Raw genomic sequence first — 54,191 nt, 5'->3', positions numbered from 1 at the left:
GAGGCTTTTGTGTGCCTTCTTCCTGGCGCTGCTCGCCACCGCTGCAGCGGCCGCCGGTCCAACCACGATCAGCCTAATCACCGTCCTGGACGAGGCCTTTGTCAGCCTCATCAGCGAAATCGACGTTCTTCACAGCCGACTGGATAGATTCTCCCAAGGTCGCTCAACAAATTGAGACGCCCCGCTCTCCTGACCCCATCATGCGGCGGCCCGGCGCCGACCGCGAAGAGAAGCGAGTGAACCCACGGGCGACATCGTCCGGAAAAGACAGGAAAAGCTTGACCTCACCGACCCCAATCAGAGAAGGCGTCTTTGATTTGACGTCGTCTGCGTTATCCGGCGCCAGGAGTTCCTATTATTTCCAGCGCCTCGTTCCTCATTGAGAGTTGCAACCGCACGCCGGCATACTGCGAGAGGCTACCAATGCGTATGGCATTCAAGACTGCATCTCCTGGATTAACCAGAATGACCGGATTGCGGTCACCATGGACTTCTCAAGCACAGTATTCCTTCTAATATCTGCTCAATGTTGATAGTTGGTCCAAAGTGGCGCTATATTGAGCACTGACGTTGTCATGGGGCCTCAAGGCAGCAGCAGCGATATGGCCAGCATTTGATCGCGCTGGAGCAAATCTGCGGATTCATTCGTCACCTCATCAAGGTCTGGCGGCTGGGATCCAACTTCCTTGCAAGTGCCGAAGTGCTCAGCCCTTTGGCCAGCTTGGCTAACGCAGCCAGACCGCCAGATTAGAAAGAGCACGCTTGTGAAATACGCCAGCTGAAGGAGCAGCGAACAAGTCAGCGTCGTGACGACTACTGTGCCGATGGAATGAGAAGCGAAGTAGACAGTCAGTGCGGTGCTGCACAGCACCAGGCCCAGGACGCGACAAAAGATTCTAAAGGGCAACGCCGTTCTCCTGGTTTTGTCTCCTCAGATCATGCTGCGACCTGGTCGGCCGCAACATGGGTCTGGCAGTTCTTTGGGCAGACGCGGCCGCAGGCTCTGCAGCCAATGCAGCGGCCGGCATGGTCGACGACCATGATCATGCGATTGAGCTCGCCATCGAAGTCGTCGTCGCCCTCGCCGTCGCAGGCGCCGAGGATTTCACCCGCGTCATCTACGCCGTAAAGATGCATGACCTCGCGAGAGCAGACTTTGAAACAGCGGCCGCAGCCGATGCAGGTCGCGCCGTCAATAGCGGTGAGATATTCCGGCATCCATCCGGAGCCGTCGCGGGTGGTGAATGTGCTCCTCATCGTAACTTCTTCATCGCAGCGAGCTCTCTCTTGGCACCATCCAACTCGGCAAAAACGGCGGACGTTTCCTTGGCAACGTCCTCTATCTCCGTCCATTTTCCCGGGAGATCCTCTGCAAGGTCGCGCAATTTCATCTTGGCGACTGCTGCGCGCAGCTGAAGCTTTCGGATTTTCTTCCCCATTTCATCTAGCTTTGACATAAACCCTTCCTCGAAATCGGTTTCATCACGCCGGCGCCACACCGGGACCGGCTTCAGTGGCTGCGGTCGCATCGTCGATCAGTTTCGCACCGGCCTCAGCCAGTTTCCGGAGCATCTCGAAGCCGAACCGATGAACGTCTTGCCAGAACGAGCAACTGCCCGGCCGTGGAAAGCATGCGGCCCCAAGTCCTCGTGAATTTCATCTCCATCATTGCCGATGTCATCAGGCCGGAGCGCTCCTCGATCGCGAGCCCGACGGCGGTTTAGAACATGTCGAGCCTCCACAGCACGTCAGGATCGGGATCGTCGATGACAGGCATCCCAAGGCGCTGTTTTCTGGTGACGATGAAGTCGGCCAGCAGCGTGGCGTCCGATTTGCCTCCCACGAGCCGTAGGAGTCTTGAGCATGGATCAGCCGCACGAGGCATCTGAAAAAGGCGTGGCAAGCGCCGCCTCGTCCTCGGCAGGGCTGATCGCGGTATCAGACATTTCGCCTTCTCCTCAATTTCAGTCCTCTTCCTCGAAGCACGCTGCCTGTTTTCGGGGACGCCTACTTCGGGCACCCTTGCGCAGCCGACGCCCGGCTCGGGGCGGCCCACTCCACGAGATTGATGTCCCCGTGGCCGACCTTGAACACCTCCTCGACTGCGAGGTCTTCCACGCGAACTCGCGTCGAACATTATTTCCGCCGCAATGCGGCCACAGGTCATGAAGATTCGAGCCTCGATCCTGCTGCAAACAATCGACCAAGTGCTGCATGGACCCTCCTTGCTGCGGCCACACCAGGGAGAATGGACGAATTGGCCAGTAATCCATTTCGACCAATCAACCCTTTTTGTTTTTTCTCCTCGGCCGACCGCGCTTTGGCACCTTCGGGAAATTGTTTTGGGGAGCCGCACAGAGAGCGCCGTAACAAACCTTCACACCGCTGTAGGTGGCGAGGGCCTGGAGCAAATCCGGTAGAAGGTGCTCTTTCAATTCTTCCGGGACAGGCTCCGGACCGTCCAGCGACTGCAGTGCCAGTTCGACCAACTCGACCGCGCGATCGTTGTTGCCGTTCTCGTAATAGTACCGGGCGACCGCGGGATAGGACCGGAACTTAGGGCTGTCGCCTTGCGGGGGATTCAGTGCCAGAATGTGTTCGGACAGCTCCTTGCCCATCGCGAAGCGCTCAGCGGGGGGAAGGCGCGAATGGTCGTTGGCCGGATGGAAAAGCTGGTCTAGCGCCGAAACCATCCAATCCTGGGAGTTCTTGTCGATCGCGTCGCGCACGAATTCGCGCATCACGGGCAAGCCGGTCCACATGTCTTGTATTTTGTGAAGCAACAGGTGCGCATGAGCCAGGCAGAAATTGATGTCGTCCGGCATCAAGGCGATGCCTTCTTCGATCGCCCAGAGCGCCGTCTTCCAATCTTCTAACTTCACCGCCGCCCAGAATCTGTCATCGATCGGCTTCTTCAACGCTTGTTGGCGCGCCATGGGTTCGCTTGTGGCGATCCGCTCCGTATCGGCGGCTTTCGCTTTGTCGCTGGTGCGCCAGCTGCCGTTGAGCACTTCCGGCAAAACCTCATCGAGTTGGCTTGGATGACCGATAAAGGCGATCTGGCCGTCTCGGTCGACCACGTACGAAGTCGGAATCCCGGCGGAAAAGCTGGGTTTCATCCAAAGCTTGTTCATTTCACCTGTGTGGTCGAACGCGATCCGATAGCTCAGATGCGAGCACTTTTCGGTCAACCACGCGTCCAACTTGGTGCGAGCCTCAACGGCCGTTGGAGCGTCTTCATTAGCCGCGACGCCGACGACCTCAAGTCCGCTGTCCCTGTATTTTTCCTGGAGCCGCATTAGATCGAGCATCTCCGCCATGCATAGTTCGCACCAAGTTGCCCAAAATTCGACGATATAGACTTTGCCGGGCTGGAAGTTCGCAAGGGGCTCGCCACGCAGCCAGTCCTCCATTTTGATCGAAGGAGCCGGTGACCCCATCTGCAGTACCATGTTGTCTCCAAAGCTGTTGCCAAAAGTTGCGTGACCTTATGCGCAAGCTTGTTCCCCCTTTGAGACGGGGCACGAGGGTTCAAGGAATGGAGAGCATCGCTCGTCTTGCGCATCTGCGTGCAGTCAGCCTTCACTCAGTGTTGCTGAATCTCTCGCAAAGGCCGTGCCAATGCGCTCAGCGCGCACTAAACGCTTGATTATACTTTAAAAAACTTTCGGGGTGCCCAAGATAGCCGGTTGTATTGGACGCGACATGTTTTCTGCCGCTGTCAGGTTTTGGACAAGCATCACGCGCTTCGCGTCGGCAGAAAAGCGTGGCGCGGACGACTCAATATGCATTCGGGCCGAGGGACGGCCGATGGACGTCGTCAGGCTCGTCATGATCGTCCGCTTCACGCCACCGGCTTGAGCGTCTTGCCGTTCCGGTCCGGAGGCGGTAGCGATCTCGCCATTTGCGATTGCAAGGGGCCGCTCCATCCGAGCGCGGCCTGTGCCCTACCCTTCCGCTTTGCGATTGATTTCCTGGCTCGCGACGCAGGAGTTCTTCACGACGCCCGGTCATCTCCAGCTGCGGGTGGCGAGTACCGTCATCACCAGATTGACGATGACGATCGTGGCGAAGGGGGCCAGATGAGTGCCGGCATATGCCGGCCGGTGAACTCTGCGGGATCCCTGCTTTGTGTTTACTTCTGTGTTCCCGGTGCTCAGGTGCAACGGGACCTCGCGGCGCGACGTGAGCGTTGGCGGAATTGCAAACCCAAAGACCGCTCGGTCGCCACGCAGGTTGGGCCGGACCAACGGGAAACGCTGGAGATGCGGCTGTCCGCCACTAAGCCGTCCATCCCAGAGATGACAAGGCGATTGATGCCATCGTTCGCGCCGACGCCGGCAAGAGCCGACCGTCCCGACTCGAAGGTCGGTGCCTTGGCCACTGCACGGTCGTTGCGGTGGTCAGGCCAGTGGTGAGGGAAATCGTGATAACGCCAATACGATGCGGCTACGGTCCGAACGCGGCCTGCCGCGCTGAAACGACGCTCTTTCTCGACCTGACGCCGACCTGCGAAGCCCCGGTTTTGACTGCATTGAGGAGCGCCTGTACCTCTGCCGGCCATTGGTCTCCGCGTTACGGATCATCTCGGTCGAGCAGAACCCCGAACGCGAGACGTCCGCGATGTTCTCGGGCGGCGCGTGCAGATTGGCTCCGAGAAGCTTCGAGAAGCTTGCACGTTTGCCGCGATCTTTCTCCGACTTGGCATCAGGATAGTGACCCAGGGGAGGGGTAGAGCTTCGAACAGCGTCGGTGCTGCTTTGGAACCCCGTCAGCGAGCCAAAAACAACGGCAATGACGGCTTCCCAACTATCCATCTCGTCACGCCGCCGAAGAGTCGCTCACGTAGCCTGCGGTTGCCATAAGCGCCCATGACTATCATGTCGGCAGACGTGTCGATTGCGTGCTGCGCGAGCACCATAGCCACCGGTTTGCCGGCGCTCGCCAGCCGGTCAACCGACACCCGAGCACCGTGCCGAGTGAGATAGGCAGCGATGTCGGCTCCCGGCTCGGCGCCGGTGCAGGTCGCCTCCGGATCCACTAGTGCGACACGAACTTCCTCAGCACCGGCTAGCAGATCCAGCGCTTCCCGAACCGAACGAGACGCCTCGACTCGCGAATCCCAGCCGACCAGCACGCGCCGTGGCGACAGAGTGGCCTCAGCGCCCTCCGGCACGACAAGCACCGGCTTTCCGGTATCGAACAGGCTGCCGTTGACAACAAGGGGTCCGAGGTTAATGTCGTTGAGAAGTGCGGGGCCGACGATTGTCAGGTCGTTGCAGAGCGCCCGCTGTCGCACCGCGTCACCGACGCTGGCCTGATCGCAGTTCGCAATATCGAGATCATAGCACCGCCACGTGGCTCTCAGCAGTTTGTGAATTTCCCTGGATGTCTTTTCCAGCCTGGCTATGTCCTGTGAAAATCGTTCGATCTGCCTAAACCGTTTGTCCAGTCTGGCGATGGCCTGTGCGCGTTGTCCAGGCCACTCGGGGATGCCATCGCCGAGCAGCGGAGAAGGCATAATGAGCGGCGGAGGCGACATCACCAGTACGGAAAGATACGCGCCGACTTCGGCACACAAGTTGGCAGCTGTTCTGACATCCTGATCGGAGTGGTCAGCTCCCGTCACACTGAGTACGCTTCTGAAAGCCATTTGACTGCTTCTTTCTGAATATGTCGTACCTGCCGGCGCGTTTCGAAGCCGCAAGACTTGCCCTCAGCACGGCGGAAATGCGGAGTGGCACCACATCGGTTATCTATTCAGCCGTCCGGCCACTCGAGCGAGTAGCCGGCCGACCTGACGGTACGAATGACGCTGGAGGGGGAGGCCGCCTTCAGAGCCCTTCTGAGCCGGCTGATATGGACATCCACGGTGCGTACACCGACATGGATATTGGCCGGCCAGGCCGCGCTGATCAGCTCGTCTCTGGTGAAGACCTTGCCGGGAGTCTCAAGCAAAAGCCGCAGCAGGTTGAACTCGATCGGCCCAAGGTGGACTTCGTGGCCATTACCCCGAACGCGGTGGGCATCGAGCCTTATCTCAAGGTCGCCACAGGAGATCCAGCCGCCGTTTTCAATGCCGTTTGAACCCGGCTTCGGCAGCGCCAGCTTCGTCCGTAGACAGTCGAGCAGCTTGGCCGGCGCGAAGGGCCGCACAAAGCTCTCGTCAATACCTGCCTTCAAGAGATCGAGGTGCTGGTTCTCGGCGCCGGGCGCGATCAGCGCAATTACGGGCAGGCCGCCGGTCCGGGGCTCCCCCTTGAACCGGGCGCAAATTGTGGAGCCTGTCGCGCTTGCTGGCCCGCAGTCCAGCACTACCGCCTGGAGCTCCCGTTCATCGGCCAATGCAAGTGCTTCCTTCACGCCGCCTGCCGGCTCACTCGTGAAGCCGTCCACCCCCAGAATGTGGCTGAGGAACAGATACAACTCGGCATCTTGCGAACAGATCAGGACCAGTGGCTTCATCAGCGCTACCCCAAGAACCACATCGGCCTCGACCGCCTCGATTGAGAGGGCTGGCCATCGCATGTCCTCAAGGCCTGACATGTTCCCCTTGATCGAAAATCGATTCCATCAAGCCCGTGCGACCTCGGGATAGGCTTCAATGGCTGCGGTCGCATCGCCGGCCAGTTTCGTGCCCGCCGCGGCGAGTTTCCAGAACGTCTCGAAGCCGAACCGGTGGACGTCGCGCAGGGTCTTCGACAGAACGACCAACCGCCCGGCCGTGAGAAGCACGCGCCCGAAGCCCTCATGGCTCATCTCCATCATCGGCGATGCCATCAGGCCGGAGCGCTCCTCGATCGCAAGCCCGACGGCGGTGTAAAACATCTCGAGCCTCCACAGCACGTCCGGATCGGGATCGCCGATGATCGGGATCGCACGGCGCTGTTCCCTGGTGATGATGAAGTCACCCAGCAGCTCGGCGTCCGATTTGCCTTCCCAAGACCCGTGGGAATCATGAGCCCGGACCAGCCGCACGAGGCATTTGACGAACGGGGTGGCAAGGGCCGCCTCGTCCTCGTTGACAGCGGAGGTAACCGTGGCATCAGACATTTCGTTTCCTCCTCATTTCAGTCCTCCTCCTCGAAGGACGGTTTCTGTTTAGCGACACCTGCCTGCGCCAGCACCTTGCGCAGCCAAGGGGGAGGACACGTCCTGAGCATCATCTGCGTGCGCAACAGCACCTCTTGGATGGTCTGGGGCTGCGGCACTTTGATCGGATGGATCTTTGCGGAAACAAGTTTGGCTGCCGAAGGTCCGCCGATCGCCAGACAAAACAGCAGATGACAGCCCTTCAGCGCCTCCACCTTCGCGGTGATGCGGTCATCGCCCTCAGTCCGATGCTTCCCGCTCTCGTCGGAAACGTCATCGAAGGCCACGGCTTCGACGAGATTCCACTCCTCGCGCATCACGTCGTAGACAGCAAAGCGCCTGGCCGACCCGAAATGGGCGTTGAGGTTCTTCATGTCCTGCGTGGCGATCGCCACGCGCAATGCGCCGGCTTGGCGTTCCGGCGTCGGTGCGTGAACCTCGTCAGTGACGAGCGAGAGGCGACGAACGGAGCTCATCTGGCATTTCTCGCTTACGGAGTGGATCGAGCGCCTCAGGTGTCGGCGCGTGCCGGTTGGCTTCAAAAATGTTGGCAACCTCGAAGATCAGGTCGCTGGTCCCTTGGTAGAGGATTGTGAGCTTGTGCTGGCTGCCGAGCCGGTCGAAGATCGGGAAGCCGACCCGCATGAGCGGAATGCCGAGGCGCTGCGCCGCCTGGCGGCCGTGGGAATGGGTGACGAGAAGATCAGCGCCGGCGCCAAGAGCTTCCAAATCGCCGAGATCGCCGATTTGAACCCACTGCGCCGATACTTCCTCCAAAACTTTCGACACGTCGGTCGTGGTGACCGCCGCCGCGATTTCGGAGCCCATTCCGACGAAGAAGCTCGCGAGTTGGTAGAGTTGGTCTGGTTCTGCAGCGATCGCAATTTTCTTGCCTCCAAAGTGGAAATGTCCGTCGAGCAACGCGTCCTGCAACTGCGCCCGGCGACGGCGCACCCCAGCCGGCGCCGCCGCGCCCGAAACCGCGGACAACAGCGAGACGAACCGGTCGGCCTCCTTCAATCCAGTCAGCGACCGGAACAGCACGTAAGGCACGCCGGTCAACCTCTGCAGCAGCTCGGCTGGGCGGCGCATATGCTCACCGATGACGATGCATTGCTCGGCCGTGCCAAGCTCACGGATATCCTCGACGCTGGTGCCGCCATAGGTGGTCGTGACCCAGCGGTCGGGCACCGTACCGTCGAGCGAGCCGGAGACGTCCGGCAGAATCACGGGCTTCAGTCCAAAGCCTTCAACCATCTCACGCAAATGCTCTAGGTCAGCCACAGTGAGGTTCCAGCCAGGCAGGATCACGATCTTCTTCGACTGCCGCGCCTGCTCGCCGGGCCGCGTAATCCTTTCGATCATAGCGGTGACAGCCTTGGCCCAGCCCTCTTCGATCGCGCCGTCGAAATCCGGTGTGTTGGCTAGCACCACCTCCGTACCCGCGAGTTCTTCCGTGCGCTTCAGCCTGATATTGGCGACATCTCCTGCGCAGTCTTCGCCCCGGGTTTCCACCAGCGCCGTCGTGCAGACCCCGATCAGCGTTGGCTTTGCGCGGGCCTTGAGATTGAGGACCGCCTCTTCCAGATGGTCTGCCCCGCCGAAAATCGTCGCCACCTCGTCCATCGCGGTTGTCTGCAAGGGGATGGCTTCCTTGAAATGCCGCACGAAGAGCACGAGGGCGAAGCTGGTGCACCCCTGGCTGCCGTGGAACAACGGCATCGCACCGTCGACGCCAAGAAAGGCCAAGGCGGCACCCAGCGGCTGCGATGACTTCAGCGGATTGACCGCCGCCGCTTTCGTCTGGGGAAGGATGCGGACCATCGGCTTTCCTCAACACTCGCCGAAATCGTCGGCCATCGTGCTGGCGAATTCCTGGACAGCATGCAAGGTCGCGGCCTCGCTTTTCGTGCGCGGCAGTTCCTCCCTCACCGCAGGCTGGCAATCCCATGGTGCCGGCTCCCGCACCTGGCACCAGATCGGGTTATGAATGGCGAGGTCAATCTGGCGTACGAGTTCCACCATGCCGTCATAGCCGGCGTAAGGGTGTTGGCGCTCCTGGTTGATATCGAGCCAGGGTGTCTTGGCCTTCAGCGCGATGAATTGCGTGCGCCCGCCCGACAGCATGATATCGGCCTTGTGTTCTGAGAGCATGGCGTAAAGCTCGCGCGGTGTCATCTGCTCGAACATGTGGTTGTCGTCCTTGAGCATCTGTTTGACGCGCTCCTTGTCCTCGACTGTGGATTTCTTGACCGAGGTGCCGACGATCTCGATGCCTGTCTCCATCAGCGCATGGACGACCGACCAGGACTTCACACCGCCAGTGTTGAGCAGCACGCGCTTGCCTTCCAGCCTCCGTCGGTAGGCCGCGAGCTTCTTCCACGCAATCGCCTCCTCCTCTTCAATCAATGCCTCGGTGCGGCCGAGGATCTCCGGATCGGCACCCTTCTTCACGAGCAGCTGAGAGATCTGTCGGAGCGCTTCAGAGGTGTCGGTGATGCCGTAAAAGGAGCCCTCGAAAAACGGGATGTCCCAGCGCTGCTCCATCTTGCGGGCGAGATTGATGAGCGCGGTCGAGCACACCATCATAGCCGCCCGGGCGCGGTGCGCGCAGGCAATGTCGAAGTAACGCGCGTCACCCGGAATGCAGGCGCGTACCCGGATGCCGAGCCGATCCAGGAGCGGTTTCACCAGCCAGAATTCGCCCGAGAGGTTGAATTCGCCAAGAATGTTGATGTCGTAAGGGCCGGCATCGTCGGGCTCGACCGTGCCGATGACATGCTCGAGCAACGCCTTGCCTGCAAGCTTGTTGCCGAGATTCTTTGAGCCGACGAAGCCCGGCGCATGGACCGGCACCACCGGCAGGCCGAACTTTTCCGCCGCGCGCTTGCAGACGGCCTCGATGTCGTCGCCGATCAGCGCCGTAACACAGGTCGGATAGACGAAGATCGCCGGCGGCCCATACGCTTCCTTGATCTCGCGGATCGCCTTGAAAAGCTTGCGCTCGCCCTGCCCCATCACAACATCGAGTTCGGTGAGGTCGGTCGTGAAGCTCGTGCGCCACAGCGTTGGCCCGGACGAAGCCGCACCGCGGTTGTCCCAGGAATTACCCTCGCAGGCGAGCGGCGCATGGATCAAATGCGCAACGTCGGTGATCGGCTGCAGCACGATCTTGGCGCCATCGAAGGCACAGCCGCCGGCGGCCGCCCCGGGGGTCAGTGGCTTCGAACAGCCCTTTTTGCGCGCCTTGGCATCCTTGCCGCGGTTCTGCTCGCAGGCGGGCTCGTTGAAGACATCCTGGATTTTGGCTCTGAGCGAGGACATTGCGTCGGTCTCCAAAGTCCCTCGGGAAGACGACCGGCCTCACCGAAGAGGCGGCCGCCACGCTTAGCGGGTGAGGTCATACGAATAGTCCGTCACGCCCGTCTCGCTTGTCTCGCAATCGAGCTTGTCGAAGATCTTGTCGAGGATCGTCGTCAGGACGCGCAACCCGCCTTGGTAGCCCATAAGCGCAAACCGATGGTGATGGTGGCGGTCGAAGATCGGAAACGTCAGCCGGATCAGCGGCGTGCCGGTGTCGCGCTCCAGATACTTGCCATAGGAGTTGCCGATCAGCAGGTCCACCGGCTCGGTGAAGAGCAGCGAGCGCATCGCCCAGAGGTCCTTGCCCGCCCAGACTTGAGCACCGTTGCCGAAGGGCGATGATGCAAGCAGTTCCTTCAACTCCGCTTCCCATGCCGAGGTGCCGTTGGTGGCGAGGCAATGGGTCGGCTCGCCGCCCGTCTCCATGATGAAGCGGGCCATGGCGTAGACAAAGTCCGGATCGCCGTAGATGGCGTATTTCTTACCGTGCAGCCAGGATTGGCTGTCCGCCATGGCGTCAACAAGTCGGCCGCGCTCCAGGCGGATTGCCTCGGGGATTTGCTTGCCGGAAATCGCGGAGACCTCCATCAGGAAGTCGTCGGTCGCCTGGACTCCGAGCGGGTAATGGAACGAGGCAGTCGCCTGCCCGACTCCCTCGCAATACTCCAGTGTTTTGCGGGTGTTGTAATGCTGCAGCGACAGCGTCGCCTCGGCGTTGAGTGCCTTCCTCACGTCTTCGATCTTCGTGCCGCCGTCGTACATGCGGTATTCGCCGTCCGACGGCGTGTCGAACTGGTCAGAGGCGTCTTGGATGAAGGTATAGGACACGCCTATCAGATCGAGCAGGCGCTTGAGCTCCCGGTTGTTGCCAACGCAAAAGCCGTCGAAACCCGGAATGATGTTGATGGTTGCCTCGGCTTCCGTTCGCTCCTCGCCTTTCCAGAAGTGCTCCAAAATGCCCTTGACCGTTACGTCATAGCCGTCGACATGACTACCGACGAAGGCCGGCGTGTGGGCGAAGGGCACGTCGAAGTCGCGCGGGATCGAGCCTTGGTCCTTGGCGTTCTCGATGAAGCTGTGCAGGTCGTCGCCAATGACCTCGGCCATACAAGTGGTCGAGACGGCGATCATCTTCGGGTCGTAGAGTTGGTATGTGTTGGCGAGCCCGTCAACCATGTTCTTCAGGCCACCGAACACTGCCGCGTCCTCGGTCATCGAGGAGGAAACTGCCGAAGCAGGCTCCTTGAAATGGCGCGACAGGTGCGAGCGGTAATAGGCCACGCAGCCCTGGCTGCCGTGGACGAAGGACATGGTTCGCTCGAAGCCCGCGGCCGCGAACACCGCGCCGAGCGGCTGGCAGGCCTTGGCGGGGTTCACGACAAGCGCTTCGCGAGCGAGGTTCTTTTCGCGGTATTCCCACGTCTTGGTGAATTCGCGTTGGTCGGTAACGACCTGGTCCGGGTGAGGACATTCGAAATTCAGCCTCTTCTCGGTGAGCATCTGCCTGTATTCCGGCTCGCGGAACAGGGGCGCGTGGTCGAGAACTTTTTCAGCCGACTGCGGCATGGGTGGTTACCTCTTCTCCATCTGGCCGCGCCATACGGCGGCACAGGGACGTCGAAACGTTTCAGGTCTCCCGCGGACAAAGGGCCACAGGCGTTCAACGGCCTCCCGGCTTCCGGGAGGCCAGGTTTTCATTCGGCTGCGATCGCCGCCGACGGCTCGGCTTTTTTCTTCCAGGGGGCGTCGTAGAGGCCCCAGACCGGGTTGTTGACGGCCAGATCCATGTCGCGGGCGAAGATGGCGAAGCCGTCGTAGCCGTGATACGGGCCGGAATAATCCCAGGAATGCATTTGACGGAACGGTATGCCCATCTTCTGGACCGGGTACTTTTCTTTGATGCCGGAGCCAACGAGATCAGGACGGATCCCCTCGATGAACTTCTCCAGCTCGTAACCAGTCACGTCGTCATAGATCAGCGTGCCCTTCTTCACGTAATGGCCGGTACGCTGATAGTCGTCGTTATGGCCAAATTCATAGCCAGTGCCGACGATCACCATGCCCAGATCCTCATATGCCGTGACGACGTGACGGGGGCGCAGGCCGCCGACATAGAGCATCACCGTCCTGCCTTCGAGGCGCGGCCGGTACTTGGCGATGACGGCATCGACCAACGGCCGGTATTTGGCAATGACCGCCTCGGCCTTGGCCTCGATTTCCGGTCCGAAATGCTTGGCTATCTTGCGCAGAGAGGCTTCAGTCTGAGAGGGGCCGAAGAAATTGTACTCCATCCAGTCGATGCCATACTTTTCCTCCATATGCCGGCAGATGTAGTTCATCGACCTGTAGCAATGGATGAGATTTAGCTTCGCCTTCGGCGCTCGCTCTATTTCGGCCAGCGTAGCGTCGCCCGACCAGTTGCCGACCACGCGCAGGCCCATCTCCTCGAGCAGGATGCGCGAAGCCCAGGCGTCGCCGCCGATATTATAGTCGCCGATCACATTGACATCGAATGAGCCGGCCTCGAACTCGAGGTCCTTCTTCTCGAACACCCAGTCGCGGATCGCATCGTTTGCGATGTGGTGGCCGAGGGATTGCGAAACGCCGCGGAAGCCCTCGCAGCGCACCGGCACGATTGTCTTTTCGTGCTCCTTGGCCTTGTTGCGGGACACAGCTTCGGTGTCGTCGCCAATCAGGCCGATCGGGCATTCGGATTGCACAGTCATGCCCTTGTTCAGCGGAAACAGTTCCTCGATCTCGTCGATGATCCGTTCCAGCTTCTTGTCGCCGCCGAAAACAATGTCCTTCTCCTGGAAATCGGAGGTGAACTGCATCGTGACGAACGTGTCGATGCCGGTCGTGCCGACGTAGTAGTTGCGGCGTTGAGACCAGGAATATTGCCCGCAGCCGACCGGGCCGTGCGAGATATGGACCATATCCTTGACTGGACCCCACACCACGCCTTTCGAGCCGGCATAGGCGCAGCCACGAATCGTCATCACGCCGGGGATGGACTTGATGTTCGATTTGACCTCGCATTCGGAAAGGAGCTCGCTTTCCTCGCGAGCCTCGTCGCCGCTCTTTGCGACGCTGAGGTGCTTTCTGCGGCGCTTCGCCGACTTGTCAGGATATTGCGACAGCACCTCCTCGATAAGCTTCGCATGGAGGGCACCGTCATTCTCGTATTCCAGGCTCATGGGACCCCTTTCAAGGTTCAGGCTGACGCCTCATCAACGAGGCGCCGTTGTAAGGCGCACCAGGTCAAGGCCGCGCCCTCATGTCGGCAGCGGTCGCTACTGTGCGGCGGCCTTGGCCGCTTCCTTGACCTGAAGCTCGGCAAGCATCTGCTCGTCCGTCTTCATGATGCCGAAGTCGAGCAGCATGTCCTCGAGCTCCTCCATGGTGATCGGGGTGGGGATGGTGCCCTGGCCCGAATTGGCATGGATCTTCTCGGCCAGCGCCCGGTATTCCCCGGCCTGCTTGGAGTCCGGCGCATACTGGATGACAGACATCTTCCTGAGTTCGGCGTGCTGGACGATGTTGTCGCGCGGCACGAAGTGGATGAGCTTGGAATTGAGCCTGGAAGCCAGCGCTTCGGCGAGGTCGAGCTCGCGGTCGGTTTGGCGCTCGTTGCAGATCAGGCCGCCGAGCCGCACGCCGCCCGAGTGGGCGTATTTCAGGATGCCCTTGGCGATGTTGTTGGCGGCATAGAGCGCCATCATCTCGCCGGACATGACGATATAGATTTCCTGGGCCTTGTTCTCGCGGATCGGCATCGCGAAACCGCCGCACACCACATCCCCGAGCACGTCGTAGGAGACATAGTCGACATCGTCGTAGGCACCGTTCTCCTCGAGGAAGTTGATCGAGGTGATCACACCGCGGCCGGCGCAGCCGACACCCGGCTCAGGGCCGCCCGACTCCACGCATTTGATGCCTTTGTAGCCGACCTTGAGCACGTCCGCGAGTTCCAGGTCTTCCACCGAACCTTCCTCTGCCGCGAGGTGCAGGACCGTATCCTGCGCCTTCGCGTTCAGGATCAGGCGGGTGGAGTCGGCTTTTGGGTCGCAGCCGACGATGAGGATTCTCTGCCCGAGGTCGACAAGGGCGGCGAGCGTATTTTGGGAGGTGGTGGACTTGCCGATGCCGCCCTTGCCGTAAAAGGCGATCTGACGCAAACCTGACATGTAGCTTTCCTTCCTTCGTTCCATTCATCGCGGCTGCCGCGACATGAATGCCGGTCGGGCAGCTGTCGCCGCCTCGCACCCAAGGATCTCAAGACTCGTGCCAACTTGGCTGATCGAACCGAAGAATAATTTCGTGGTTGCTTTTCAGGGATTTAGCTCGAGGCCGAAGAAAGGATCGTCGGAACAAGCCGTGTAGCGGACCCGACAATGGCGACACAAAGCGTCGCATCGCGATCCTCAGTCACCGCATTCGTTCGAACCGCATCGTTAGCGAACAGCATCTCGACCCTCTAGCGTTAATTGCGGCACCGTGATGGAGCCGGAGGACGAGGCTGACAGCAGCAACACCGCCTGCAGAATTGCAGTGGAGTTCATCGCAGCGTTCACTTCGGCGAGGTTCCGGCGATCTTCTCCAGCGTAGACCGCGCCTGTGGAATGAACCGTGTCGCCACTGCGGGTGCGAGCGTGAGAAGCAGTTCGGCGGCGGACGCGATCGTTCGCTCGGGTCGCGCAAGCACAGCCTCGACCGGCGGCACCGTGGTCGCCGGAAACGAAAGGCGGAAGCGGCCGTTGCTGACCAGATAGGCGCACCCACCGAAAATCCACGCCACGAGCGGCTCTTCAACACCGAGACGGAGCCGCGAGGCATTGACATGGAACAGTAGCCATGCGCTTGCCCAGCAGAATTCGGCGGGGCGCGCCGTTAGATCCTCGCGCAGCAGCCAGATCGTGTTGGCGGCGCCATCTCGATCGGTCGCGATTATCGTAAGGTCGCCACGCATGCGGCGAAGCAAGGAATGAAGTGCTCCGATCTCGGACGAGGCCAATCCCTCATGAACAACTGCGTCGATCGCGTCGAACGCGCCGGCGAGCGCCGCGGCCGTGGCGAAGCTCAACAGATAGTCTTCAGCTGCACGGCGCAGGTCCTCATCGGCGTCTTCACGAATCGTCGCCAACGGTATCGTGCCGCGTCTGGGGTTCTTGAGCGCAGCGTCGGTTTCGAGCCACTCACCGGAGGCGACCATTTCGGCGACCGAGGCATGGCGCCGCACTCGCTGGACGAAATTGGTAGGATCGTGGGTTGCGATAGTCCTTCGATCCTCGGCGATCGCCGCTGAAAGCTCCGACGAGACGATCGGGCCCTCTACGAGATAGTCACGAAAATCGCGATAGAAGCCGGTGGGTGCCGCGAGTGCTTCGTCCGCATCGGCGAGTAGGTAGAAGGCGACGTCGAGGGCGACGACTGGATGTTCGCGGATAGCTTCAAGCGGCTCGGTGTTGCTGGCGCAGCCAGGCGAATAGATCACTTCTTCCTGAGCGCCGGCCTTGGTCCCCGTGATTTCGCGGTAAAGCCAGAGCAGGCCATGGCGCACGACACGGTGGCAATGGGCTTCGGCTAGCGTACCCTCCGGGTCGATGCCAGGCAGGGCCGACAGGGCGTCGCGCATCTTGACGATCGCGATTTCAGGCCGGCCCGCGCAATAAGCGGCATGGGCGGTATCGGCGAGCAGCCCGATCGCCATCGCGCGCACCGAAGGCATCTTGTCGAGCGTCGAAGCCTCCCCCAGAGCACGTTCGAACCATTGCTGGGCGGCTGCCCAGTCGCCGAGCGTCGCGGCGCTTATGCCAGCCTCGCGAGCGATATAGGCCCGTTCGATAGTGTCCTGGCCGCCGGCTTCTGCAGCCGCTGTCAGCAGCGGGAGCGCCGAGGCATGATCGCGCCTGAGCCAATGGATCTTGGCCCGGGCGCGCGAAATTGCGATGTCGAAGCCGAATTTGTCCTCGGCTTGCGCGAGGCAGGCAAGTGCCCGTTCGGCATCGTCGCCATTCTCGTCGAGGCAAATGGCCCGCGCTATCGCGCAGCGCGTCGCGAGCATGGCATTGCCCCAGCTGATCGCGAGGTCTGCGCAGGCGGCATAATCGCGGGCAGCGGCCTCCCAATCAAACGTGTCGGTTCGCGATTCCTTGAGCCAGCCATGGTTGACGAGGATCGAAATATCGCCTCGCCCAGGCTGGAAGGATGAGAGGACCCGGTCGCGCGTCGCGGGCTCTTCATTATCAAGTCGCTCCAGGATTTCCTTGAACCGAGCGACCGTTCGGACGTTGCCAAGTTGCGCCCCAAACAACACGCCGCTCACATGCGGATCGCCGGCAACGGACTTGAAGTTGCTGTTGGCCGTGGCGAGTTGGGGCGAGATCCCAAGCAGCCGGTCGAACCGAAGTAGTATCTCCAACCAATCGGAAAAGAGCTCGCCGGTGCGCGGATGAAGTAGGAGCTTGGAAAGCGTGAAGCCCTCGATGAGTTCCGGTCCCGTCACATGAAAACGCTCGCGTTCGAAGGCGTCCCAGGCAGCGCGAGCATTCCCGGGAGTGCCATAAGGAAGAAGGACGAGCAACTGGGCCAATCGCAGCATCGCCGACGCTGCGAGGTCTTGCGGGAAGATCGGCGTGTCGGTTGCGAAGGCCATAAGCTCGCCCAGGAAGGGAGCGAGAAAATCCAGCACCTCGACCGGGCAGGTGATCACACTATGCGCGAAGGCGAAGACGAAGCCACCCTCCTCGCTCCTGAGCGCGTGATGCATCGCTGCGGGCGCATCAAGTACGGAGATGCTCCTGGCCCGGAACATCGCGTCGGCAATGCGGCGATGAACGGCGCGGCATTCTGCGGAGGTGAGCACATCCTCAGCGGCATCTTCGAGCAATGGCGAAACCCGCAGTCGCTTTGTCCGATAGGGCTCGATCCAAGGACCAACGAGTTGGTCGAGCAGAAGGCCGGGAAGCGGTACGATCGGTTCCAGCCCCGCGATCTCTAGGGCAAGGCCGCGGTCGAACCCACCGCGGATCAGGCTAGCGCGCAGCAGCAGCGTCTGTGCGTCGGTCGGAAACGCCGCGATCAGGCGTTGTCGCGCTGCGCGCCGTTCCGCGCCCAGTTCGTCGGGGATCTGCCCGCCCAGGACCGCGCCAATCGATGCCCTTGACCAATTTGCTGACTTGAGATGGAGCAGCGCCGCCATGGTGAGCTGAGGATGGCCGCGTGCCGCAGCGCGATAGACCGCACCGGCGTAGTTGGTATCGCCGCCGGCCAACGCGACGAGTTCGGTAACTTCCTCCTCCGCCAGATACGCGACCTCGACTGCTGAGGGCGCCTCGGGTGCCAGTTGGTAATGGGTAGCCTTGGTCGGTGCGCGATAGCTTGTGATTACCGCAGTACAATCACGTCGCCGAAGGCTGGTGACGACGCGCAGCAGCGCATCACGTACGGCAGGATCGTCGATCTCGTTCACGTCATCCAGAATAAGGTGCGTTGCGGACGTGGCAGCCAGTTCCCCCCGCAGAAGCGACAACCGTGCGGCGGTCTCGGCGGGAGATAAGTTGCGGAAGTCGACGATCGACCACCGCCCTTCACAGCAGTCTGCCACGACGCGCGCGGCGAGCGACTTGCCCAATCCCGTCGCGCCGCTCGCGATCGCAACCCCTGCTGTGCGGCGTGCGGTGTCGAGCGCGGCGACTAAGTCTATTCGCGGAGCCCGGATCGCGGGAAGAGGTAAGTCGCTCGCCGGTACCAGCAAGGCCGGTCGCGTGAAGGTCGCGCCTGTACCGCCGCCCTGGAACGCCGCCGATAGTTGCTGCAGAGGAACTGCAACAATGGCTGTCTCGTCGATTAGCACGAGGAGATCGGCACGACGCAATTGTCGCGCATTGCCAGTAACCGCCGTCATCAGCAGGCGCTCGACAACCGCCGGCACAACAGCCCTCCCCGTATGGCTTGAGAGCCGTCTTGCGGATGCAACATATTCGATAAGCCCAGCCTCAAGCTCGTCGCGCATGCCCGCAATGCCCGGTGCGCCACAATCCCAGTGTATGCGCCGGAGGAAATCGCTCCGGAACGTATCGTCGTCCGTCAGTGCTTCGAGATGGGCTTTCGTGGACGGCTCCAGATCGAGCGCTGCCACCAGCGTGCGTAAGGGCCCGACATCGGCTCCCGCCGCGGCCCGGCGCCAATAATGAAGTGCGGCACCTCCTGCGATGCGATGCGCCTTGCTTCGCTCCACGCCGATTTCGGACGTGGTCAGATAGTGGAACGAAACAGCGCGCTTGGGATTGCGGTGCACGAGATCGAAGAAGGAATCGATTGCGGCGCGAACACCTGCCGACTGGAGGGTGATGTTCGCGCTTCCGCCCGTGTCTTTGACTTGGGTTCCTGCGAGCGCGTCACGTGTTGCGACTGCATAGTCTTCGGCCACTTCGAGGTGGAGGATCTCGCCGTCTCCCAAACCCAGCCAGGCCAAGCCTGATGCGTAGAGCTGATAGCCATAACCGCGCAGCGCAGCGGTTGCCTGGCGCGCGACATCACCCTTTGGTGCATCGAGGCTTGGTCCTGACCCGAAAACGCTCGTCAATAAAGCTCCTCCAGCACGGCACACCCCCGGCTCACGCTCGGTCGTCATAAATGCTCGCAAACGCTGTGCTCAGACCTGGATCGCGAGTCTCCCTGAATCGTACAACGGGGAGACGACGTTGCGCTACGAGGAAAGCTTTCCACCTAACCGCAGTCGCTCACCTGGTTTTTCGCGCACTCGAATACCTGTTGAAAAAGACCGCAAGCCGGCTGACGGCCTAGTGCCAACATTTCTCCTTCTCGGCCCAACACCCATGCCACCGGTAGGCCTCGGGCGATGCGGGCACCGCAAGCCACCACAGCGCGAGAACCAGCCACCGCCGTTCATCGCTAAGCCTTTTAGCGATGAACGGCCGCGCCTGGCACGCCGGGTCTGGCGAATCGCTAGATCAAATGCAAACTCGCGACTATGGTGTGAACCAATCCCGCAATGTGCAAAACAGGGTTCGAACACAAGACCTTACATACTCTGCGGACATTAGGCCGAAGGGCCACAATGTGCGATCTGCTTCAAAACTTTTAAAAGAAACAGCCGACAAACCGACGCGCCATGCGCGCTTTATCCTTCCATCTTAATCGGTTGTGTTTGGCAATACTTTTTATTCATCGTCGCTCCTCCTTACGGCTACGATAACATACGAATCTATTCTCTGTGCTACGATTCCGCTTTTGAACGTCGAGTTCCGATGCGCCGTGCAATCTTCCGCGCTCTGCGACGACGTTAGTCGGCTGCATTGGTGCAGCGCTCGAACCGTCGTGGCGCTCGTCGAGACGGTTTTGCATTTGCTGGCAAAGGAAGCGTTTCGCAGCAATCCGAAGCTGATCCTGCCAGAGCGGCTTGGGCTCGATAACAAACGCCTGGTGATGAAGCCCAGCCTGGAGGTCGAAACCGAATTTCTTCGGCTCGAGTACAACGATTCCAAGACCATCATTCCCGACCTGTATGTTCGCGCGCTCGGCTATGACCTGTTCGTCGAGGTCGCCGTCACCCATTTCGCGGACAGCGCCAAAATCCAGCGCCTCAGGGAACACAAGATCCCCGCCGACGAAATCGATCTGTCCAAGCCTCCGCGTGACTCGCTAAGGGTTGCCATCAACGAGGCGGTGCTGAAAACCGCAACGCGTCGGTGGCTCTATCATCCAGGCATCGAAGCTGCGCGGGCCAAGCAAGACGCAGATGAGCTCAAATGGCAGCAAGGACGGGGCAGGCGCGAGGCTGCCGCGACAGCCAAATACCGAAGCTGGGTTGAGCAAACAGCGGCAGCATACAGACAGGCACTGGCGAACCCGGTCGGCCGTGACTTCGTCGTCCCACGCGAGGTCGAGCTTCAAGCGATCGGTCTTGCAAAGTTTGTCGGCCGCGACGTCCCGGGCTTCGCCTGTTTTTCCGAACCGCCGGCGGTATGGCAAGCCATCATCCTGGCCGAGGTCTTTCATGATCGCTGCCTCGGCAACGCTCAGTGCAAAGCCGTGCCGATTGTCAACCATTTGGAAAAACGCCGGCTGATCCAAAAGGCCTTTCTGCGTGTGTCTAGCGAGGTGGCAGACGATGTCACCGCGATCGATGCCCGCTTCGCCCCGGCTTGGAAGGCAGTCGACAATTATCTGAAATATTTGCTCGGTGAGGGTGTCCTTATCCCGCAAGGCTTCGGTTTCATACTCGCCCCGGCGTTCGCTAAACCATGGAACGAGAGGACCCTGGCAGCAAACCAAAGAACCACTTTGATTCAGGAAACCGTGCAGCGGGTAGGGTGGATACTTGGCAAGCTTCCCGAAGACGAACGCGCCGGCACAACGGTCGAGCAGTGGCTGCAATCGATCCACCAGGAATCCGGTTTGACGTATGACAGGGCACTTCGGTCGGAGGTCGAGGCGCCCAAGATCATCGGCGAAATCGAAACCATTGTGCAGATGCTGGAAGGAAACGGTCCTCTTTTCTATGGGAGCGCAGGGCTGCCTATCGGCAATGCGATTTCCCGCCGCAAAGCCAAGATGGAAGAACAGGCCGAAGTGCGCCGCCAACGGCAGCTGCTGGAAACAAGTCGCCTTCGTCACTCGCGGCGGAGCGTCCTCGATGGGAACCTCCTGTTTCGTAACCTGCCGTACTTCATGAAGATCGAAAGGCGACCCACGCGTAGATGCCTACGAGGGCATGCATGTGGACGCGCCGAATAACGAGGTAACCATCACTAACGTAACGACCGGGCAGAAGATTGTTGGCCGCTTCGCCTACCACAACGAGCTGAAACGGCCGGAGCTTATTTTCTGCTTTTGCCTCTCTATGGCTTATGATGACGGTTTGCGAAAATTCGGGGGAGCGTGCATAGAAATTACCGATGAGCAGGCATTGCGCGACCGCATCGCTGGCGCCTTATTGCGCCGAAGCCGTTACCGGCTCGATCGACCATTGTTGCGAGCCGACCGGATCACCTACTACCGAACTGATGCCGCCGTGGCCGAAGGGGTCGATATCAAGAACCCGACACACCTTCCTTTTTTGAAGCGCGATACCTACGCTGCGGAGCAGGAATACAGATATGTCTTTGCAAAGCGGGGAGGTTACGAGCTCAATCAGGTCATCGTGAACAGGCATCATGAGCGCAACGCCGACATTGGCAAATTGGAGGCTGACGAGATTACGGTTCGCATCGGCTCCATCCGAGATATTGCAAAGGTGAGGGCCGCCTGAGCTATCATTTGCATAGACTTGAGCCTCTCACGCGCAGCTACGGCTTTCATCACCACCCGGATGGGAGTTTGCGGTCTGCACAATCCCTTCGCCGTGCCCTGCGATCTCAAGTGCGGGATGCCGCGACGTCTAGTTGAGGCCGGCGAGCCATTTCTAAAAAAAGGCCCCGTGACAGAGGGGCCTCTGAATTATGTCCAGCGTCGCTGACAAACCGTGGCATAGCGTAGACGAGATCAGCATAGGAAACGCCCTTCGTGATGGCCCCTTAAAGGCCTCATGAAGATCTACGCATACTGCCTCAACATCGAACAGGGCATTGCCCTAGGAAATCCGCCAGATGCCCTGCGGGTCAAATGCGAAAAACGGTCTACCATCCTTGGGTGGCTCTTCGGTAGGAACCCGTCGAGGTTCAGATATTGGGGTGGACTGTTCACCAAATCAGTATCGGCTTCGCTGACACATGGTGCCTCGCTTCGGCGCCGCGTGGCTCGTCAGCAGTTCGACGTAGGCAGCAACCTGCAACGTGTGGATCTCGAGTGCAGCCACTGTGGCGTTACGCATTCCTCAACCTGATAGTGCTGACTCGGGCCTTAATTTTTACGCTAAATGCTCGCCTTCCCTGACCGTCGGACTGGCAGGGAGTTGCTCGCCTCGACTGGCTCGAAGAGTCTGATGGGCGTCATCTCGGAATATCGAACGCTGAATGGACCGAAATTCCGCATGATCCGGCGCCATTCGTCAGTTAACTCAGACGGCGTAAAGATCAGACTCGGCTCAAATTTGCCGTGTGTGTCAATTCGAAAACCGTCACGGCCGTATTCGGCCAACTTGTATTGGTTCCCGATAAAATGAATGGCTTTGATCTTGTCTGCCAATGTCTTGTTCATGAACAGAGCAATCATGCTGTCGTCAATGTCAGAAAGACGGAGATAGGGACCGAAGCGAAAGCTACCGCCACCATACCCAAACTCAGCACGCAAAAAGCGCACGTTCTCCATCCCGACTGACGTGAATGTGCCGACGCTGATGCCCTCTCCGTCATCGTCCCCTTCGTCTGCGGGAGCGTTCTGTTTCGAGTCATCTCCCGACGTCGTAATGCGTTGCTCCCACTTGGCTCCCATCATCCCGTGGAAGATGCCCGCGGGCATGGCCTCGACGTCCGCCAAAGATTTTGCGCTCGCTCTATCAGCGCGATCCGACGTTCCAAACGTCACCATAAAGAGCCCATCTCTCGGTTCGGCGAGACTCATACTCACGAAAAACCGGAAGTGGCCGATTTCATTGCCATTGTATTCGCGGTCCAGCTCTAAGAGAACGAGGAACTGCTCAAGGGGAGCATTCATCTCATGCAGAAATTGCATTCGGTTCAGCGATCTCTTTATTTCGCTAAATCCATCAACAATCACACTTTGGATATCGTCGCCCCATCGCGCGAAGAATGTCGCCTGTTCTGCGTCAGACATTGGGATGCCGAGTGACTGAAATCGGATCGCCATTCCGTCGGCACCGTCAAGAACCAAGCGAATTCTTTCCCGATCGAAGATTTCGCAATAGGCCAACCCGCTTTTCGTGGCTGTCTCAACCAGGGCATTCTTTTCGCCGGCTGTAAGATTCACGTTTGTGAAGAAGACAAAGGCCTTGATTTCAGGATCGGCTGCGGTCGCACTCGCCAAATCCGCCGAGAATTTTTTATGGGCTTTCTTCTTGTGATCCGTTGAATCGCTAGCTTGATTGACAAACCCGATAGCACCATAAGTTTTCTGTTCCCCATTCAAGACAGCTTCGATGTCTCGACCCCCATCAGGTCCGCCCCGAGGGTGACGTGGTCGAACATTCGTGAACCGCTTGTCCAAAGCAAGGACGGCAGTGCACATACGTTCCCTTTGCAACTGGTTTGTGTCCAGATAGCTTTTCAATCGTTCATCAGTTCCGAACGTCATGGGACCAGTTTCTTTGATAACAATGAAAGAGCGAGATCCATTTTTTCCTTCTAAACTGTTGCTTGTCAGCGAGTCTGATCGACCGGTGTCGCTCGACTCAAATTACTGGCAAGAATTTCGTTTAGAAGCTATCCCAGTCTGGGGAAACAGCGGCGCTCCATTCCTGCGGAATGCGGTTACGCCAGGGGATGGGATCTAGATGATGAATTCCTTTTCGGATGCACCGCATGTCGCGCGGATCGCCGAAGCCCTTTGGGCGCGAGAGCCGGTGGGATCTGCTGCCTTACTGGTTGGCGCCGGATTCAGCCGCAACGCAACTCCGGTGCGAGCCTCTGGTGGCACGATGCCAGACTGGAACGACATCTACGGAACAATGGTAAACCAGCTTTACCCGGCAAACTCCGGCCAGGCGACAGACCAAAACCAACAACGAGAACGGCTGTTGAAACAGAGTGGCGCGACCAGCGCCTATCTGCGGGTGGCAGAAGAATTCGAGGCACAATTCGGACGCAATGCGCTCGACAAATTGATACTGGCAAATGTCCCCGACCGCCAGTTCACGCCGGGTAAACTGCACGAAATGCTCGTCCAGCTCCCGTGGGCCGATATCATGACGACCAACTGGGACACGCTGCTTGAACGAGCGGCTGAAAGCGCAGAAGAGCGGGTCTATGACATCCTGCGCACCGTCGAGGAGATTCCGGAGGCGCGGGCACCGAGGGTCATCAAGCTGCACGGCAGTTTCCCGTCGCATCGCCCATTTGTCTTCACGGAAGAGGATTTCCGGACCTATCCGGCGCGATTTGGGGCTTTCGTCAACCTCGCGCAGCAGCTCGCGATGGAGAATACACTGGTTCTGCTGGGATTCTCGGGCGACGACCCGAACTTCCTGTTCTGGTCTGGCTGGGTGCGCGATCGGCTAGGGCCGAAGGCCCCGCTTATCTATCTGGTGGGCGCGCTTGGATTAAGCGCACCGAAACGCAAGATGCTCGAAAGCCGGCGCATCCAGCCAATCGATCTCGCGAAACTTGAGATGTTCGAGACCTGGCCGAAGAGCCAGCAGATGGAGAATGCCCATCGGTGGTTCCTTGAATGCTTGCGTGCGGCTGAACCGTATCGAGCGAAGCGCTGGCCGCGACCAGCTGCAGGTTTTGTACCCCCGCTCGTGCATGTGAGCCCGGTTCCCGATTCAAGATCACCGATGCCGGATCCGCGGTGGAGTGACATCAACACACCTGTGCAAATGGTTCGCGAGTTGGTCTTACAGTGGCGGCAGAACCGTACCATATACCCCGGCTGGATTGTGCCTCCCTTCGATACGAGCCAGTTGCTCTGGCGACGTCTATCGATGCGTCTCGACGATATCATTAGCGGATTGCGTGCCCTCGACGAGGACGAGCGGCTCGATGCATTATTCGAGCTCAACTGGCAACAGGAGGCGGCGCTCGTTCCGCTGGCATTGACCGTCGATGATGTAGTTCTGGAACTTCTGGACGCTCTGATCGGTCGTTACGAACAACTACCCCCCGAACCGGCAAGACAATTTCGAGCCCTTGCGCTGGCGATCTTGCGCCACGCGCGCGAAGAGAACGATGCCGGCCTTCACAAGCGCTGGTCGGATTGGCTGGCGCCCAGGCTCGCGGAGGATACGGAAGGGCTCGAGCGCCTGACCTATGACAGCTGCCTGCGCCTGCGCGCAGATTTTGATATCGACGGGCTCGAGGCAGCGCTCAAGAAGTGGAATGTCCAGGGCGACAGCTTTTGGCTGTTGCGCAAGGCGGCCTTGCTCGCGGATCTTGGGCGGGACGAGGAAGCGTCGCTGTTATCGGTGCAGGCGCTCAACGCGATCCGCGAGCAAACTCAGCGGGGTGTGACGGACATCGCCTCCTGGTCACGTGAAAGTTTCGCGCTGCTGTTTCGCAGTTCCGTGCTGTTCGGCGCGCTTGGCGATTGGCATGAGAACGGGCCCGTGCGCGACCGGTTCGATATGCGCCAGGAGGAACTCCAAGCGCGTGGCTGCCCGGGTCGCAGCGACTTCTTCAACTTAATGGACCGCCTCGCTCAGCCGGCGCCACCGCTCAAGCAGGAGCGAGAAAGCACGCGGCGATTTGATCTGGGCTCGATATATCGAACCTTCAATTTTGGACCACTAGATCCACGCATTGACCGGCTTCTTGCTTATCAGGCTCTCCGTTTCCAGGAAGAGGGAGGCCTGCCGCTTCGCATTGGACATGCAGCGGTCGCCAGGCAAGTCGTGTTCGAAGCTGCGCGCTGGCTGATGGATGTCGCACCAACAAGGGCGATCGATGCTTTTCTTCTGGCCTCACCTGGATCCACGAGCAAGCAGTTTGACGCGCTTTTTTCCCGTTCGATGATCGCCAGGGTCAACGCGGGCGAGGCGGACCGTCTAATCGATCGCGTTCTCCGCCTGATCGATGCGGCGAAGAAGCGTGTCGATGCGGGAAAAACTGAGCAGCGCTTTTGGATGGAACGGCTCAAATCCGCGCTCGAAATCGCTTCGCGCGTGGTCCTGCGCACGCCGCATCGCGCTCCAAAGTTGCTGGAGATCGGACTTGCCCTACATGCTGATCCCCGATTTCCCCGTAGCATCGATATAGGCGATCAGCTGCGCCAGATGGTGAGCCGCTGCTTTGAGGCTGCGGAGATCCCCGCGCACGATGCGATGCTGCTCGCAATCTTTGAGCATCCGATCACCAGGAACCCCGGCAATTTCGCCCATGGCGTTCGCGATCCGGAGGAGAATCTCCCGAGCGACGTCAAGATGGGGAAACCCGATCCGAAATGGCGGAAGATCGTCTCAGATACACTCGCGGCGTTGCGTCAGGCCGATACACGGCTCCCGGCCTCGTCGCGGACGGCATGGCTGTTCAATGCCAAGCTGCTCAACGGAAAAGACTTACAGGTATTTGGCGAAGCATTGTGGGATCCAGCTTATGTTGAAGACGGCCTGCCCAGCGGGACTGTCTTCTACCCCGGTGCCTTCCTCTCATTTCCAAAGCCGGCCAGCGCGGATCCGCAAGGAGCCTTGTGTGCCAAGTTTCTTTCCGACGCTCCGCTCACGGATGCAGATCTCAAGAGCGGTGCGTTGGCAAACCTGCTCAGAGAGAATCAGTTTCTGATCGACGAGGCTCATCTCGTTGCGCTGATCGAGCGTCTTCACGTTTATATTGCAAATCATGCTGCCGTATCGGCGAGACCAGACCTGTTCAGCAGTAATGATCGCAACTTAGCGCAGGAATGCGGGCGGATCGTAGCGAACCTCGCGATGCGAGCAAAGTCAAGCCCCGCTGCGACCAAGAAATTGCGGTCCCTGGCGATACTCGATCGATATCCGCTTCGTCTGGAAGCTGCCTACCCCTGGCTCCTCGATCTGGGCATTGTGACGGTGGATGCTGCCACGAAGGGGCTGCGAGCGTTGATCGGAAGTGGCGATGAGACCGATGTGCTGGTTCTCTCGGCCCTGCTGGATCAGATTTACTGGTCGAAAGGCTGCGAGGCCGACCTTGAAGCGGCGCTCTGGCCCGAGATCGCGCAGGTGGTAGCGGTGCGAGCGCCTTCACCATTAATGTGGGCCCTTCGGTTCTTGGCATCCTCAATGCGCAAGGACCCGGCGCGGGTGCCAGCCAAAATCGATGACGTATTGAGCATCGGCCTCGCACTGATCCTCGAAGAAACCGAGATGACCGGCCCGGCCGAGCAACTGCGCTACGACCCATTCCTCGCGCGGCACTTCGGCGCCATTTTGGTCAGCGCGATGGACCGGAACAAGCGCGGGGACCCGGCCATGCGCGCCGCCTGGTCAAAGGCGATTGAAAGCGATCCCTTGCCCGATACGCGCCGCGGCCGGGCAAACGCGTTTCGTGAATACAAGGCTGGAGGCGATGCGAACGAGGATTGATGCAGAGCGTGGCACAGCATTGGCTTCATCGATCAGCATCACCAGCCAGCGACCATCGCCGCACTTCTTAATCACCTCTTGACACAGACCCCCGTGGTCGTTTCCGTTAACTAGTATTTCGTTGTCACATACGTACCAAACGTGCCGTAGCATTCGTAACCTGTCCGATTGTTCTTGTGCTTGTTCAAAGTCGCATCGTAGCTCTTCTTGCTGAACGTCTTTCCACAGACGGAGCACCTGAAGACGTAGGTTGGGCCATTTGCCGCGGTGAAACTCGAGCTTCGGGTCGATCTAAGAGCGGGCAAACGCCGAACAACTGGCGTGCGGCGCACCTCGAAAGTTGCTCCTGGGCCCGAACTCGCGGTCAGTGAAATGCTTTGAAGGCCTGATGGCGTAAGTTCAATGGGGTAGCGCGGTGCGAATGGCGTCTGGGTGGCTTTGACCCCGAGAATGCTATCGACCAGATAACTGCGCGGCTGCCCGTCGTCTGCGCGCACCGCCATGAGCAGCACGTCTCCTGCCTGCGAGCGGCGGAGGGAGTAAGCTTCGATCGCGCGCGTGGAGCGGTTGCCTTGCTTGTCCCGGTAATCAATTTCCACGAGGAGCCGGTTAGCCGCAGCGAAGCGGATCATCTCAACGAAGGTTTGGCCTCGGCCGCCCGCAGTCAAACCGATGATTCGTTCACGGATGAGCGTGTCACCAGTGCGGATAGGCATCGCCGCGAGTGGTTGCGTGACGGCGCCTTCGAGCCAGGCGAAAATTTCTGGGAGCGACTCCCAGAAGGTCGCGACCGGCAGGAGCGCCGGGAGCTGGTGCTGCAGCATGTGGATCCAGCCCGTTTCAAGATCCCTGCGGTGCGGCTCAAGGTCAGCTATGCGCGGAATGTCGATGCCCTTGAATTCACATTTAGCGCGCAGGACTTCCATGAAGCGCTGCGGGTCAGGGCGTGCCTCGGCATTTCGGTAGAGGTGCACGACGTCATAAAGGTCGCGTGGGCGTGTCCGCTCTGCGAGCGCGCGGAATTTTTCGGCGAAGGCTTCCACGTAGTCATAGGCCAAGACCCTCGATTCCATTTTCTGGACCGTCGCTGTACGGGTGGAATATCTGCGCACGGACAGGCGGTAGAACGACACGTTCGTCAGCCGTCAGGTCGAGTTTGATGCGCGGAAGCGCGTGGGTTGATGAGACAGGCCCCTTATAGCTGATCTTTCCCTGACACGAGATTTGCCCACGGGGATTCTGATGGATCTCGAACTCTTGCTTGTCGGCTGGAATCTCGATGCCTGTTTGTTCGTAAAGCCATTCACTGATTTCAGAAAACGTGCTCCCCAAAAAGTCGGCGTCGAGTTGGTCGGGTTTGATAAGCGTGAAATCGAGGTCTTCGGAAAAGCGATAGGTCTCGAAGAAACATTTCTTCAGGCACGTGCCGCCCTTGAACACCCAATTCTCCGCGAGATCCTCGTGCCGGTAGATGCCGGCGAGCATCCATCCGAGGACGTAGTCCTTCTCAACGACATGTGGCGTGAGGGATGTCTGCTGGGCGATGGCGAGGATTTCGCGCTTCTCGATCATGTCGTTCCCTCGCGAGCCCAGCGCGGGGGCACGCGCAGTCGCCACTTTGTCACAACGTGCGGCCCATCCTGGGCGGGGTCGAGCTTGGCGTGGCCGCCGCTGAGATGGTGTTCGCAAAGGCGCGCGAGCGCCGCCCCTTCGGGGGAGCGTTCCGCCAGAAAGCCCAGGCGCTTGAAAACGGCGCCATTGGCGAGACGCACCGCGTACTCGATGAGCTTCTCATCGTCGCGGTCACTGCGGCGTAGGTAGGCAGCGAGGCAATCGGCCAGGTGCTGGATTCCGCCGCCGATCGCTGGGTCATCCAACATATCGATGATCGTGCGGTGCACGTCCGACACGGGCACACGCGTCTGATGGCGCCAGACGCTCTTCGTGCCAAAGAGCTTCCGCTCATCGATGTGCTTCAACGAAAAAAGCGTGCCGTGTCTCTCTTGGCGCTTCTGCCGCACCGCCTGTGCGGTCATCACGAGAATGTCCTTGAAGAGTTGTTCGGTGAGGTCCCAATGCTCGGCCGCCGTGCGACCGCCGATATAGGCTGGCGCGAAGAGCGCGGGGACGAGCACCCATGGATCATCAAGGACGCGATCCGACCCCAACGTATCAATTGACGCCGCGACATAGGCGCCGCGGCCCACGCGGCTCAGCCATCCCTGCTCCACCCAGCGCGACAATCGCTGGGCGGCGGCGGTACGGTCGAGTTGGAGAGCAGCCACTACGTCATCGACGTGAATGACGTCGCCCGCCGCGGACAGCACACGGACAAGTTGCGAACGACCCTGGGGAAGGTGGGCAGCATTTTTCTCCATCTGCACTACTTAGCAAAAAAAGCGAATTTTTGCAATTAGAGCAACGAAGTTGCCATTGCTGTATCACTCCAATTTCGCGATAAGTGCGAAGTAGAGCGAATGGATCAAAAGGCAAAAGCACCAGCGGCCTATCCGTTCTTCGATGCCGACGAGGTCGAGCTTGCCGTGATTTACGCCGAGGCAACGCTGCGCGAGCCGCCCACGATAGAGCGACGAGCCCCCCAAGGGTGCGGTCATCGTCGCCGATAGGCACGTCTCTTGCCGCACCCGACGGGATTCAAACTTGTGACCTCTGCCTTCGGAGTGCCTGGCCACCTCGAATGCCTCGGACGGGCGCCTGCTTGACGTCACTGAAACTCAGCCCCTCACGGGATCAAATGTCGAAGAGTAATACTTTCCTCCGCCTTCCGACCACAACATGGAAGCCTTTGAGCTGGGCGTCGCGGGCGCGATACTGTTCCGAACTAGGCGACTCGAGGTCGCTGATCGCCTTGTCGTTGAGGAGGATACGAATGTCGGCCATGGCCTAGTTCTGCGAGTCTGGGGGTACACCGGCCGAAAATCTAGCCGGTTTTCGGCCGGTTTTAGACTCGCACATAGTTAGATGGTGCGTCTACGCAAAGTACGAAGTATCGCTTAAGTGGCTGTGGAATCATACAAATTGTGTACTGTAGCGGAAAAGACGGATACACCAGGAAAGCATCAAGATAAACTATGAATCGCGGGTCAGGAATTCGAATCTCTTCGGGTGCGCGCAATGTCACCTATGTCTCGGGGCTCAAAAGCCCTCAAATTCATAACCTGAAGGTCACAGTTCAAATCCTGTCCCCGCAATAATGCCATAACCTTCCTGATTAACCGGGGCTGTTTTTGCGTTCCGCGTCTAAGGTTCGAGATGACTAGTTGTGCCCGATTTGCCCCTTCCCCACCACCAACTGCTCCAACATGCGATGGCGAAGATCAAAGGGTTCCGCGCATTTCGCATCAGGGCGTCCCAAGTCTGCCGATTGATTGATGAATAGTGCGGGTCGTGCTCCGGGTGCGTGTGCCACTCGCCGACGAAGCTTTCAGTTCCGCCGCTCAACGTCCAGGCAGCCATGGCCGCCACCTGATGGCCCGCGTCACGGCGGTTGAACAAAGTCCGTCTTAACTTCCGCCGGCAGCGGGGCGGTACAGTCCACGATCTCGATGTGCGGACCACGATACGAGCCGATCGGGGCTTTCGGTCGATGACGTTCGACGGGAAGCAGGCATTTCATGTTGCTAATTCCAGCCCATCGGCATTGCGGCCTTGGCCCAATCTAGAGCCATCTCGCAGGCAAGGGCAGCTGCGGAAGCAGACCTACTGACTGGGAATCTCATCCAGCGAGCAAGTCAACAGTTTTAAGATCTGTTAGCGTATCATATATAAATATAATGATACGCAAAGAGATCAATCTTCCTCCCTGCCTTTAGCGCCGCGCGACGGTGGACGCCGTCCGAAACTAACGCCCAATCAGCGCTCTGAAATCATCGGCATATTAAATCAAGGCCGTCCGGCAGCTGAAATCGCTCGTCTCTTCGCGTTCATAGGGCCGACCGCGCTGACTCGGGGTCAATGTGGATCGCTACTCCTTCATTGCAATGGATTTGCACCATCTACTCTCTGCCGGTCTCCCGGCGCACCTTGTTCCGACCCCTTCAAGGGCTCAGCTCGGTCGGCGTGACCGATCAGCCCGATCAAATCGATCAACTTAGGCGTCAAATGCGGCTTCACTCTCGGCTGTCCAGTCGGGCATGGTGGGGCGCTTCCCTCATCAATTCGGCGACCAGCGCGAATCGCCCCGCATCCGCGACTTTCTGACTCAGTGAGACTAGGCGCCCGCCGCCACGTGCGGGCGACGCCGGCATCAACCGGCGGGCAGATGCGCCGAGGGCAACAAGCGCGCCTGACGCAACGCTGCCAGATCAGCCGAGCCGGTGCAGAGGCAGGCGACGGCCAACTGGCGGATGACGATCTCGAAGTGCGCGACAACCGCCTCGGTGGATACCGTAGCCGCGCGCAGCACGCCGGCCGCCTGCCCGGCGATGTCCGCGCCCAGGCGGATGGCCTTGGCCACGTCGACGCCGTCGCGGATCCCGCCCGACGCGATCAGCTTCACCGTGGGCAGCGCCCGACGTACCGCCTCCACGCTGGCCGGGGTCGGAATCCCCCAGTCGGCGAACGCCATCGCCACTGCACGGTCGGCGGCATCGCGGGCGCGCTCGCCCTCCACCGCGGCCCAACTGGTGCCGCCGGCGCCGGCGACATCGATCACCGCCACGCCCGCGTCGCCGAGCGCAGAGGCCACCGAAGCGGACAGCCCCGACCCCACTTCCTTGGCCACGATCGGCACGCCCACGCTGCGCGCGGCGCGAGCAATCTGCGCCAGGACGCCGCGCCAGTCGCGGTCGCCCTCCGGCTGTACCGCTTCCTGCAGCGGATTGAGATGAACGATGAGTCCATCGGCCTCCAGCGCATCCACCGCCCGGCGCGCCAGGTCCAGGCCGTCGGCCTCGCGCAGTTGCGCGGCGCCGATATTGGCCAGCAAGGGAATGTCTGGGGCCAGGCGGCGCAGCGCGCGCGTCAGTCCCTGGGAGTTGCGGGATTGCAGGCTCACGCGCTGCGAACCGACGCACATGGCGATCCCCAAGGCTTGCGCTGCCTCGCTCAGATGCCGGTTGATGGCCTCGGCGCGTGGCATGCCGCCGGTCATGGAGCTGATCAGCAGCGGCGCGCGCATGGTCTTGCCCAGCAGCGAGGCGCGCAGGTCGATCTCCGTCAGGTCCAACTCGGGCAATGCGCAGTGTTCGAAACGGATGTACTCCCAGCCGGCGGCGACCGTGGCCGGCGCCGTTCGCTGATCCAACACGATGTCCAGATGGTCGTCCTTGCGCCGGCTCAGGGCGGTGTCGCTCATGCTCGCTCCATCCGTGGCATCGGGCGACGGCGTTGCGTCGGATCGGACCGACGGCAGCGCGCGCACGCCGCCGCCTCCCGCGCGTTCAGGCCGGCGCACGCTGGCCTCCCCCCGCAGCGTCGCTGCGGTAGCGGCTGGTCGAGGTCTGGTAATACTTCGCACGGATGGCCGCCATGGCCTCGATCAACGGTCCCCACGGCGCGGGAAAGCGTTCTTCCGCCATCAACCGGTGCAGCATGCGCGTATGGCCGGCCAGCTCGACGTTGAGGAACTCCACCACAGGCATAGCCGGATAGCGCAGCAGCAGCAGGATCGCCGCGTTGTCGGCCTCGCCGGCCGACCTGTCCTTGTCGCGTCCATGCAGATCGTTCTGCAGGCGCCCTATCGCGGAGATGAGCCGCAGGACCTGGCGAAACGCCGGACGCGCGCGCAAGGTCGCCATGTCCAGCCCCCACAGCAACGACAGGCAACAGAACACGTTCGTGTAGGCGATCGAATCGATGCCGTTGTGCAGGTACTCGGCGTAGGACCAGCGTTCCGCCCCTGCCGCCTGCGCGTGTCCGGCGCGCAGCGCCGCGCAGTAGCACCGGGTATCGTCGAGAAGCTGAGCATAGTCGCGACGATCGTAGGCGAGCGCGGCCAGCGAAGCGCGCAGCACAGCGCAGCCCTCGAATCCGGGGAGCGCGCACGGCACGCCCTGCCCAAGCGCCAGTTCCACCGCGGCGAGCTGCTCCGGCGCGATCAGGCCAAGGTCGTTGCAATCGTCGAGCCAGAACAGCAGCGCCAGTTCGCGATAGAACGCCACGATCAGCGTTTCGTCCTGCGGATCGCGGCCGGTGCGGGCGCTGGTGTCGCGCAGGCTCGGGTGGATGCGCTGCAGGATGTAATGGCCGCCCCTGACCGCTTCCACGGCATGCTCGTCGGCGAACCCGGTCAGGGAATGCCCCCACTCCAGCACCTGCTGCAGCGCGCGTTCGGTCTGGATCATGGCGCCGCTCCTGCTCCCTCGGCCAGGACGCGCCGCCCCCAACGAAGCGCCAGCCACAACCCGGCGAGTTCGGCCACGCGCACCACCCGGGTGGGGCAATACAGTTCCTTGCCGATCCACAGCGGCGTCTGCGGCAATGCATGCGCCGCATGGCGGGCGAGCATCCACTCCAGCGCACGCGCCACCGCCTGCGCGATGCGCCGGCGCCCTGTCGGCTCTTCGCTCCCGTCCATCACGTGCAACGCGAACAGCGCATAGGCGGTTTCCTCGAATGTGGACGCGCGACCGGCGCCCCAGCCGCCGTCGTCGCGCTGCGCCTGCATGAGCGCCGCCAGCGCGCGCTCGTCGCGCCACTGGGGCTTGCCTTGCGCCAGCGCAGCGACCGCATGCGCGGTGGGATACAGCCACGAAACGTGCCATTTTTCGTTGTCCCATAGACCGTGCGGGTTGCGATTGGCCTCGACGTAGGAGCTCGTGCCGGCGGCGGGCTTTCCCAACATTCGCAACGCATGCAGGGCGTGGATGTTGGTTGACACCGAGGCATTGCGCTCGCCGGGGAAGGTGACGAACAGCTCGCCGATTTCGAAATGGCGCAACGCATCGACCGCCGGGTCGCGGCCTGCAAGGCGCAGGACGCACATCGCAACGGCGGTATCGTCCGCATCGGCCGCGAAGTGCAAGGCCGGGCCCAGACCGCGCACGCCCAGGCGGGCGTCGAGCTGCGCGACGATCACTTGCACCGCCTCGGCGAGCGCGGGATGCGCGAACAGACCGGCCAGATGCAGGGTGTACAGCGACCAGCATGGCTCGAATACATTGATCGGCCAGACGTTGGGAAAGACACCTTCGATGCCGCTGCGCGTCGCCCGCGATGCGGCCTGGAGATACGCGTCGGCGCGCCCGACCTGAGGCGTGCTTCCCTGTGTCACGGCGTGCGCACGCCACGCGGCGGTGGCCGCCGGACTGATGCCGATGCTGCCGTCGTCATCCGGGCATGCGGTGGTCGGCGACGTCCCCCAGGCTTCCCAGGAGTGCAGCAACGGATGGCCGCTCGGCAACGTCGCCGCCGCCCCCAGCTTGACCAGACACGCTTGCCGCAACGGCAACAGCGCCGGGTGGCGCGGAAACGCCACGCCGCCCAGCAAGGATGCGGCCTCGCCGCACAACTGCGGCAGGATCAGCTCCGCGCCGATCGGCGCGTCTTCCGGCACCGCATGCGCGTAGGGATCGGGCTGGCGCTCGAGGAACCGGGTTGCAGCCTGGACTGCGTCGGCAGTGCCGGGAAGAGGATCGGCACGCTGCAATGCCAGCAACGCCGCCCACGTGGGCGCATGGCGGAACAGCGGGAAGTCCGCGCTTCCCCATCCGCCATCGGCCTGTTGCTGCGCGATGAGCCACGCGTATGCGTCCTGCCGACCGGTGACGTTGCCGTGGAACTGCAGAGCTCGCGCCGTGTCGTAGACGGATGGACCGATGCTGCCGCCGTCGCTCATCTCGCTCAGCAGGTGGCGCAATTCGGAAAGGATCTGTTCGGACAGCGCGTTCACGCGGGATGTTCCTTCTGCAGAGGGCTAACGACAAGCAGGATCGGGCAGACGCCGCGCACGTCGCCGCCGGTTCGGACACAGTGCAGCATGCACCGCCCGCCGGCCGATCGCAGCAGCACAGGGGCGAGTCCATGCGAACGGACGCGCTCATGCGTATGGCGCGGACAGATACACGTTGGCCCGCTGCAGCATCTGCGCCAACCGTTCCGCACTCGGCCCCAGCGGGACGATGGCCTCCCCGGCGTCGCGCAACAAATCCAGCGCGAACTGGCGCGCTGCCTGCAGCCCCATGATCGACGCGCAGGTCGGCTTCTGCGCCGCCGCGTCCTTGCCGGGGGTCTTGCCCAGCGTCGCGGTATCCGCTGTCGCGTCGAGAATGTCGTCGACCACCTGCAACGCCAGGCCGAAACAGGCGGTGTACCGATCGAGCGCACAGTACAGCGCAGCGTGCGCGGCATCCTCCGCGATGGAGCATAGCGCGCCCATGCGAACGGACGCGCGCACTAGCGCTCCGCTCTTCATCCGGTGCATCGCCACGATCCTGTCCAGCTCGGCGTGCTTTCCGACCAGCGACAGATCCATGGCCTGCCCGCCTGCGGCACCCTCGGCGGACACCGCCTGCGCCAGTTCGCGCACGAGCGCGATACGGTTGTCGCCCGGCGCATCCAGGCTCGCCAGGGTCAGGAAGGCGTGCGCCTGCAGCGCATCGCCGACCAGGATCGCAGTGGCTTCGCCGAACTTGACGTGCACGGTCGGAAGGCCGCGGCGAAGCACGTCGTCGTCCATCGCCGGCAGGTCGTCGTGGACCAGGGTACAGGCGTGCATCATCTCGATGGCGGCGCCGACGTCGTCGAGCATGTGCGCCGGCGTGTCGGCCAGTGCGCCGGCAGCCAGACAGAGCAAGGCGCGGGTGCGCTTCCCGCCATGCAAGGTGGCGTAGCGCATCGCCGCCATCAGCTCGGTCTCACCGTCGTCTTCGGCGCAGAGGAGACGCGCCAGCGTCTGTTCGACCCGCTTTGCGCCGTCCTGCATCCAGATCTCCGGCAGCAGCCTGCCGGATGCGCCGCGCGCCTGCGCGCCCAATCCGCCGAGCGCGGAAACGCCAGTTCGGTCGTCGTGTAGCGTGGAACCGGTCTGCATGTTTTTCATGTCCTTGTACCTGACACGAGATGACCACAGCGAGCGCCAAGCCGCAGCGGTGTTGCCGGGGTCGCACCGAGCGCGTGCGCTGAGTGCAGCAATGCCGCGCCTCGCCGGCGCCGCTGCCTCGCCACACGGGGCATGCGATGCCAGCTCATGAGAAGCCTATGCGGATTGCCATGGACGGATGTGCGGTCGGGTAATACCGCCGGCCTTTTTCGACGCCGCTCAGCAACCGCGGCCGCACCCCGGCCTTGTGCATGATCAGCGCCAAGGCGATGCAGAACTGCACCATTTCCAGCCATACCAGTTGGTAGCCGATGCAGACGTGTGGGCCGGTACCGAACTGCAGCATGTCCACCGGCCGGATCGGCTCCGTGCGTTGCAGCCACCGCGCCAGGCGGAACTGATCAGGCGCCTCGTGCAGCAGCGCCGAGGTCGAGAAATGCAGCAGCGGGATGCACAGATGGGTGCCCGCGGGAATGCGCCGTTGGCCGAGTTGCAATTCCTGCAGGACGCGACGCGGCAGGAGCGTGGTCGCCGGATGCAGGCGCAGCGTCTCGCGGAACAGCGCCTCGGCGACCGGACACTCCGCCAGGTCCGCGTGCCGGGTCGGCACCGCGCCCACGCGTTGCGCCTCCTCGACCAGGGCGTCCCACAGCACAGGCTGCCGCGCCAGCTCGATCACTATCCAGGCCATCGTCGAGGCAGTGGTGTCGTGACCGGCAAGCAGCAGCAAGCGGATATTGGCGACCAGGACGTCATCGGAAAGCGCATTGTCGCTGCGGTCGAAGGCGCTCACCATGTCGTTGATCAACCCGGTGCGCGCGGCATGCGCGCGCGCGTCGCGGACGAACTGGCGCAACTGCGCGTCGATCCAGTCGCGGGCGGCGCGGCCTCGCCGCAAGGGCAGTCCGGGCAGGTCGACCGGGGGCGCGACGATCAACTGCAGCAGTTGCCGGTATTTGCGATGCCATCCCGGCAGGTCCTGCGCGGGGATTCCCATGAGGCTGAAGATGAGCTTGAGCATCAGGTCGCCGGTTTCGCGCAGGATGGTTATGTCGCCGCGCTCGCGCCACGCCTGCACCCGCGCCCAGATGACGGGCGCGAACAGGTCGCCGATGCCGGCCTGGGTCAGCCCCTTGGGCAGGAACGCCGCCTTAATCGCATCGCGCGCCTGCCGGTGCGCGCCGCCGTCCTGGGCAACCAACGTTCCGCCAAGCAATTCGGGCGCGATCTCTTCGATCAGCGCCGAGGACACGTCCTTGTGCCGGAGCAGTGCGAACGCATCCGGATGCACGCAGGTCATCAGGTGTCCGGCAGGGCCGAAATCCAGCCAGAAGTGGCTGCCCAGCGTCCGTTCTGCGCGCTGCAGCAGGCGCGGCAGGTCGCAGACAATGGCGGGAAGATGCCCGACCAGGGGGAAAGCGCCAGGCATGACCGGGATGTCGCATCGCAGCCGGTGCCGACGGTTGAGCGGGTTGAGCAGCATGTCCATCAGCAGCGCGCCGCCGCCGCCGATTCGGTGTGGCCGGCAGGGCGCGCGGCGCAGCTGTTGCCACCGTCGGCGTATGTCGGCACATGCGCCAGCATGCCGCCATCGATGCACACGACCTGACCGGTGATGAACGCAGCATCGTCGGAGAGCAGGAACGCCACCAGCGCGGCCACGTCCTCGGGGCGGCCGACGCGCTGCAGGAGCTGGTGACGGCGCAGATGCCGTTGCATGCACTCGTCCAGCTTGGCGAGGAGACGCTCGGTCATGACGAGACCCGGCGCAACGGCGTTGCAGCGGATCTGCGCATGACCGTATTGGGTGGCGAGCGAAGCCGAGAGCATGTTCATCGCCGCCTTCGACGCGGCGTAGGACGTCTGCGCGGTGTCCCCGCTGAGCCCCTGGCACGACGACATGTTGACGATCGCGCCACCGCCGCGGGCGATCATCCGTGGGATGGCCTGCCGGCAGCAGAGCAGCGTGCCGCGCAGATTGGTCGCCATGGTCTGGTCCCAGACTGCCAGGTCCAGGTCGAGGATCGCGCGGTCGCGCGGGGTCAGATGCATGGCGCTCGCATTGTTCACCAGCAGGTCGACCCCACCGAAGTGCCGCTCCGCCGTCTCGAACAGCGCTGCCACCGCCTGCGCATCGGCGATATCCATGGCTATGGGCAGCGCGTGGCCTGCTTCGGCCGCGATCTGCGCGGTGCAGGCGATGGCCGCCGAGCCATCAATGTCGGCCACCACCACTCTGCCGCCCCCGCGCGCGATGGCGAGAGCGCATGCCTTGCCGATGCCGGCGCCGGCGCCGGTCACCACGGCCACCTTGCCTTCAAACCGTCCCATCGTGTCTCCTGAATTGTATTGGTCTTTCGCAGCATGCCGCTCGGCCTCCGCCGGAGAAGGCGCAGGGTCGGCGCCGGCGCGCTCGTCATGGCCAGCGTCGCTTTCGATGACCCGAATGGCGGCGACCGGGCACTGGTTGGCCGCAAGCCGCACGGCGGCGTGCAGCGCCTGCGGGACCGTCGCCACGCACACTTCGGCCACGCCGTCCGGTTCGCGCTGGCGAAAGGTGCCCGGCAGCGTCAGCACGCACTGCCCGGTAGTTCCGCACAGATCCTGATCGACCAGGACGCGCATCTCAGCCCTCCTGCCCATGCAGCCGCACCGGCAGCGCGCGGAACGTCCTAAGGAACGCGGAGGGCTCCCGGGTCGGCTGCTCGGCCAATGCCAGCGCGGGGAAGCGCGCCTGGATCCGCGGCAGGCTCTCGGCCAACTGCACTCGGGCCAGTTGCGCACCCAGGCAGAAGTGGATGCCGTGGCCGAAGGTCAGCATGATCTTCCCGTCCATCGACATGCCAGGACTGGTGCCGTAGAACCGCACGGGATCGAAGCGGTCGGGATCGGCGAAGGCGTCCGGGTCGCGATTGCCGGCCGCGATCAGCACGCGCACGTCCGCGTTCTTCGGGATCACCACGCCGCCCAGTTCGATGTCGCGCTGGGCGATACGCGGAATGGAGCTGAACATGGCGGGCGCGTCGTAGCGCAGGGCTTCTTCGGCGAATGCCTTCACCCCCACGGCATCTCCCTTCAGCCAGTGCCGCTGTTCGGGATACGCCAGCATCGCCAGGACCGCATGGCCGATGGCCGCGGCAGTGGTGGCGAAGCCGCCCAGCAGCATGCCCCAGAGCATGCTGATCAATTCCGCATCCGACAGCATGTCGGCATCGTCGTCGTGTGCGCCGACCAGCATTGACACGATGTCGTGGCGGGGATCGGTGCGCTTGCGCTGTATGAGGTCGCCGAAGTAGGCCTGCACCCTCGCGCTGGCCGCGTCCGCCGCGGCGAGCTGGGGATCGCTGGCGTGCGGGCTCAGGCCTTCCAGAATGGCGCTGATGCCGGCGACGAGCCCGAACGTGTCGTCCTGGGGCATGCCGAACAGTTCGCCGAAAACCAGCATGGGCAAGGCCAGCGCGAATTCCTGATGCAGGTCCACCGCCTCCCCGCGCTCCAGCGCGGGCGCCATGCCGTCCAGGCGCGCTGCGACAATGCGAGCGATGGTCGGCCTCAGGTTGTCGATCTGGCCGATGGTGAAATCGCGCGAGATCAGCCGGCGCAGACGCGTATGAGTCGGTGGTTCCTTCATGGCTAGCGTGGACGCCAGCAGATTGAGTGACAGGCTGGTCGCCGCCCGCGGGAAATAGCGCGCCAGTTCGCCCGGCGCCGGTCCCCGAAAAGCATCGCCCGTGGCCTTGAGCGCCCAGTAGATGTCGGCGTGGCGGCTCAACAGAAAGAGGCCCGACGCCGCGCGATGCACCGGATCGTGCTCGCGCAACCACCGCATGAATGGATACGGGTCCTGGATGCACGCTGGCGACGCCAGTTCGGCGAAGGCGTCCCGGCATGCTGCCGTGGTTTCTTGTACATCCATTGGTCACCTGTTGCTGGCTGATCTGACCGGCGCGCGGCAGGCGCGCCGGCGAATTCGGAGAACATCGCGGTTCCCGGTGGCGTCCGCGCATCACCAGAGCACCGGGAACTCCTCGAACCCGCCAGTGATGATCTCCTTGCGCAACTTCAGTTCTTCGGGCGCCACGGCCAGGCGCAGCGCGGGAAAGCGCTGGAAGATCGAACCGAACACCACCTTGAGTTCCAGCCTGGCCAGCGCCGCGCCGATGCAGTAGTGCGGCCCATGGGAGAACGCCAGGTGCGGGTTTTCGTCACGTCCAATGTCGAAGATTTCCGGGTCCTTGAAATGGCGCGGATCGAACGACGTCGCCGGCAGGCCGACCAGCACCTTGCTCTCCGCGGGAACATGCACGCCCGCGATAGTCACGTCGGTCCTCGGATAGCGCATGATGCCGTCCCAGCCCGCGCCCGGCGGGTACATGCGCAGGATTTCCTCCACCGCCTTGTCCACCAGGGATAGATCGCCGACCAGGCGTTCGCGCTGTTGCGGATGGCGGAACATGGCCAGCAGGCCGAATTCGATCTGCGTGACGGTGCTCTCGTGCCCCGCCACCAGCATGCCCGCCGCCAGGCCGATCGCCTCTTCCTCGGTCGCCTTGCCCTGGTCGACCGCCGCGAGCAGATCCGTCAGCAGGTTGTCGCCCGGATCCTGGCGCTTGTCCCGCATCTTGCCGCGAATGTAGGCACGCAGTTCTTCCCAGGCCAAGCGCGACGCGCTGCGCGGGCCGCTTTCATGCTGGTGCGTCATCACCTCGTCCGACAGCCCGGCGAAAAAGGCGTGATCCTCGTAGAGCACGCCCATCAGCGCGCTGATGACCATGCCCGGAAGCGGAAAGGAGAGGTGGCGCCGCAGGTCGGCGGGCTGGGGCTGGGCCGCCAGCGTCTCGAACAACTGCGCGGCGATCGCCTTGACCTGTTGCGCGAGCAGCTTCACCCTGCCGTTGCTGAAGGCCGGCGCCACGATCGCACGTAACCGCGCATGCTCGCCCCCCTCGTGCGAGACCAGCCACCCCGGCGAACCGAGAATCACCGAATCCGGGGTGAATGCCGCCGGCGGCATTCCGGAGGGCCGGAACGCCGCGTCGGACAACACCGCCTTGGCCTCGTCGTAGCCTGTGACCCACCAGCCTTCGTGCCCGGACGGGAAGCGCACGCGGTGGATCGGACCGTTGGCGCGTAGTGCCAACATCTCGGGCGAGGGCTCAATGTGATCGACGCGCCACATCGGCAGCGTCGGCAAAGGTTGTTCGGGCATGGTGGCACTTCACTCTATAGCGATGGAAGGGCGGAAGGTGACCGGCGGGCGCTGCGGCAGCGAATGACCTAAGACGGCATACAGATGACGTCCTCCGACGGCCGGCCTGATTATCAAGATCGGCCAACGTGTAACTGTCTAGGCACACCGCGCGGCGAGATGCAGAACTTTATCCTGCACCATCGATTTCAGGATAAGGTCGGTGTGGTGGGCCTTTGAGCCGCCGCCGGCCAAGATTTGCTGAGCAAGGGTCGACAAGGGCGGCGAGCTGTTGGGTAAGGGCGGTTTCGCCGAGGACCCCCTGCCCATAGACGCTATCCGACGCGGATTTGACATTTTGCTTTTCTTTCTTCGTTCCATTCGTGCCATCCACGAAATGAAAGTCGGTCGGCGGCTCCCGGCCCGCAACGAAGGTGCTTCAAATCTCGTGCCAATTTGGCCGCAGCAGAAAAAGATTGTGGCAGCTTCTCAGCGGCTTAGCCTGAGGCCAGAGAAGAGCTAGGCGAAATAAGCCGGTGTCGCGGGCCAACAAAGGCGACGGAACAGTGTCGGACAGAACGCCTCGGGCGACCTTTAGGTCGGGCTTGCGACATTCTGGTCCAGTTTCGAACATAAGAGGGCGGCAAACAGACACGATTGTGGAATTCGATCCTCACGGAATCAGGGCGCTTGCCGAAGAGCGCGCGCTCATGGTTGCTGCGACAGACGCGTGTTCGCGATAGCCGTGCCTCCGCACGCAAGAACACGCTAGTGGCACACGCTACGCAATCGCTGCAGTGCCCGCCGGTGTGAGGTAGTGCATCGGCTCGGCTTCCGGTTCGTCTTTGCCCAGCCGGGGCGGAAGCGCCGAATACCCGCACCATACAGCACCGTTGTTGCGTGTGGTGACGAGGCGGTTATAGCGCGCGCCCGATCTTCTAAGACACGGCCTCCGAGAAAAAGGGGGCGGTCCAAAAGCATCTCTATTTGAAATGGCACGCCGCTTGCTGCTCCTGGTCAGAGCCCATCAAAACACGATGAAAGCGACTTGCGCCATGCCCGACACGCGAAGCTCTAGACCGTGGCCTGAGGAGACGGTGCCCGTTCCCGTTGAACATCGGTACATCATCTCCTCCGGAGGTCCCTCCTCGGCGGCCGCTTTGCGCACGACTGGTCCGATGCCGGCACGCCAACACATGGCGCTCGCGCAATTGCCGTTTACCGGTTCTGATCAGCATGTGAGTGCCCAAGAGCCCCGTCAAAGAGCCACCGAAGCCAAGGTCGGCGGGTCACTGGCAAATATCGACAATACGCCGAACCAGCTCAGTAACGCGGGTCTCTTGCGTGAAGTCACATTTGAGGCCTCCACACGCGTCCGATATTGGCTACTTCGGGCCCGCTATCACTTTGTCCCGGGCACGAGCGCGAGCGATGGATGCCGCTTCCGGCGCCATAGCCTTGGAAAGATTGCTCCAGCGGCTCGACAGCCTCCACTTGCTCAGATCGATGGCGTTCGGGTGGCGAAGACCAGCAGCCAAGACGTTCCCCTACATCGGGATGGAAAAAGGAGGGTGCGAGCCGCGAGGGCCTCATTTCATCCCCGGCATACGAGCCTTTGCTCGGTATTGCGCCAGCCTCTGCCAGAATCCGGCGCGCCAGTTTTTTCCTGAGGAGCAAGTTGATGACCGTTCAAAAGAAGGTTCCCTTCGTCACCTTTCTCACGCGTGTTCGCGATGAGTCAGTCCAGGGCCCAAATCCATATCGCTGGGAAGAAAAGACATCGGACGACTACTTTGCCGGCAAGCGGGTCATCCTGTTCTCGCTGCCTGGCGCCTTCACGCCGACCTGCTCGACCTACCAATTGCCCCAGTTCGAAGAGCTCTATGATGAGTTTGAGAAGGAGGGAATTGACGCGATTTACTGCCTCTCAGTCAACGACGCCTTCGTCATGAATGCGTGGGGGAAGTCCTTGGGCCTGAAGCAGGTCGAGCTCATCCCCGATGGCTCAGGCGAGTTCACACGCAAAATGGGCATGCTGGTCGCCAAGGACAATCTCGGCTTCGGGATGCGCTCCTGGCGCTACGCCGCCCTGATCAACAATGGCGTGGTGGAGCACTGGTTCGAGGAGGAAGGTTTCTCCGACAACTGCGAGGCCGACCCCTATGGCGTCTCGTCCCCGCAAAACGTTCTCGAAACGCTGAAAGCCGCCGCATGACCTAGAATACGTCTCAGTGGTGCCATTGCCGGCTCCAAGAGGCTCCTCGACAGGATTTTCGCGCTCACCATGCAATCCTCAGCAAGCCTGCTTCAGCGCCAGAAGCAATCCATGGTCGCATCGCCTCAACTCATTGAATCGATGCGCCTGCTGCAACTGGCGCATACTGAACTGCATCAGTTCGTGGAGCGGGAAATCGAGAAGAACCCGCTTTTGGAATCTGCATCAAGCGATGGCGGGCCTTTTGACGACGTCTCGATTTCGGGAGCGGATCAGCCTGTCGGCCCTGGCGCAAACGCCGTTGAAGGACCGACCGGGGCAGGGTCGCCTGAACGGCTCGGGCAATGGAAATCACTCGGCAACACGACCAACAACCCGCCGGGCAATGGCCCTTCCCTCGACGAGTTTGCCACCCTCGCCGAAACATTGCACGACCATGTCGCTCGTCAGATCGCCCTCACTGCGTTCACACCACAGGAGCGGCTGATCGCTGGCCAGCTTGCCGCCGATCTGGAAGATACTGGCTATCTTCGGGCAAACCTTTTGGAGCTGGCCGAGAGCCTGAATGTCCATGAGGCTGTTGTGGAACGGGTTCTCGGAACCTTGCAGCAATTTGATCCACCGGGAGTTTTTGCGCGAAGTCTCAGAGAATGCCTCGAGATCCAGTTGCGCCAGCGTAACCGGCTCGACCCGGCAATGGCAGCTTTGGTTGCCCATCTTGAAATGCTTGCGCGGCGCGATTTTGAGGCACTGAAGCAGCATTGCGGAGTCGATGAAGAAGACCTTCTCGACATGATGCATGAGATTCGGGCGCTCGATCCCAAGCCTGGGAACCGATTCCAATCCGGTGCGTCTGAATCAATCATACCCGACATCTGGGTCACGCCCTCACCGCACGGGGGATGGCAGATCGAACTCGATCCCGCCACACTGCCAAAGCTGCTGATCAACCAAAGCTACTATGCCGAAGTCTCGCGTCAAACTGCCCAAAGTGCGAAGGATAAAGCATTTCTCGACGAATGCTTGCAAAACGCGAACTGGCTAATCCGCAGCCTCGATCAGCGCGCCAAGACCATCGTTAAGGTTGCGGCTGAAATCGTGCGTCAGCAGGATGCCTTTTTGGAACATGGCGTCGCCCACCTGCGCCCTCTCAATCTCAGAACCGTCGCTGACGCGATCGGCGTGCACGAGTCGACGGTAAGCCGGGTGACCTCGAACAAGTACATGCTTACCCCGCGCGGCGTCTTTGAACTGAAGTATTTTTTCACCGTCGCAATCGCGTCCTGCCAAGGCGGCGATGCGCACTCAGCCGAAGCTGTCCGCCATCGGATCAAAGCGATGATTGCCGCAGAATCTCACGGTGACGTGCTTTCCGACGAGGACATCGCTGCCCGGCTGAAGGAAACCGGCATCGATGTTGCGCGCCGCACCGTCACAAAATATCGCGAAGCAATGAACATCCCCTCCTCCGTGCAACGCCGCCGGGAAATGCGCTTGTGTTTTTAAATTTGGGTCAAGGCAGCCAACATCAGGTTGCATTGCATCAAAGTGGAGACTTCGTTCATGACCCAATCCGCGGCAGGCGTTGTGGACGCTGTTCTGCACGACCCAGAAAAGCCCGTCCCACCGTCTGGTCCCGCATGGGGTGCGGTCATTTCGCTTTCCTTGGGCACCTTCGGGCTGGTGACCGCAGAGTTTCTGCCTGTCAGCCTGCTCACGCCGCTCGCACATGATCTCGGCATCACCGAGGGAGCGGCTGGACAGGCGATGACGGCGACCGCTATCGTCGGGGCGATCTCGGCGCCGACAGTGGCTATCATCACAAAGCGCCTGGACCGCAGGCTCGTCATGTGGGCGATGACGCTGCTGCTGATCCTGTCGGACGTTCTGGCGGCCGGCGCGTGGTCGCTGGCGGTTCTCCTGACTGCACGCGTCGTGCTCGGCATAGCGCTCGGAGGCTTCTGGTCGATGTCGGCAGCACTGGCGATGCGGCTCGTTCCAAGCCACCTCCTGCCGCGCGCTATGGCGATCATCCTCACCGGCGTTTCCGTGGCTACCGTTTGCGCAGCTCCAATCGGCGCTTATGTCGGCGATATCTGGGGATGGCGAAGTGCCTTCATGCTCGCCGCAGTCGGCGGCGCGGCTACACTGCTGGTGCAACTCATAACCATTCCGAGACTGCCTCCGATTGGAGTGGCTAGCTTCCGCAGCCTGCTGAATGTGGCTAAGATTCCGATGGTCAAGGTCGCGCTTGTGGTCGTCCTGCTTGTCGGTTCCGGCCACTTCGCCGGAATCACTTATATCCGCGCCTTCCTCGAGAAGGTTCCCGCTCTGGACGTCGAAACGATTTCGCTTGTGTTGCTTGCTTTTGGCATCGGGGGATTCTTCGGCAATTTGGCCGGCGGGCTTCTGGCCGAGTACAGTCTCAAGGCAGTCGCGGCCCTTGCACCGCTGCTCATAGCGATAGCCGCTGTTTCGCTGCTGATGGCGGGAGCATCGGCCTTCGCCTCGGCGATTGCGGTTGCCGGGTGGGGCTTTGCCTTCGGCGCCGTGCCGGTGGGATTACAGACGTGGATGGTGCGGCGGGCCGTTCCCGAGCAGGCCGAAAGCGCCGGTGTGCTGATGGTCGTAGCATTCCAAGTGGCAATCGCAGCCGGCGCGATTTTCGGCGGAGTATTGGTGGACAATGCCGGGATTACCAGTGCCATTGCCTACAGTGCTGTTGCCACGTTCGCCGCCGCCCTGACAGTGTTCCTGCTCGGCCCGAAGCGCGAAACCTAGACCGCCTGACAGAAGAGGCCTCAGCAGCGCAAGCGGCACGAGAGATGCGAGGCACGGCGCGGCGCGGTCCTCCGCACGATTACTCATGGACCAGCGCAAGCGCCTCGCCGGCTTCACCTCCGGGCCATGGCGACCGACACCGGTTGTCGACAAAGCACCTCGGTGCGCGGCATCTGCCGCACCGTTAAAGCCAACGTACAGCGACCTTAGAGGCTCGCGCATACGCATCTGAGACACTCAAGGGGTAGAAATTTCTCAAAATGCAAGACGATAAGAAAGCCTCTCGGTTTGGCGTTGATCGTTGACACAAGTGCTATATCAGCGGTCTGCGTCACTGAGCTCCACGTCAGAAACATACTGTCGGATGCCAGACTATCCGAATCGACGGACGATGCAGTGTTCATCGAACTGCGCCGCAGACTGATTGAATCTACGGCGTGATATACGCTGAATTCAAGCAATCGTACGAAATTGGCCGCACTGAGCTGGCGCAAAACATCGATGTCGTACGTACGCGATACGATCTCTCCTAAGCAGGTTCGCGGAGGAAAACGAGTTCGTCACAGCTCTGCGCGCCGGCGAGTAAGGACTGATTGCACGATTGCGAAGCATGAGGGACCATTACTACCGACTTGAGCATCGTTTGGAGGACTGCGATATCCCCACATGAGAGATTGGGTTCGGCACCGAAAGCAGCAATGCCGATCCATCGCGACCCTGAGCTTTAGCCTCCGGACGTTCGGCGCTTGCTTGCCAATCAACCAGCGCCGTCGGGCCAGCGGATCTCGAATCCGCCGGTTCCAATGGGCCAGGCCAGGCAAAGCCGTTGTCAAACGCCAGACTTAGATCGTTCTTGCTCGTCACCTTCGCACCGACGAGAATTACCTGTCGGCCAGTCCACCGCTGATGCTGGCGGTAGTCGAGCAACTGGCCGGTCGCGGCGCGAATCGCGAAGCGCATCGTAGCCGCATCAGCAGGCTTGATCTCGACCATCACTTCCGGCATTGCGTCAACCGCAACCGAAGGTCGTCGCGAAAACAAGCGGGAAAATCAATCCGCGGATATCGCTCGCTGAGAAACGCTACGAACTGTTTGTGCAGACTGTCATGCTGAGGATGGACATTGATCTCGTACTTCCGCACATACCGTTTGTAGACGTCGGACGCTGCCGCTCCAGCCGGTCGGCCACGACCTCCATCATGATCGGGCGATACCCCGAGGGGAGCGACTGGCTCGCCTTCGATAAATGCCTTTACTCTCTTGACGAATGCTCTGGCGGATCGATCTGTCGTATCGTTCGCATACCACCAGCTTGCCTGGCCACTCCACCCTTTGCCACGGTGCCTATCCTCCGGGGGCAGCACGAATGCATTTTCGGCGAGTGTCCTAGCCCTGAACGACCTGATCTTATCCTTGTAATGCTGGGCGGAAGGGTTACGCCCCTTGAAGTGCTGGCGGTGGCGATACAGTCGCGCACCGCGATACCACCCGACCACCACGCGCGGATCTTTGCCTTCCTCCGGAGCCGTCCAAACGATGTCGATCCCGTCGACAAATTCGTCGTGCTTGCCTGAACCCAGTTCTGGATGCGCACCTGCCGATCCAATTCGCCCTTAATCGTCTCGAAGAGCCGTAAACGTACCCGTCATCGGCCGCAACAAAGTTGCATTCCTCCGCGCAATAACCCTGCTTACTCGGAAATGCCCCGCCACCGAGAGGCGGGTCATCCGCGCTCCGCCCGGCGTAGTCGTTCATCCACGCAACATTGCAGAACAAAATAGGCATTTCTCAACCTCTATGGGACGTCATGACGGATTCGATCGAAAGTTCCTATGTCAGACGAGTTGGTTAGTTGAACCGTTTTGAGGCGAATTCTAATCGAGCCTAATCCAGCTGGTGAATGGTAGATTGTGGCACAACAGCCTTGGCGATTTCACATAAGTGCTTGTGGTGCGTGAGATAGATGACCTGACCTGTGTTCGCCATCTCCCCAAACAATCTGAAAACCTCCTCCGAGCGAATATGGTCAAAGGTTTCCATGATGTCGTCGGCGATGAAGGGAACCGAGGGCCGGAATTGCGCGAACTCGTAATAACCGGCGAGCCTCAGTGCCAGGTAGAGCTGAAAGCGCGCGCCCTTCGAAAGCGCGTCAGCGAGCTTGGATTGCCCGTCGCGCTGCACCGCGATGAGAACCTCCCCGCCTTTCACGGGCTGGGTTGTAAGGCCTGAATACTGCCCACGGGTCATTAGCTTGAATGCGTCTGATGCACGCGCCATCATCCCCGAACGGTGGTTCTCACGGTAGATCCGCAAAGCATTTCCAGCCGACATGATGCCGAGCTTCAGCTCGATGTAACGAACGGCCTTCTCCTCGATTTCCAACAGGGTTGTGCGCCGTTCGGCATCCAGGTGTGCAACCGCGCTGTCGCCGCCGATGGCGTCCAGCTTATCGGCCGCGCGTGTCTGCCGGATCAGCTGTTGCTGGATCATCTCATCGAACTGGCGAAGCCGCTGCTCGCCCTCAGCCTTCTCGACCGTGAGGCTGTCGAAATCGATCGCGTCCAGGATCGAGCGTGCCTCCTCGAATCCGTCGACTGCAAGTTCCGTCACTACCCGTTCCTCAAGTTCAGCGACGGCAGCGCGCAATCCATCCCGCTCGCGCAGCAGCTCATCGCGTTCGACTACCTCGGACAAAGTGGCGACGCCAAAAACGCCCAGCACTTCGTTCTTGCGGCGTTCGTGCGCCGAAATCTCATTGTCGAGGATGTCGCGCGCCTCCTTCAGGCGCTTCAGGTCGTGGCCGAGGCTTGCCTTCGTTTCGCGTGTCCGCTCGGCGCGCTCCAGGCGCTCGGCAAGGCGGATGGCCAACTGCTCCGGCTCGCCATCCTCCGTCGGCTCGTCGGCTTCAACCGCTACGGCGATGACCTCGACCAGAAAATTAGCCCTGTCGGCCGCCATCTTGTCGATACGCAGCTGCAGATCGTCCCGTTCCTGCAGGCTTCTTGACAGTTCGGCCAATTGATCGAGCACAGTGCCGACGCCGGATGCTGAGAGCCCGCTTTCGAGCCAAGTTCCCTTGAGTGCTTCGACAATGCCGGCCAGCCATTCCTCCTCGCGACGCTCCGCCACGCCTACGGCAACCCGTCGGGCCGCTAGATCCTCTTCTTTGGAGCCCACCATTCTGAGCGCCTCGGCATACTCTGCGTCCACCTTGCGCTGCCGATCCAGAAACAGCTCAGCGATGGCCATGATTGCTTCGAGGGTGTCGCCGGGCTCTGATACTATGCCGACGCTTTCCAGCGCTGCTCTCATTTCCAAGCGTATCTGCTCGCCGGCGTCAGCGGCTCGCTCCGCCTTCCTGCGGAGAAGTTCGATCTGCTCCCAGGCAGCGAGCGCATCGCTGCGCGCCTCGATCTGATCCTCGATCCTTTCGATCAGGCGCTCAGACGAAGGTTCCACGGCGTCTCCGAGCAGGTCTCTGGCGGCCGCGCGGATTTCCAACAATTGGGTATCCACATCCTTGCCGAGCTGTGTGCGTTGGATGCCGTTGCGTGACAGGTTGGCCGCGACCTCGGCCAGTTCGCGAGTCGTTGCCCGGATCTCGGCAAGATCCGCCGCGCCGGCCAGCCGGCCCGCGCTGGCAATGTCATCGCGCGCCAGTGCCACGGCGAAATCGTCAGCGGTGTCACCGGTCAGCGCTGCGCGGTGTGTTGCCCACGCATCATCGCGGACACGGCGGATCGCGGCAGCCCCATCATCGTCGACAACGTCGACCGAGGCACGAAGGGCATCCAATCCAGCCTTGAGCATGGCACGGTTGCCCTCGTATTCGGCGAGGCGTTCGGCAAGTACGGCGGTGTTTCTTGCCAGTTCTGACGCTACTGTCTTCCAGGCGGCAATGTGCCCGGCGCTCGGAACCGCGACGTTGGCGAGAGCAAGGGCATCTCCTCTCCATGGACGCAAGCGCGCGAGCGACACCTCCCATCGAATTGTTCCCGCATCTTCTGCCTCGCGAGCCGTCCTGATCTCCGCCAGGTGTCCGCTTGCTCGCGCTTTCGACAAAGCCGAGCCCAGCCTTGCCCTGGCAGGTTCGGGCACTGCCCTTTCCTCGCCGACCCGCTGCCTTGCCGCCTGCAGCACATCGAGTGCTGCCGCCGCCTCGTCGCGGGCGGCGCGCACCCCGGTAGCAATCCCGGACCTCTGCTCGACCATAGCGCGAACGACGCCAACGGTGACGGCAGGCAGAAGCAGCGCGGCAGGATCCGGCTCGGAAGATCGACCCAAGGCGGCTAGGCAGCTTGCCACGGTGTTGTTGAGGATTTGCAGCCCCATCCTGCGAGTGGGCAAGTCAAAGCCAGCCGCGGTATGGCGCACTTTGCTCTCCGCAAGCCCGCGAATTCGTTCGGAAATCGACAGGATCGATCCATCCTCATCGACCGCAGTGACTTTTGCCGCCAAGCGCTGGACCTCGTCGATGTTTGCGGACAGCCGCGTTCTGAGGCTGGCATCGTCATCGATGAGTCCGGTGACACTACCCGTCCACGTGCGAGCTGGGGAGGCGATGTCCGGCAGCTCATTCAGCCGGGCAATCTTGCGCCGGATATCCGCCCGCATCGGCGCAGCACGCACGTAACGAGCAATGGTATCCAGCCTGGCCACCAGCACCGCTCGGTCACTGATGGTCCGGTCGTATTGCTGCGCTGCATCGAGACGTTCGGCCTCCAGGCCCTCGTAGGTTGATGCAAGGGTATCGATCGCATCCCTGCGCGACTTCACGTCAACAAGGCGCTTCTTCAGGAGCGCCAGTTCGGTGCCATGCGCCTGCTTCCGATACAGAGCGTCTGCTTCGGCCTCGAGGGTGTTCAACGTATCACTTGCGTTCCCAAGACCGGCGCTTGCCGTGAAGAGGAGCTTGCCGAGGTCGCCCCGCGACTCCAGAATCGACTTCCCGCCCGCTTCCAGCGTCTCGTCATCGAGTGAGAACATCGTCGTGTAAGCGTCACGCGACAGTCCGGCGAGATGCGCCGTGATCGCCACGTCGCTCACCGGTTGGCCCGTCGCGTTCAATAGCGAATTAGTACGCTGTTTCGTACGCGTGAACGTGTGCTCGGAGCCGGCCAGTTCCAGCACGCCGCCAATGCGCATGGCGCTGTACTCGTGCAGGAAGTTGTAGCGGCTCCGTTCCTCGATGCCGAACAGCAAGTCTAAGTAGGCGGAAAGCGCGGTCGATTTGCCGGCCTCATTCAGGCCGAACACGATATGCAGGTCAGGTCCGGATTCCGGTTTGGGTCCGAAGTCGATCGTGCTATTGGTGAACTTTCCATAGCGAATGAGGTCAAGTCGCCGCAACCTCATGACGATCCACCGGACTTAAGGCGGGCAGTGACCAAGTCCGCACCCTTGGAAAGCACCTGATCGAGGAACTGCTCCAGCCCGGCTTCGTCCTTCCCAGCAAAATCCCGTCCGTCGGCCGGAAGGTCGGCGACCATCTTTTGGACGAACGCCCTCGCCTCAGCGCGGAAGGCCTCCGAGGTGGCATCGGCACGCATTGATTGCCCGAGTTCGAAAATCGGATCAGCAATATCCTCGTCGGTCTCCGTCCGAGGCGGCGCGAGGTCAAGCTCGAGCTTCTCCACCCACGTATGGCCCAGCTGTTCCGCAGCCTGTTCGGCTTCGGCAAGAAGGAGGTCCCTGTCGCGGATCAGCGCCCATAACAATGGTGACGTCCCTCTCAGGCCAACGCGGGCCACAGCATGACGCGATCGGACGGTGGCCCGCATCTCTTCGAGCGCGAAACGAATACACGCGACGGCCTCGGGCCACTCCACCGCCCCGGTAAGGTCGACGCTCACCCGTTCGAACTGCGCAACGCTGGTCAGCCGTTCCTCGATCTCCACCGAACGGTCGTCGCGCACCGTCACCAGGGTGACTGATTTCTCACCCGCCTCGTTAATATCCCTCCCCTGAGGTATTCCCGGCATCACCACGGTGCTTGCGCCGGAATAGACTTGACGAACATGAATGTGGCCGAGGGCCCAATAGTCGAAACCGTGGGCGTGCAGGTCAGCGATGCTGCAGGGGGCGTAAACGTCGTGACCGGGCGATCCAGCCAGACTGGTATGCATGATGCCTATGTTGACGGCCCCTTCACGAGCAGCCGGATATTTGGTCAGCAGGCTGTCCGGGGCCTTTGGGTTCGCAAAGCTCAAACCGTGGAAAACGATGTCCAGACCGCCGGCTGTCTGCAATACCGACTGAGCACGACCGCCGAAGATGGTAACGGTGTCGGGAAACACCAGCTGTTTGGAAATCCGCGACAAGGCGTCATGATTGCCGCGGATCTTGAAAACCCTGATGCCGGTCTGGTGCAGGCGTGTCATTTGCGATGCCAGAAACCGCGCAGTTTTCATCGAGGTCTGCTCGCCATCGTATAGGTCGCCAGCAATGACCAACGCGTCGACTCGTTCCTCAAGGCAGAGATCCACTATCGAAACGAATGCCTGGCGGCTGGCGTCGCCCACGAGCCCGGCAAGATCGGGATTTCGCATGGCCAGCGAACGAAGCGGCGAGTCGAGATGAATATCGGCCGTGTGTACGAATCGAAATGCCATTCGGCCTCCGCCAGGGAAAGAGGTGTTCTGAGCTCGACTGAAATTGCAGCGAGGTCGCTGCAACGCCCCATTACACTTCGGCTAATTTCTCGCTCGTGGAGTCGCCGACCACCAACAAGCCGTCTTGGGACCGTAACAATCCCTTGGCAACTGAATCGGCGACCGCGGCCGAAATTAGCTGCTTCAGTTGTGCGCTTGTGGCTTTGAAGCCCAGCATCCTCGCAACGCCTGTGGCAATTTCTTCCTCTGTCGCACCGAGATTGGATTTCACGACTTCCATAGCGCCTTGGGCGACCTCGTCCTGCGCAATCATTTCGGGCTTACGCAATCCAGGGGACACGACCGCACTGCGATCTCTAAGACGAACAGGAGCACCCGGCTTGAAGCAGAAGTTGCCTCGACGGGCTACTGCACCACCTCTCTGTGCTATGCCTACACCTCGCTCGATTGCATCCTGAATCCTGCCACCGGCCCGCTGCAGACCCCACGCGTCCCGAATACGCGAAACTATTTCGTCGACATGGATTGGTGTTTCTGTAGCCACGACCTGCTCGACCAGCCCGGCCATGATTCCGCTGGGCGTCTCGTGGAGTTCGAACGATCCCGGTCGCCTTAGCTGAGTCTCTTCGTAGGCTCGATTGGGAGTCTCGGATCCGTTTGTGCTCTCGAGACCGATTTCCGTCACGTTGCCCCGGTCGACCATAACAACCTGAACGGCTACAGCACGACTTCTCTGAACCCCCAATTCGGCCCGCTCATCGAGTTCCTTTCTGGCAGCCTCAATCGCTAGTATGGTTCGCTCCAGC

39 protein-coding genes and 2 pseudogenes (1 of these 41 cut by a window edge) are annotated in these 54,191 nt (G+C 61.3%); 6 read left to right on the top strand and 35 right to left on the bottom strand.

Features of this window, described 5'->3' with window-relative positions; genetic code table 11:
- Positions 1 to 583 precede the first annotated feature (583 nt).
- The 15 genes and pseudogenes from NKH21_RS17580 to NKH21_RS17510 all read right to left on the bottom strand — a co-directional run bounded on the left by NKH21_RS17580 (position 584) and on the right by NKH21_RS17510 (position 19,042).
- A complete protein-coding gene (locus NKH21_RS17580; protein ID WP_352866458.1) occupies positions 584 to 871 on the bottom strand; it encodes an exopolysaccharide production repressor protein in 288 nt (95 codons plus the stop codon).
- A gap of 65 nt (positions 872 to 936) precedes the next feature.
- The gene (fdxB, locus tag NKH21_RS17575) at positions 937 to 1,257 is read right to left on the bottom strand and encodes a ferredoxin III, nif-specific (RefSeq protein WP_352866442.1); all 321 of its coding nucleotides are present in this window, start codon (positions 1,255 to 1,257) and stop codon (positions 937 to 939) included.
- Entirely contained in the window at positions 1,254 to 1,457 is a 204-nt protein-coding gene (locus tag NKH21_RS17570) for a CCE_0567 family metalloprotein (RefSeq protein ID WP_352866439.1), read from the bottom strand. Before NKH21_RS17570 ends, fdxB begins: the two co-directional genes overlap by 4 nt.
- Before the next feature lie 25 nt (positions 1,458 to 1,482).
- A pseudogene (locus tag NKH21_RS17565) lies at positions 1,483 to 1,946 on the bottom strand (NifX-associated nitrogen fixation protein).
- A 336-nt stretch (positions 1,947 to 2,282) separates the two neighbouring features.
- Complete coding sequence (locus NKH21_RS17560; RefSeq protein WP_352866436.1) at positions 2,283 to 3,452, bottom strand: TlpA disulfide reductase family protein; 1,170 nt, start codon at positions 3,450 to 3,452, stop codon at positions 2,283 to 2,285.
- A gap of 1,319 nt (positions 3,453 to 4,771) precedes the next feature.
- Complete coding sequence (locus NKH21_RS17555) at positions 4,772 to 5,653, bottom strand: universal stress protein (protein ID WP_352866433.1); 882 nt, start codon at positions 5,651 to 5,653, stop codon at positions 4,772 to 4,774.
- A gap of 107 nt (positions 5,654 to 5,760) precedes the next feature.
- Positions 5,761 to 6,546, bottom strand: a complete 786-nt coding sequence (locus tag NKH21_RS17550; protein ID WP_352866430.1) for a response regulator transcription factor — start codon at positions 6,544 to 6,546, stop codon at positions 5,761 to 5,763.
- A gap of 27 nt (positions 6,547 to 6,573) precedes the next feature.
- Positions 6,574 to 7,053 carry a NifX-associated nitrogen fixation protein gene (locus tag NKH21_RS17545; RefSeq protein ID WP_352866428.1) on the bottom strand — a complete coding sequence of 160 codons (480 nt, stop codon included), beginning with the start codon at positions 7,051 to 7,053 and terminating at the stop codon, positions 6,574 to 6,576.
- A 17-nt stretch (positions 7,054 to 7,070) separates the two neighbouring features.
- Entirely contained in the window at positions 7,071 to 7,568 is a 498-nt protein-coding gene (nifX, locus tag NKH21_RS17540; protein WP_352866425.1) for a nitrogen fixation protein NifX, read from the bottom strand.
- Positions 7,534 to 8,916, bottom strand: a complete 1,383-nt coding sequence (gene nifN, locus NKH21_RS17535; protein WP_352866423.1) for a nitrogenase iron-molybdenum cofactor biosynthesis protein NifN — start codon at positions 8,914 to 8,916, stop codon at positions 7,534 to 7,536. Before nifN ends, nifX begins: the two co-directional genes overlap by 35 nt.
- Before the next feature lie 9 nt (positions 8,917 to 8,925).
- Positions 8,926 to 10,416, bottom strand: a complete 1,491-nt coding sequence (gene nifE, locus NKH21_RS17530; protein ID WP_352866420.1) for a nitrogenase iron-molybdenum cofactor biosynthesis protein NifE — start codon at positions 10,414 to 10,416, stop codon at positions 8,926 to 8,928.
- Positions 10,417 to 10,479: 63 nt separating this feature from the next.
- Entirely contained in the window at positions 10,480 to 12,021 is a 1,542-nt protein-coding gene (gene nifK, locus NKH21_RS17525) for a nitrogenase molybdenum-iron protein subunit beta (RefSeq protein ID WP_352866418.1), read from the bottom strand.
- Between the two features lie 128 nt (positions 12,022 to 12,149).
- Positions 12,150 to 13,652, bottom strand: a complete 1,503-nt coding sequence (nifD, locus tag NKH21_RS17520) for a nitrogenase molybdenum-iron protein alpha chain (RefSeq protein WP_352866415.1) — start codon at positions 13,650 to 13,652, stop codon at positions 12,150 to 12,152.
- A 96-nt stretch (positions 13,653 to 13,748) separates the two neighbouring features.
- Complete coding sequence (nifH, locus tag NKH21_RS17515) at positions 13,749 to 14,642, bottom strand: nitrogenase iron protein (RefSeq protein ID WP_023801970.1); 894 nt, start codon at positions 14,640 to 14,642, stop codon at positions 13,749 to 13,751.
- Between the two features lie 383 nt (positions 14,643 to 15,025).
- Positions 15,026 to 19,042: a tetratricopeptide repeat protein gene (locus tag NKH21_RS17510; RefSeq protein ID WP_352866413.1), complete on the bottom strand. Its 4,017-nt coding sequence runs from the start codon at positions 19,040 to 19,042 to the stop codon at positions 15,026 to 15,028.
- A gap of 755 nt (positions 19,043 to 19,797) precedes the next feature.
- Here NKH21_RS17510 and NKH21_RS17505 point away from each other — a divergent pair.
- Together NKH21_RS17505 and NKH21_RS17500 are read left to right on the top strand one after the other, a co-directional pair.
- Entirely contained in the window at positions 19,798 to 21,216 is a 1,419-nt protein-coding gene (locus NKH21_RS17505) for a hypothetical protein (RefSeq protein WP_352866411.1), read from the top strand.
- Complete coding sequence (locus tag NKH21_RS17500) at positions 21,200 to 21,730, top strand: hypothetical protein (RefSeq protein ID WP_352866408.1); 531 nt, start codon at positions 21,200 to 21,202, stop codon at positions 21,728 to 21,730. The genes NKH21_RS17505 and NKH21_RS17500 overlap by 17 nt, the downstream gene beginning before the upstream one ends.
- A gap of 602 nt (positions 21,731 to 22,332) precedes the next feature.
- Here the strand turns inward: NKH21_RS17500 and NKH21_RS17495 are convergent.
- Positions 22,333 to 23,670, bottom strand: coding sequence for a hypothetical protein (locus NKH21_RS17495; protein ID WP_352866406.1), 1,338 nt, complete (start codon positions 23,668 to 23,670; stop codon positions 22,333 to 22,335).
- Positions 23,671 to 23,869: 199 nt separating this feature from the next.
- Here NKH21_RS17495 and NKH21_RS17490 point away from each other — a divergent pair, with 199 nt between their 5' ends.
- Positions 23,870 to 27,589 carry an SIR2 family NAD-dependent protein deacylase gene (locus NKH21_RS17490; RefSeq protein WP_352866403.1) on the top strand — a complete coding sequence of 1,240 codons (3,720 nt, stop codon included), beginning with the start codon at positions 23,870 to 23,872 and terminating at the stop codon, positions 27,587 to 27,589.
- A gap of 110 nt (positions 27,590 to 27,699) precedes the next feature.
- Here NKH21_RS17490 and NKH21_RS17485 read toward each other — a convergent pair whose 3' ends face one another.
- The 15 genes and pseudogenes from NKH21_RS17485 to NKH21_RS17415 all read right to left on the bottom strand — a co-directional run bounded on the left by NKH21_RS17485 (position 27,700) and on the right by NKH21_RS17415 (position 41,799).
- Entirely contained in the window at positions 27,700 to 28,647 is a 948-nt protein-coding gene (locus NKH21_RS17485; RefSeq protein ID WP_352866401.1) for a nucleotidyl transferase AbiEii/AbiGii toxin family protein, read from the bottom strand.
- A complete protein-coding gene (locus NKH21_RS17480) occupies positions 28,637 to 29,161 on the bottom strand; it encodes a nucleotidyl transferase AbiEii/AbiGii toxin family protein (RefSeq protein ID WP_352866398.1) in 525 nt (174 codons plus the stop codon). The genes NKH21_RS17485 and NKH21_RS17480 overlap by 11 nt, the downstream gene beginning before the upstream one ends.
- Positions 29,158 to 29,967 (bottom strand): type IV toxin-antitoxin system AbiEi family antitoxin domain-containing protein, encoded by an 810-nt coding sequence (locus tag NKH21_RS17475; RefSeq protein ID WP_198023637.1) that lies wholly within the window; start codon positions 29,965 to 29,967, stop codon positions 29,158 to 29,160. Before NKH21_RS17475 ends, NKH21_RS17480 begins: the two co-directional genes overlap by 4 nt.
- Positions 29,968 to 30,030: 63 nt before the next feature.
- Positions 30,031 to 30,204: a hypothetical protein gene (locus tag NKH21_RS17470; RefSeq protein ID WP_352866396.1), complete on the bottom strand. Its 174-nt coding sequence runs from the start codon at positions 30,202 to 30,204 to the stop codon at positions 30,031 to 30,033.
- A 136-nt stretch (positions 30,205 to 30,340) separates the two neighbouring features.
- Complete coding sequence (locus tag NKH21_RS17465; RefSeq protein WP_352866393.1) at positions 30,341 to 30,490, bottom strand: hypothetical protein; 150 nt, start codon at positions 30,488 to 30,490, stop codon at positions 30,341 to 30,343.
- A 360-nt stretch (positions 30,491 to 30,850) separates the two neighbouring features.
- On the bottom strand, positions 30,851 to 31,168 hold the full coding sequence (locus NKH21_RS17460; RefSeq protein WP_352578874.1) for a Mov34/MPN/PAD-1 family protein: 318 nt from the start codon (positions 31,166 to 31,168) through the stop codon (positions 30,851 to 30,853).
- A gap of 688 nt (positions 31,169 to 31,856) precedes the next feature.
- Positions 31,857 to 32,906 (bottom strand): type 2 isopentenyl-diphosphate Delta-isomerase, encoded by a 1,050-nt coding sequence (gene fni, locus NKH21_RS17455; protein ID WP_352866390.1) that lies wholly within the window; start codon positions 32,904 to 32,906, stop codon positions 31,857 to 31,859.
- Between the two features lie 85 nt (positions 32,907 to 32,991).
- A complete protein-coding gene (locus NKH21_RS17450; protein WP_352866387.1) occupies positions 32,992 to 33,894 on the bottom strand; it encodes a terpene synthase family protein in 903 nt (300 codons plus the stop codon).
- On the bottom strand, positions 33,891 to 35,441 hold the full coding sequence (locus NKH21_RS17445) for a hypothetical protein (RefSeq protein ID WP_352866384.1): 1,551 nt from the start codon (positions 35,439 to 35,441) through the stop codon (positions 33,891 to 33,893). Before NKH21_RS17445 ends, NKH21_RS17450 begins: the two co-directional genes overlap by 4 nt.
- Before the next feature lie 147 nt (positions 35,442 to 35,588).
- A complete protein-coding gene (locus NKH21_RS17440; RefSeq protein ID WP_352866456.1) occupies positions 35,589 to 36,581 on the bottom strand; it encodes a polyprenyl synthetase family protein in 993 nt (330 codons plus the stop codon).
- 154 nt (positions 36,582 to 36,735) lie between these two features.
- A complete protein-coding gene (locus NKH21_RS17435) occupies positions 36,736 to 38,079 on the bottom strand; it encodes a cytochrome P450 (RefSeq protein ID WP_352491449.1) in 1,344 nt (447 codons plus the stop codon).
- Positions 38,079 to 38,921, bottom strand: a complete 843-nt coding sequence (locus NKH21_RS17430; RefSeq protein ID WP_352491518.1) for an SDR family oxidoreductase — start codon at positions 38,919 to 38,921, stop codon at positions 38,079 to 38,081. The genes NKH21_RS17435 and NKH21_RS17430 overlap by 1 nt, the downstream gene beginning before the upstream one ends.
- 168 nt (positions 38,922 to 39,089) lie before the next feature.
- Positions 39,090 to 39,215 (bottom strand): annotated as a pseudogene (locus tag NKH21_RS17425) (ferredoxin); the annotation flags it as partial.
- Position 39,216: 1 nt separating this feature from the next.
- Positions 39,217 to 40,506 carry a cytochrome P450 gene (locus NKH21_RS17420; protein WP_352866380.1) on the bottom strand — a complete coding sequence of 430 codons (1,290 nt, stop codon included), beginning with the start codon at positions 40,504 to 40,506 and terminating at the stop codon, positions 39,217 to 39,219.
- Between the two features lie 90 nt (positions 40,507 to 40,596).
- Complete coding sequence (locus tag NKH21_RS17415) at positions 40,597 to 41,799, bottom strand: cytochrome P450 (protein ID WP_352720384.1); 1,203 nt, start codon at positions 41,797 to 41,799, stop codon at positions 40,597 to 40,599.
- Between the two features lie 1,660 nt (positions 41,800 to 43,459).
- Between NKH21_RS17415 and NKH21_RS17410 the strand changes: the two genes are divergently transcribed.
- The 3 genes from NKH21_RS17410 (at position 43,460) to NKH21_RS17400 (ending at position 46,774) form a co-directional block, all read left to right on the top strand.
- Positions 43,460 to 43,993 carry a peroxiredoxin gene (locus NKH21_RS17410; protein WP_352516037.1) on the top strand — a complete coding sequence of 178 codons (534 nt, stop codon included), beginning with the start codon at positions 43,460 to 43,462 and terminating at the stop codon, positions 43,991 to 43,993.
- Between the two features lie 69 nt (positions 43,994 to 44,062).
- A complete protein-coding gene (gene rpoN / locus NKH21_RS17405) occupies positions 44,063 to 45,499 on the top strand; it encodes an RNA polymerase factor sigma-54 (protein WP_352866376.1) in 1,437 nt (478 codons plus the stop codon).
- Positions 45,500 to 45,556: 57 nt separating this feature from the next.
- Positions 45,557 to 46,774 carry an MFS transporter gene (locus NKH21_RS17400; protein WP_352720380.1) on the top strand — a complete coding sequence of 406 codons (1,218 nt, stop codon included), beginning with the start codon at positions 45,557 to 45,559 and terminating at the stop codon, positions 46,772 to 46,774.
- Positions 46,775 to 47,398: 624 nt separating this feature from the next.
- On the opposite strand, the gene NKH21_RS17395 is transcribed toward NKH21_RS17400, so the two are convergent.
- The 4 genes from NKH21_RS17395 to NKH21_RS17380 all read right to left on the bottom strand — a co-directional run.
- Positions 47,399 to 47,779 carry a hypothetical protein gene (locus NKH21_RS17395; RefSeq protein ID WP_352866372.1) on the bottom strand — a complete coding sequence of 127 codons (381 nt, stop codon included), beginning with the start codon at positions 47,777 to 47,779 and terminating at the stop codon, positions 47,399 to 47,401.
- 879 nt (positions 47,780 to 48,658) lie between these two features.
- Positions 48,659 to 52,129: an ATP-binding protein gene (locus tag NKH21_RS17390; protein WP_352866369.1), complete on the bottom strand. Its 3,471-nt coding sequence runs from the start codon at positions 52,127 to 52,129 to the stop codon at positions 48,659 to 48,661.
- Positions 52,126 to 53,385, bottom strand: coding sequence for a metallophosphoesterase family protein (locus NKH21_RS17385; protein ID WP_352516045.1), 1,260 nt, complete (start codon positions 53,383 to 53,385; stop codon positions 52,126 to 52,128). Before NKH21_RS17385 ends, NKH21_RS17390 begins: the two co-directional genes overlap by 4 nt.
- Positions 53,386 to 53,455: 70 nt before the next feature.
- Positions 53,456 to 54,191 carry the 3' portion of a DUF3320 domain-containing protein gene (locus tag NKH21_RS17380; protein WP_352866366.1) on the bottom strand. 4,853 nt of this gene lie beyond the right edge of the window, so 736 of the gene's 5,589 nt are visible here — the last part of the coding sequence; the start codon falls outside the window, past its right edge; it ends in the stop codon at positions 53,456 to 53,458.

Origin of the sequence: Mesorhizobium sp. M1329 (genome assembly GCF_040318035.1) — a bacterium.
GTDB lineage: Bacteria > Pseudomonadota > Alphaproteobacteria > Rhizobiales > Rhizobiaceae > Mesorhizobium.
This window is presented reverse-complemented; position numbering and strand designations above follow the sequence as displayed.

Excerpts from the sequence above, each read along its gene's own strand:
- fdxB (WP_352866442.1), bottom strand. The coding sequence starts at position 1,257 with ATGAGGAGCACATTCACCACCCGCGACGGCTCCGGATGGATGCCGGAA.
- NKH21_RS17570 (WP_352866439.1), bottom strand. The coding sequence starts at position 1,457 with ATGTCAAAGCTAGATGAAATGGGGAAGAAAATCCGAAAGCTTCAGCTG.
- NKH21_RS17560 (WP_352866436.1), bottom strand. The coding sequence starts at position 3,452 with ATGGTACTGCAGATGGGGTCACCGGCTCCTTCGATCAAAATGGAGGAC.
- NKH21_RS17555 (WP_352866433.1), bottom strand. The coding sequence starts at position 5,653 with ATGGCTTTCAGAAGCGTACTCAGTGTGACGGGAGCTGACCACTCCGAT.
- NKH21_RS17550 (WP_352866430.1), bottom strand. The coding sequence starts at position 6,546 with ATGTCAGGCCTTGAGGACATGCGATGGCCAGCCCTCTCAATCGAGGCG.
- NKH21_RS17545 (WP_352866428.1), bottom strand. The coding sequence starts at position 7,053 with ATGTCTGATGCCACGGTTACCTCCGCTGTCAACGAGGACGAGGCGGCC.
- nifX (WP_352866425.1), bottom strand. The coding sequence starts at position 7,568 with ATGAGCTCCGTTCGTCGCCTCTCGCTCGTCACTGACGAGGTTCACGCA.
- nifN (WP_352866423.1), bottom strand. The coding sequence starts at position 8,916 with ATGGTCCGCATCCTTCCCCAGACGAAAGCGGCGGCGGTCAATCCGCTG.
- nifE (WP_352866420.1), bottom strand. The coding sequence starts at position 10,416 with ATGTCCTCGCTCAGAGCCAAAATCCAGGATGTCTTCAACGAGCCCGCC.
- nifK (WP_352866418.1), bottom strand. The coding sequence starts at position 12,021 with ATGCCGCAGTCGGCTGAAAAAGTTCTCGACCACGCGCCCCTGTTCCGC.
- nifD (WP_352866415.1), bottom strand. The coding sequence starts at position 13,652 with ATGAGCCTGGAATACGAGAATGACGGTGCCCTCCATGCGAAGCTTATC.
- nifH (WP_023801970.1), bottom strand. The coding sequence starts at position 14,642 with ATGTCAGGTTTGCGTCAGATCGCCTTTTACGGCAAGGGCGGCATCGGC.
- NKH21_RS17495 (WP_352866406.1), bottom strand. The coding sequence starts at position 23,670 with ATGACGTTCGGAACTGATGAACGATTGAAAAGCTATCTGGACACAAAC.
- NKH21_RS17490 (WP_352866403.1), top strand. The coding sequence starts at position 23,870 with ATGATGAATTCCTTTTCGGATGCACCGCATGTCGCGCGGATCGCCGAA.
- NKH21_RS17480 (WP_352866398.1), bottom strand. The coding sequence starts at position 29,161 with ATGATCGAGAAGCGCGAAATCCTCGCCATCGCCCAGCAGACATCCCTC.
- NKH21_RS17475 (WP_198023637.1), bottom strand. The coding sequence starts at position 29,967 with ATGGAGAAAAATGCTGCCCACCTTCCCCAGGGTCGTTCGCAACTTGTC.
- NKH21_RS17470 (WP_352866396.1), bottom strand. The coding sequence starts at position 30,204 with ATGACCGCACCCTTGGGGGGCTCGTCGCTCTATCGTGGGCGGCTCGCG.
- NKH21_RS17465 (WP_352866393.1), bottom strand. The coding sequence starts at position 30,490 with ATGGCCGACATTCGTATCCTCCTCAACGACAAGGCGATCAGCGACCTC.
- fni (WP_352866390.1), bottom strand. The coding sequence starts at position 32,906 with ATGAGCGACACCGCCCTGAGCCGGCGCAAGGACGACCATCTGGACATC.
- NKH21_RS17450 (WP_352866387.1), bottom strand. The coding sequence starts at position 33,894 with ATGATCCAGACCGAACGCGCGCTGCAGCAGGTGCTGGAGTGGGGGCAT.
- NKH21_RS17440 (WP_352866456.1), bottom strand. The coding sequence starts at position 36,581 with ATGCAGACCGGTTCCACGCTACACGACGACCGAACTGGCGTTTCCGCG.
- NKH21_RS17435 (WP_352491449.1), bottom strand. The coding sequence starts at position 38,079 with ATGGACATGCTGCTCAACCCGCTCAACCGTCGGCACCGGCTGCGATGC.
- NKH21_RS17430 (WP_352491518.1), bottom strand. The coding sequence starts at position 38,921 with ATGGGACGGTTTGAAGGCAAGGTGGCCGTGGTGACCGGCGCCGGCGCC.
- NKH21_RS17420 (WP_352866380.1), bottom strand. The coding sequence starts at position 40,506 with ATGGATGTACAAGAAACCACGGCAGCATGCCGGGACGCCTTCGCCGAA.
- NKH21_RS17415 (WP_352720384.1), bottom strand. The coding sequence starts at position 41,799 with ATGCCCGAACAACCTTTGCCGACGCTGCCGATGTGGCGCGTCGATCAC.
- NKH21_RS17410 (WP_352516037.1), top strand. The coding sequence starts at position 43,460 with ATGACCGTTCAAAAGAAGGTTCCCTTCGTCACCTTTCTCACGCGTGTT.
- rpoN (WP_352866376.1), top strand. The coding sequence starts at position 44,063 with ATGCAATCCTCAGCAAGCCTGCTTCAGCGCCAGAAGCAATCCATGGTC.
- NKH21_RS17400 (WP_352720380.1), top strand. The coding sequence starts at position 45,557 with ATGACCCAATCCGCGGCAGGCGTTGTGGACGCTGTTCTGCACGACCCA.
- NKH21_RS17395 (WP_352866372.1), bottom strand. The coding sequence starts at position 47,779 with ATGCCGGAAGTGATGGTCGAGATCAAGCCTGCTGATGCGGCTACGATG.
- NKH21_RS17390 (WP_352866369.1), bottom strand. The coding sequence starts at position 52,129 with ATGAGGTTGCGGCGACTTGACCTCATTCGCTATGGAAAGTTCACCAAT.
- NKH21_RS17385 (WP_352516045.1), bottom strand. The coding sequence starts at position 53,385 with ATGGCATTTCGATTCGTACACACGGCCGATATTCATCTCGACTCGCCG.